The sequence below is a fragment of the Mucilaginibacter pocheonensis genome, assembly GCF_031456535.1.
In the GTDB taxonomy this organism is placed as follows: Bacteria; Bacteroidota; Bacteroidia; order Sphingobacteriales; family Sphingobacteriaceae; genus Mucilaginibacter; species Mucilaginibacter pocheonensis.
Genome location: NZ_JAVDUU010000003.1, coordinates 1,151,780 through 1,209,450, shown reverse-complemented (window position 1 = coordinate 1,209,450; position 57,671 = coordinate 1,151,780). Strand labels below are relative to the sequence as shown.

Sequence of the window (57,671 nt, the reverse complement as noted above, 5' to 3'; positions counted from 1 at the left end):
GTTTTTTTAAAGGTGAAATGTTTTATATAGTAATGAAAAGCTGTCGTTTTAAAATGTTTTTCGTGGCCGTTTATTCCTGCGGGCAGGTGTTGGCTCAGTAACTCCAATGTAACTTTGACGCCTGCCATCACGATCAGCCCTGTAGGGAAGCTCAGTCACCGGAACCTTTTCTGCAGTTTGCCTGACGGTAAGCAACCGGTCGCCAAGTGGACTCCCGTCAAGCGCTTCAATCACTCGGTCCGCCCCGGCCTGATCGGTCATTTCGAGAAAAGCATAGCCTTTGCATCGTTTAGTCTTTTTATCCCGGACAATCTTGATGGTGCCTACGGTTGCATGTACATTAAACAATTTGACGATGTCCATTTCTGTCATGTCCAGGGGAAAACCACTGACAAATAATTTCATAGATAAATACTGATATAATATGCAAATATAAGTACCATTTTATTAGGTTACCCCATCTTATTCCTTTTGATTCATCTGGCAGAATGCGAAGTGCAGGTAACGGTACCGGTATTGCAGTTATCCTGGAGTACACCGATTGTGTTGTCTATCAGCGATTCTGCGGAGAAAAACCAAAACCACTGCAGATGCAAACCGCCACTGGAAAGGTGTAACGGGTGTTTTCAGAATGTACTCGGTTGCATGGGAATGGATTGTAGAATAAATCCTGTTCGCTATTTCTTACCCGCTTTAAATTGAAAATAGGCTGGTGTATCACTTTGTGCATCGAACCTAGAATTTAACTGGATATACATTTTACTTAGTCGAAGTTTAAGAACACAATAAGCCCGTCGGAAGAAATACCCGGATGAAACTATTAACCGGTCGGGTACACTTTAGTAAATTCACGAAATGTCGTTGGTGCGTTTTTGTTTTAATAAATCTAAGTAGTTTATATTCAATTTGTTAATAGTGGTTCTTTTTTTGCACAACGGCGTTATGAGCATTTCCACTGCCAACAAATTCCTGTATAAGGGCATAAAATCTTACGACGAGTTAAAAAACAACCTTTCGAAGGAGGAAGCTTTTTTTCAGCCAAACGTCCTGCGAGTGGAACTCTCGCTGATAATTGCCACCTAACCGGAAAACCCGGCGGAGGTTGCGGAACCAGCGGCATATCGGATATCGTAATAAAAAAACTAAATCACTATAATCATGGAAGATAACCACGTACTTAATCACATCAAAAATTTAACAACTGGCGAAGAAGAGCTCTGGAGGAAAGAAAACCTTTCGGAACAGGATGTGAAAAAGCTACATCAAATAAAACTGGAACTTGACCAGTACTGGGATATGCTGAGGCAAAGGCGGGCGTTAAGGGATGTTAACGAAAACCCTGATCATGCTGAGAAACGGGACATCGACACTATCGAAAACTATCAAAAATAATTCAGCAAAGCCGGGTTTATATGGAACGTTTATATTAATTTCAATCATCATGTCAGCGACAAATCTTTTTAGCCCCCTTCGAATCAGGGGCATAGAGTTAAAAAACAGGATAGTTGTATCGCCAATGCAGCAGTTCAGCGCCGTAAACGGTAAAGTTGGGCATTGGCACATGGTGCATTTGGGGAGCAGAGCAGTCGGCGGTGCAGGCCTTATTATCACCGAAAGCCTGGCAGTGAACAAAGAGGGACGGAGCACCCATTACGATGCCGGTCTTTGGAATGACGGACATATTCCAGGCTGGAGAACGATCAATAAATTTATTCATGAACAGGACGCAAAAACAGCAGCGCAGATAGCACATTTCGGCAGCAAGGCCAGCAGATCGCACCCTAATGATGGCTTGCAATATTTAACACCCGAAAATGGTGGCTGGGTAACCAAAAGTTCGTCGGCCGTGGCGCCTTTTAATAATATGAGCCTGCCCCTGGAGCTTACCTTACGCGATATTGGAAAAATTAAAAAAGACTTTTTCGCTGCAGCACGCAGGGCGGTTTCAGCTGGTTTTGACGCCATTGAGCTTCATGCCGGTCATGGTTATCTTTTTCACCAGTTTTATTCCAATATCATCAATCATCGCAAAGATCAATACGGCGGCAGCTTTGAGAACCGGATCCGGCTGTTGGTAGAAACGGCAGAAGAGATACGTAGCATTATTCCTGAAGCCATGCCCCTTATGGTACGGATCTCAGCGGTAGATTACCTTGAAGATGATAAGGCCTGGAAAATTGAAGATAGTATCATATTAGCAAATATTCTGAAACAGATCGGGGTTGATCTGATCACTGCCTCGGCCGGTGGTTTTGTATTTCTTGATAAATCAAGGGTATTTCCATCATACCAGGTACCCTTTGCCGAAAAGATCAAATCCGAAACGGGAATCCTTACGGGTGCTGTGGGAGCAATTACCGAAGCACAGCAAGCTAATGATATCATTGCTTCGGGCAAAGCCGATTTGGCAGTTATGGCCCGTGAATTTTTAAGAGATCCGTATTTTCCTCTGCATGCCGCAAAAGAACTTGGCGGTACCGCAACTGTACCTTTTCAATATAAAAGAGCATTTTAGTCTGAATACTTATACCTATGGAAGCTAACAGGGCGATATTGGAAAAAGTTAAGGTTTATGGCAAACAGGAATCAAGAGATGCCTATGTGATCAGGGATTTCCTAAACAGGAGCGTGGTAACTTTTGAATGGGTGCCGGTTTCGGATGTGGACACTTTACGCTCTAACTTTTCATTAAACGTACCGGCTGATTGCAATCTACCGATTGTTGAATTACCCGGCGGTAAACTGTTATTCGATCCAACTATTGAAGATATTGCCTTTAACCTCGGCTGGATCAGTAAGCCAAAACAAAAGGAATACGATGTTTCTATATTCGGAGCCGGACCTGCTGGTTTAAGTGCAGCGGTTTATGCTGCTTCCGAAGGTTTAAGAACAGTTTTGGTAGAGCGCGAGGCCATTGGCGGCCAGGCTGGTACCAGCTCACGGATCGAAAATTACCTCGGTTTTCCCGGTGGCATCGCCGGTGCCGACCTCGCCGAGCGGGCCCGGCAACAGGCTGTAAAGTTTGGGGCGGAGATACTTCACATCCGGAAAGGGATAAAGGCGCAATTTATTGACGGCAAACTTCACGTTGATTTGACTGATGGCAGTAAAATAATAGCCAAAACAAATATATCAGCTACCGGTGTTCAATATAACCGGCTCGAACTGCCCCATGAGGATAAATTTATTGACTTGGGCATATACTATGGCGCCGGCTCCAGCGAAGCAGTGTTATGTGCAAACGAACATGTATTTGTTGTTGGCGGAGGTAATTCGGCCGGGCAAGCTGCGCTTAATTTTTCCGGGTATGCTAAGAAGGTGACGATGGTAATCAGGGGTAAAGATCTGGCAGCAACATTATCTGATTATTTGCTCAAGCGCATTCTAAAAACAAATAATATCGAAGTGCTTTACAATGCTACCATCACCGCGCTAAGCGGTGAAACTATTCTGAATGAAATTACAGTAACAGATACTGTTAAACAAACGGCTACCAATTACAGCACCAGGCTTGTTTTTGTATGTATTGGCGGTACACCCAATACCGATTGGGCAAAAGATACCGCAATTGTTCGGGATGATGCTGGTTACCTGGTTACGGGAACGGATCTTTACAAACCACCATTCTTAAGCAGGTGGAAAAGTGCCTTTACTCCGGCATTTTTGGAAACAAGTGTTCCCGGTTGTTTCGCAGCAGGCGATGTACGCCACAACTCTGTTAAACGGGTAGCATCTGCTGTAGGAGAGGGCGCAATGGCTGTTACTTTTGTACACCGTTATTTAACTGAAAAACACGCATAAAATGGAAAATAATATTTGTAAGCATCTGCAATTGTTAGTAGTGATCCCACCTGATAAATATTTTTGTGAAGAATGTGTAAAGACAGGAAGCTCCTGGGTACATCTCAGAAAATGTCAAACCTGTGGGGTTACACTATGTTGTGATTCTTCGCCTAACAGGCATGCATCCAAACATGCTGCGCACACCCATCATCCGGTTGCGATCTCGGCTGAGCCGGGTGAATATTGGGCATACTGCTATGCTGATGGTCAGATGATAGATACCGATCCTTATTAAATGCCTGACCCGGTACTTATCGCCTGTGTTTAAACTTTAATACGGCGCATTTATAAGCAATGCTCTTTTTTTCCGCTTCATAAATTGACGTTATATCGTAATTGTTATTAGACTTGATTTTTATTTAAATTGTTGATATTCAATAGTTTAAAATGTGGTTGCTTTTTTGGAACGGATGCTGAAAAAACAACAACATGAAAAACAATCCAAATGCACCAGCAGTATTTAATCCTGATGATTTCCTGATCGTACCAGCCAAAACTTTTGAAGAACTTCAGATCGGGGAGATTTTCAGGGCCCCAAGCCGCACATTGACCAATGCTCATTCGGCTGCATTCCAAACCGTTTCCTGCGATAACCATCCCGTGCATTATGATGAAGTGTGGGCAAAAAAGCATGGGCATAAAGCCCCTGTTATCCATGGGCTCCAGGTATTGGCTTTTACAGCTCCCGGTGCCACCATGTTCCCGCATGTAATTGGCGAAGTATTCATTGCTTTTACAGAACTATCCTGCAAGTTTTTAAAAGAAGTAAATGCAGGCGACACATTGTACGCTGCGCTGGAAATCATCTCATTGACGCCACAGGGGAATACGGGTATAGTGGAAACCGCCGCTACCATTCATAATCAAAATGGCGACCTGGTACTATCCGGTACACATAAGTATCTGCTTAAAACAAAATCAAACGCATAGCAAATCAAATCATGGAAAATATACCTTCAAAAAACACAGAGAATATTCCCGCTCAAAATAAAACATTTGTACTGGTTCACGGTGCCTGGGCAGCGCCATTTGCATGGGATATGGTTAAAGAAATACTCACCGCTGCAGGAAACCAGGTTTGGGCGGTTCAGCTTCCTGGACATGGCAACGACAATGCCGATCCCAAAACCCTACACATGGATTCCTACATACAACATGTAAGCGACGTTATTACCAACATTGGCAAAAAAGTAATCCTTGTGGGTCACAGCCTTTCTGGTGTGGTTATTTCAGGTGTTGCGGAACAAATTCCTGACCTGATTGAAAAACTGGTATTTGTTGCGGCATACGTACCGCAAAACGGGCAATCAGCGTATGCAATTTCTTTGCTGGATAAACAATCACTGCTTGGTGCTTCCCTGTTGGTATCGGATGATCAGTCTGAATTTGATATTAAACAGGAAGATATTATCAACATAGTTTGCCAGGACGGGGCAGAGGACATTCAAAAACTAATCCTTGATAACTACAAATCCGAGCCGGCTGCACCATTCTCCGATCCGGTAATGCTTAGTGACGAACGGTTTGGAAAAGTTACCAAGTATTATATTGAAACATTGCAGGATCACGGAATAGGTAACGATCTCCAGAAAGAAATGATTGCTGCAGCGCACATCAAAAATGTTTACGAGTTGAATGCAGGGCACACACCATTACTTTCCAGGCCATACCAACTAAGTGGAATCCTGCAGGAAATAGGACAGCAATAATTTAATAAATGAAAAAAGCCCCAAAAAGGCTTTTTTCATTTATCTTAAGAACAATAACTCTTCTCAATGCAAAAGCATTTAGCTTTTTGGGGATGAGTTTATTGCTTTAATAACTAAGCATGCCTTATAAAGCATGCAATAATATTATTTGCCGTTGGCTGCTGCTTCAATAACTGCTGCAATTGCTTTTGGCTGGGTCATAAATAGCGTATGCCCGCCGGTTACATTGGTTATCTTAGCGTTGGCGCGTTTGTACATGTTATCCTCAAGACCCATGTTGATGGTTTCGTCATTTGATGGTTTTACCGCGTATACCGGTTTGTTTTTCCAGGCAGCTGCTGTTACTTTATCTGTAAATGCTTTAACAGTAAGCGGGATCTGCGAATCATACATAAAGTCTGATTTTTCTTTGGTTTGCCCATTGGCAAAAGTTTCCTGGAAAGTGGCTTTCCCTAAATAAACGTTGCCTTTTGCGTCCGGCGCAAGTATACCTTTAGGTTGTTCTTTAACGGTTTGTACAAGATCAAGCGTTGATTCGCCGTCATTGGGTATAAACGCGGCTACGTATACCAAGCTTTTAACATTATCGGCGTTTCCTGCCTCTGTTATAACTGTACCGCCCCATGAGTGGCCAACTAAAACTACAGGTCCGTCCTGGCGTCCGAGTGCAAAGTTTGTTGCGGCAACGTCATCAGCCAAAGAGCTGGTAGGGTTTTGTACCAAAGTAACTTTGTACCCGTCTTTTACCAGTATTTTGTAAACTGCTTCCCAGCCCGAAGCATCTGCAAATGCACCGTGCACGATGACAATGTTTTTAATGCCGGTTGATTGAGCGTTGGATACTGATGGATTAGCTGCTGATAGTAAAATGGCCACTGCTGCAGTGGCTGCCATTTTGATTGTAGAATTTGTCTTCATTTTTCGATTATCTGGCAACAGATAACCTATAAACATACCATGAGTTAAAATTCTGTTAATCAGTGTGTTGGTTTTATTTTTTGATTTTGAACCTGACGTTATACCGTTGATTTACGATCAGGATGTAAGTTTGAGGGACTAAAAATGCTTTTTATTCAGGCCGAGCTTTTTTATTTTGGAGTTTAGCGTTGTGGCCGGTACACCTAAAAGTTTAGCAGCACCCTGCTCGCCGGAGATCCGCCCGTTACATATCTGCAGAACGGCGAAAATATGGTCGCGCTCATTTTCTTCAATGGTTTTTATTTTTTGCGGGGCGCCTTCACTATCTGCAATAGTTTTTAAAATAGTTGGAATATTGATTTCGCGGATAACCGGCTTTGTACTCAGCAATATCTGCCGTTCAATTAAGTGCTCCATTTCCCGCACGTTACCCGGCCAGCTATAATTGGTCATTTGCTTTATCGCTTTTTGAGCAAAGCCAGTCAGTTTGTTTCCGTATTTGTTAAGAAAATAAGCAGCCAATAACGGAATATCCTCAACCCTGTCCCGCAGCGGAGGCAAATTAATAGGGAAAACATTGAGGCGGTAATACAGATCTCTTCTGAAACGGCCTTGTTCAACTTCGGTAAGTAAGTCCTTGTTAGTTGCAGAGATGATTCTGACATCTGTTTTTATGGTAGCTTTCCCGCCAACGCGTTCGATCTCTTTTTCTTGCAGTACCCTAAGCAATTTTACCTGAAGATCTAATGGCAGTTCACCAATTTCGTCCAAAAAAAGCGTACCGTTGTCCGCAAGCTCAAATTTCCCAATCCGTCGGTCTGTCGCCCCGGTAAATGCTCCCTTTTCGTGACCAAAGAGTTCGCTCTCTATCAGGTTTGCAGGAATTGCGGCGCAGTTTACGCTGATCATAACCCTGTCTCTTCTCGTTGACGCCTTGTGTATGGCCTTTGCTATAAGTTCCTTACCGGTTCCGGTCTCACCCATGATCAAGACAGATGATGCTGAGGGGGCTACCTGATCCATAAGTGCAAAAACCTTGCGCATTTTGGGGCCGGCACCTATAATTTCAGGATAATTATGAAGTGCTGTGTCCTCCTGAGGTATATATAAAGCTTCGTCTTCCTTTTGCCTTATAAAGGCATTTATTTCGTCGAGCTGGGCTTTTATCTTTTTATAGGCCCGGGGAAACAGTTTTCCCGCATGGTTAAAAAAATCATCCAGCGAATTGGTCTCGTTTATTTGAGTAACCCGTTCAGCCAGTTTAGATAACAGGTGGGGATTGACGGCAGATTTCGGTCTCCCTTTGGAGATCTGTTCCTGGTCATTATTACCGGAGCTTGCGTACTGATTGTCCGGCGTTATTAGTTGCGCATGCGGTAAATAAAAAATGTCTGAGAGCAAGTCGGCAATGCTGCTGCAAAACGTCAGGCATTCTGCACTGAATTCTCCAGAGTTGTTATGGAGTTCAAGCGTACCAAGTATTTTGTTGCCTTTTTCAAGCGGGATGTAACAATGATATTTATAATGGGCTTCCCCGTTCACCAGGCAATGATTCTGGCCTTCTTCCTCTTGCCATTCGTCAATTGATTTAATGACCGGGAAGGAAAATTCGGCAATATTTTTTTGCAGTGCACTTAGTTCGGATGGTTGATTTATCGTTTCTGTATGTATTTCTGAAGTACCGCTTATACAGGTAGAGATGTATGCTTCCCTGATAACAGTTATTTGTTCGTCATAGACCAGTATCGCACCACAATCGATAGAGAAAAGGGGGTGAAGCCTTGTGAAAATAACATTAAAAAGGTTAATCAGCGAAACAGAATTGCTCAATATATCACCTGTGAACAGCTGTGATGACACATCCGTTGATGAATGCAAACTTATTTTTGAAAAGGTGGATTCGGATGCGTCATGCATATGATCAGTTATTTATGGTAATATTAAAAACTACTACTAAGAAGGAAAAGAAGATGACAACGCAGCAAATATGATCAATTTATTGCTTTTTTGGGCAGTTAGGTGTTTTTTAGACCTGGCTTCATGAACTGTTTTCCATTTATTGCATTGGCAGCATGGCCGGTTTACATCGTTAATTCACGAAATATCATAATTTATAAATTTAATAATTATCGTTAAGTGTCTTAATATCAGTAGTTGATCTGTTGGCATCGTTCGTGGATGATAAGCGTAAAAATTTATTTTATGAAACCATCACCAGACTTGTTAACTCCCGATAACCATGTATTGGTTCTGATCGATTTTGAAGGACAAATGGCATTCGCCACAAAAAGCATCGCTTTAAGTGAATTACGTACAAATACGGCAATCATCTCCGGAGCTTCGAAAATCTTTAATGTTAATGCGATCATTACCACAGTTGCCGAAGAATCGTTCAGCGGTCCGGTGTTCCCGGAAATAGAAGAATTCTATCCGCAGGCAACTTCAGGCTACATAGACCGTACATCCATGAATACCTGGGAGGATGAAGCTGCATACAAGGCCATCACTGGTACAGGCAAAAAGAAAATCGTTTTGGCTGGTTTATGGACGGGCGTTTGTATTGTAGGCCCGGCTCTATCTGCATTAAGCGAAGGGTACGAGGTATATGCCATTACTGATGCCTGCGGCGATGTGAGCACAGAAGCACACGAGCGTGCTGTGCAGCGCATGGTGCATTCGGGTGTTAAACCGATAACATCTATTCAATACCTGCTGGAACTCCAGCGTGACTGGGCCCGGCAGGAAACTTATGTAGCCGTAACCGACCTGATGAAAAAATATGGTGGTGCATACGGCATCGGCATTCAGTATTCTCACCGGATGCTGGCACACTAAAATAATGCTGCGGTTTCTGTTCTAACCTTTTATATCATCTTTTTTCTGTGAAGAGAATACTCTTATTATTATTTGTACTATGCTCGTTTTGCCGGCCGGCCACTATGGCACAATCATTCAAACTGATGCGTTATGATGAGGATTACAGTGCTTTTAAATCGGATACTACCGGTGAAATTTATAATAAGATAAAGTACATTGGGTTATCGGCAAACCGCAGCGTTTATCTTTCCTTCGGCGGCGAGATCCGTTATGAATACGCCGGCAGGTTTGATGAGAACTGGATAACAGGCCAGGACTACAATTATAGTCTGTTACAACGCTATTCTTTAAATACCAATTTACAGTTAGGTCGCCGCCTGAGGGTATTTACACAGGTTAACAGCGCCCTCGAAAATGGAAGCAAATACGGCCCTGCCCCGGTTGACGAGGATAAGCTAAACGTGCAGGACCTATTCGCCGAGCTACAGGTCTGGCAAAAGGATGATCAAAGTTTCTCGCTGAGAGCGGGAAGGCAGGAGCTCAATTACGGTACCGGCAGGCTGATCTCAGTTCGCGAGGGCACTAACCTGCGTCTTTATTTTACCGGCGCTAAAGTCATGTACAAATCCAAAAATTTTACCGTCGACGGATTTGCCATGATGGCAGATGATGTTTATCCGGGCGTATTTGATAACAAGCCCACGCATGAGGTAAATCTTTGGGGAGGGTATTCAACGCTTATTATTCCGAAACGCGGCAATTTTGATTTTTATTATCTGGGGACAAAAAATAACGATAAAGAGTTTGAAGAAGGCACCGCCCGTGAAACAAGGCATACCATTGCTGCCAGGTACTGGAAATACGGAGGCGGCTTTATTTACAACCTCGAAGGGGCATACCAGTTCGGTAAATTTGGGACGGGGAATATCAATGCCTGGACAGCCGCTATCGATCTGGGTTACGTTTTCAATACCTTAAAAGGTAAACCAAGTATCAATATCAGGAATGATTATATCTCGGGCGACAAGAAGAAGGGCGACGGAAACCTGCAAACCTTCAACCCGCTTTATCCAAAGGGGGGGTACTTCGGGTTCAATCCGCTTATAGGGCCGGCCAACCTGATCGATCTGCACCCCTACGTAACATACAGCCTTACAGGTTATTGTGATATCCAGGCCGATGTCGTCTTCAACTGGCGTTATTCAACACAGGACGGACTGTACCGGCCAAGTGGTAACTTTAACCTTCCGGGAGCAAGTAGTACACAAAGGTACATTGGCACCACCTACCTCGTAAGCGCCGACTACCGCTTCAGCAAGTTTTTTTCACTGAGCAGCGGTATACAATATTTTAAAACAGGGGCTTTTATTGCCGATGTGATACAGCCGACAGCAAACTCCTGGTTCTATAATCTTCAATTCACCTTTAAGTTTTAAAACTAATTCAATGTATAATATCATGAAAACATCAATCCTAACCCGGTTTAAAATGCCGGGACAAACTATCAGGCTATCTGCAACCTTATTATTATTACTAATCAGTACCGGTACAACCTTGCTGGCCCAAGACGCACAACCGAAGCTGGTCGCCGTTGGCACAACCGCTGTTTTAGGGAAGGCAGACGGTATAACCATAGAAGGCAAAGTGCAGAGCCCCTCGGGGCAGTCCACGCCGCTCCAGATCGTCTGCATTTTTGAGTACGAAGAAGGTGATCTAACCAGTCCACAGGCGCTTCCTGCCGCTGCCAATGGTCTTCTACATGTTGACGAGGCTTTAAGCGGCCTGATAACAGATCTGCGCAAAAACGGAAAGTTTTTAGGGCACCGGTTAGAAACCATGTTGCTTACACCGCCCAAAGACAGCATGCCGGCGCAAAAATTACTAATGATTGGATTGGGTAATCGTAAGGATTTTACACCGGACCTGATGACAGACATCGGCAGGGTTGGCATGCGTGAAGCCTTACGTTTAGGTGTAAGCAGCTATTCACATGCCAGCGATCTCAAAGATGGTGGTATTGATTCACCTACTGGCACTGTTGCGGTTAATGTGGTAAAAGGAGCATTGGAGGCGTATGAAACAGAAACATACCTGGTAAATAAAAAAGTATCTTCCCACAAGCCATTAACAAAAGTTACCCTGTTAGCCGGGCAGGCATTTTTTACACCATCGGGCGATGCCATTAAAGCCTATTTATCAACCAGAAAATAATAGATGCGGTTATGAAGAAAGCAGATATGGTGTTATTCAACGGTAAGATCCATACCGTTGATGCCAGACTATCGGTGGCAACAGCCGTAGCAATATATGATGGCAAGTTCATTGCCGTAGGCGAGGATGGTCCTGTATTAAAATATGCCGGTGAAGGCACGATTCTCATTGATCTTCAAAAGAAAAGGGTTATACCTGGCATTAACGATTCGCACACCCACCTGATCCGCGGGGGACTTAACTATAATCTGGAATTGCGCTGGGATGGTGTACCGTCGTTGGCCGATGCATTACGGATGCTTAAAGAACAGGTAGACCGTACGCCGTCACCCCAATGGGTACGGGTCATAGGCGGCTGGTCTGAGTTTCAGTTTGCTGAAAGGCGCATGCCTACGTTGGCAGAGATCAACGCGATTTCACCGGATACGCCTGTTTTTATCATGCATTTGTATGACCGTGCTTTTATGAACCGGGCAGCACTGAAAGCCGTTGGTTATACTAAAGATACGCCGCCGCCGCCCGGGGGACATATTGAAAGAAACTCGCATGGAGAACCAACCGGCCTGATTCTGGCTACACCCAATGCCTTAATCCTGTATTCCACCCTGGCTAAAGGTCCCAAATTATCATATGAGCACCAGGTTAATTCCACCCGCCACTATATGCGCGAAATGAACCGTTTTGGTATTACCAGTGTAATTGATGCCGGGGGCGGCTTTCAGAATTTTCCGGATGATTACCGCGTGATCCAGGAGTTGAACGATGAGGGCGAACTAACTGTAAGGATAGCCTATAATCTGTTTACGCAGCGGCCCAAACAGGAAGAAGAAGATTTTGAAACCTGGACAAAAAACGTAAAGCTATACCAGGGCGATGACATGTACCGCCATAACGGTGCAGGTGAAATGCTGGTATTTTCGGCCGCCGATTTTGAGGACTTTTTACAGCCACGCCACGAACTGCCCGAACAAATGGAAGGTGAGCTGGAACGTGTGGTGCGTTTGCTGGTTGAAAACCGTTGGCCTTTCCGCCTGCATGCTACCTACAACGAAAGTATCACCCGGTTTTTAAATGTATTTGAAAAGGTAAACCGTGATATGCCATTTAACGGCCTTCCGTGGATCTTTGATCATGCTGAAACTATTCACGAAAAAAATATCGAGCGTGTTAAGGCACTCGGCGGGGGCATTGCCATACAGGACAGGATGGCTTTTCAAGGCGAATATTTTGCAGACCGTTATGGCAAAGAAGCGGCACTACAAACTCCGCCGGTAAAAAAGATGCTGGATATGGAGGTGCCTGTAGGAGGTGGCACCGATGCTACACGGGTATCAAGCTATAACCCCTGGCTGGCGTTGTATTGGCTTACTTCAGGTAAAACCGTGGGAGGTACTTCCATATATGATGATAATAGCAGGCTAAGCCGCGCAATAGCGCTTGAACTTTACACGCGGGGCAGTGCCTGGTTCAGCAACGAACAGCAAAAAAAGGGATGTATAAAAGTCGGTCAGCTGGCTGATCTCGCGGTACTTGACAATGATTACTTTACCGTTGATGAAGAGGCGATAAAGTCTATCGAAGCAGACATGACTATATTAGGCGGCAAAGTAGTTTACGCTAAAGGCGTTTTCGCTCCACATAATCCGCCGTCTTTGCCCATATTGCCGGATTGGTCGCCAACAAAAATTTACAATGGCTATTTCCCGGGCAGCAATCATTTAGCTCCTGCATATTCTAAACAGGCCCAGGCCGAAAAGCGCAAATCAGATGAAGCTATGCTGCGGCAACAGATAGCTACTGCCGTCCATTCATGCGTTGGCAGTTGTAATGTACATGGCCATAGCCATAATGATGCACGCATGAGCAATATTCCAGTTGTCGATTATACTGCCTTTTGGGGTGCTTTAGGTTGTTCATGTTTTGCATTTTAAATAATAGAAACTATGTACGATATTATTAAACTGTTGCTTTATTCAGACCTAGGATCGGACTTATCTAACTGGGCTATGTTTGCCTTTCGTATACTGCTGGCCACAGAACTTTTTCGTGTGCACGGGATGAAAAAATTCAGGGGTAGCGATGGCAAACCCGAAGTTGTGCCCAATCCGCTTGGTTTGCCGCAGTTTATAAACAACCTGGTAGCCACACTCTCAGACACTGTTGTACCGGTGCTGGTGATATTGGGCGTGTTTACCCGTATGGCCGTTTTGCCAACTATCGGCATTACGTCGGTCGGTTATTTTGTAGTGCATAAAAACGACTCGCCCGAAGTCAGGGACGTTCCATTTATGTATACCATTTGTTTTTTGCTATTGCTGGCAACCGGACCGGGTAGTATATCACTCGACAACTATATTTTCAATCACTTTTTTAACATTTAAATATTTATAACAATGGAACCAAAAATCGGAATTTCAAAAGAAAACCTTAGCCAGGTAGCCCACGCATTAAACAAAATTCTTGCAGATGAGTATGTGCTTTACACCAAAACCAGGAACGCACACTGGAATGTAGAAGGTCCCGACTTTCATTCTAAACATCTTTTCTTTGAAAGCCAGTATCAGCAACTTGATGAAATCATGGACAGCGTTGCAGAACGTATCAGGTCGCTTGGACATTATGCGCCCGCTACATTGAAAAGCTTTTTGGGATTGACCCATTTATCTGAGGTACTGCATAGCAAAAATGACGGTGCCGGCTTTATCACAGAATTACTGAACGACCATGAAAGCCTGATCATTCACCTAAGGGAAAATATAAATATTTTTGCAAATGACCACAAAGATTTGGGCACAAGCGATTATGTTACAGGGTTGATGGAAACGCATGAAAAAATGGCCTGGATGCTGCGGTCACATTTAAGATAACACTATGGAAAATCAAAGAAGCATCTGGCTTGTGACGCTCATGTTATCTGCAGTAGCAGGTTACTGCGATACCGTCACTTTTGTATCCGCAGGTTCCATCTTCTCTGCCCATGTAACCGGTAACTTTATTGTGTTTGCCTACCAGATTATAAAGGGTTCTGACGTACAGGCCTGGATCAAACTCCTGACTTTTCCGGTGTTTATTATATCGGTGATCATTGGCGGGTTAATAGCTGCAAAATCGGCCAACAGATACAAAATACTGCTTGCCGAAGGGATAATTCTGTTATTGAGCGGGGTTATTTCGGAAGTTTTTATTCATACTCCCGGGCTTATCTGGGAAACCTATGTGGTTGTTATGATGGTGGTATTTGCCATGGGGCTTCAAAATGCATTTGGTAAGCTGTACGCTAAAGAAACCTATGGTCCCACAACCATGATGACGGGTAATGTAACACAGGCTTCGCTCGATCTTGGCAACTCCATCGGCTCGGCTTTTAAGGATCTCATATCCGTTCAAAGCCTTAAAAAACAAAGCTTAACTATTGGCGGCTTTTTATTAGGCTGTCTGGCGGGAGCGTTGCTGGCCAAAAGTTTCGGTTTAACCGTTATTATCCTGCCGGGAGCAGGTATGGTCATTTGTTATTTTAGCACCGATAAAAACGCACCAGTTACGGTAAGTTAACCTAATAATATTAAAGGCCATTGAAATGGCCTTTAATATTATTAAATAAACCACTCGTTAATGTATTAATCGTACGCCTTATCGTAATTTCACGACATATCATCAATTGTTTAAAACTGATTAAGGCTTAAGTGTAAGAATAACAGTCAATTACCGGGTGGTATTCTTGTTGGTGTTAATGCTTGATTTATAAACTGAAAAGCGTTTTTACCTGGCAGCCTCGTTTAGCGGGTATACATAAGATCACGAGGTATTTACACATTATGCGGTTAAAGATCTGTTTATTTATTTCAATGATTTTTGTCCCTGTCTGTGCTGGTGCGCAATGGGAACAGCCAAAAATGATACGGGAAAAATTGAACATAAGTAAGCCGGACACCGCGAGGGTCAATTTATTAATTGAGCTGGGGAAATATTATTTAAACAAACCCGGCGAACTTACAAACGACCTGGATAGCGCGTTATTATTTAACCGCCAGGCTAGGGGGTTGGGTTCGTCTCTAATGTATAACGCCGGTATAGGTGAGTGTATCATCCTGGAAAGCCGGATTTATCGTGAAAAGGGGGATAAACCTAAAGCCATGGAACTAACCCAAAGTGCTCTGCAATTTGCCATTCAGCATCGTTTGCTAAAAGAAACTGCCGACGCTTATTTAGCATTTTGTGATTTTTACGGCATTGAGAATAATGATCTTGCCGAACGCATAAAATATACAGAACGGGCTATCCGCTTATATGAAAGAGGTGGCTTTAAAAAGGAGGAAGCTGGTGCACTAAAATCGCTGGGCGATTATTATCACTTAAAGGCTGATAACTCTAAAGCGTTAAAGCTATTGGAGCAATCGTTAGCTGTATATCAGGCTATTCATTTTAAAGAAGTACAGGGTGTGTACGATTTACTGGGTTATTTATACGCACGCACGGGCAACGATGTACTTTCTCTGAAATATGGACTCATGGCTGTTAAAACTGCCAGGGAGGTACGGGATACCAGTATGCAGTTGTGTACCATATATAATCGCCTGGCAATAACTTATAATGGTTTAAAGAAATATGATCAGGCATATCTTTATTATCAAAAGGCATTAGATGTGGCGTTACGTTATAAGGAGACCAATGCCATACAGCAAATTAAGTTTAACCAGATCATATTGTTAATGGGTATTCATAAACCTCAGCAATCGTTGGCAACATTGATTGATGTTGTTAAAAAATATCCACCAAAAGACAACACCAGGCTTACAATAACTGCTTTATCGCTGTTTGCAAAAATATATATGGACATGGGCCAATTGCCGAAAGCTAAAAGGTTCGTGGATTCCTTGCTTTATTATTATCCGGATTTTGGAAAAGAATTTGGGTATGCCCCTTTTGTTAACGAGCCTATCATTAATTATTATTTTTTAAGCAGCCAGTTCGCTAAAGCGTATCCTTATTTAAAAAACAATGATAGTCTTGCCAGGATGAGGCATAATTTGACTACCATTGCCACAAACGAGTTCAATTGGGCAAGAACGGACTCAGCCTTAGGTAAACCAGTTTCGGCTCTGCTGCATTATAAAAAATATAAAATTACGAGCGACTCTATTAAAGACCTGGATCTGAAAAAGCAACTTTCTATTTTGCAGTTTCAGTTTGATGTTGATAACAAGGATAGGGATATACTGTTGCTTAAACAAAAAGGACAGCTGCAGCAAAATCGTATCAATAACGAAACAGTACTGCGCAATGTTGTGATTGGGGGCCTGGTTATAGTGATGATCTTTGCCGGTTTGGTATACAGTCGTTACAATGTTAAAAATAAGAGTAATATATTACTCACTATAAAACAAACCAAGATCAATAACCAAAATGAGTTATTGCTTAAGCTTTTACAAGAAAAGGAGTGGCTGCTTAAAGAAATTCATCACCGGGTTAAAAATAACCTCCAAATCGTTATAAGCTTGCTGAATACCCAATCGGCCTACCTCGAGAATGAAGTTGCTTTGGATGCAATCAGAAACAGCCAGCACCGGATGCAAACCATGTCGCTGATCCATCAGAAACTTTATCAGTCAGAAAATTTGTCGACCATTGACATGGCTGTGTATATCCGGGAACTGGTGGAATACTTAAGTGATAGTTTTGGCAGGGACAAAAATGTAATTATGAATATTAAGGTCAGTCCTGTTAAGCTGGATGTTTCGCAGGCTGTTCCATTGGGATTAATATTGAATGAGGCCATCAGCAACGCTATTAAATATGCTTTTAAAGGCACCACAAAAGGGAAGATAGATATCGGTCTGGAACCGGTAGGAAATAACAGGTATCTGTTATGTGTATCGGATAACGGCCCGGGACTGCCTGAAAGCTTTGATCTGTATAATACCGGGTCGCTTGGAATGAGCCTTATGCAGGGGTTAAGCCAACAGCTTGACGGTGACTTTTTGCTGGAAAACGAAAAGGGATTAAGGGTTTGTGTTACCTTTAAGGCCATGGAATTTTAATAGATTATATAATGTGTTGCCTGATCAACCGTTGGGTATAAATAAAATGAAAGAAAATATTTTAATAGTTGAAGATGAGTTTATAGTTGCAAACGATCTGAGGATCATGCTTCAGAAGGCAGGATATAAAGTTTGCGGTATTGCACCATCGGTTGCAAAGGCTATAGATCTCATCAAGGCTAAAAACCCTGACTGGGTACTGCTGGATATATTTTTGCAGGGCACAAAGACAGGTATTGACCTGGCCAACCAGTTAAGTGAAATGGGTATCCCGTTTATTTATATATCTGCCAATACGAATCAGGCCATACTGGAAGCGGCAAAGGCCACTGAACCTTATGGCTTCCTGGTAAAGCCGTTCAGGGAAAAAGATCTGGTGGTGATGCTTGATATTGCGCTTTACAGGCATCAGCAAAGCCGGAAATTCAATCAGCCGAAAGAAGCAACCCTCCGGGAACAGATAGAACAAATTGCTGCCAAAACCGACAGCAAGGATGAGAAGCTTAAACAGGTTGCGACTGCATTACAAAGCATCATTCCCTTTAATTGCTTAAATATCAACAAAAACGAGGCATCGATAGAGAGCGAGCAGGTTTACCTGATTAAGAATACTTTGAACATTTTCCAGGTATTGTCGCTGAACGCGGCGTTGGATGTAACCGGTGTTTCACATAGGAATTACCGGTCATGGAGATCATCGCCCCAGGATACCGGGAACCAGTTTTACAATAACTTTGAGTTCCGGCGTTTAAAAATGGACAGCTTATGGTTAAAGGCCCTAAGTGACCATTATAAATACCAGTCTGCTTTATGCTATGATATTCGTCTGGAAAGCGGCTACGTTTACAAGCTGACTTTTTTAAGTACCGGTTTGGATAGTTATAACAAGCTGCAACTGGACCTGCTGCAGAAGAATGCACCAGCCTTTAATCAATTAATCTCCGATATTCTGTTGAAAAACGATGCAGAAGTAAAACAGGTACGCACTGCAAGAGTTTCCCCGGCCCCGGTTGCCGCAGTGAGCACTCACCAAAGCTTTAATGGTATTATTGGGGAAAGCCCACTGCTCAAAGCCGTATTTAACAAAATAAACATTGTTGCACCTGATGAAACTTCGGTGTTGATTATGGGTGAAAGCGGGACCGGTAAAGAACGGATTGCACAAACAATCCATAAGTTATCACCAAGAAAAAATAAGCTTTTGGTAACTGTTAATTGTGCCGCGTTGCCTATCAACCTGATAGAATCTGAGTTGTTTGGTCACGAAAAAGGGGCCTTTACCGGCGCTACCGAGAAAAGGACAGGTAAATTTGAACAAGCGGATGGCGGTACTATATTTTTGGACGAAATAGGCGAGTTGCCACTGGAAGCCCAGGTTAAATTATTGCGTGTTCTGCAGGAAAAGGAAATTGAAAGGCTTGGCGGCAATTATACCAAAAAAGTCAATGTCCGTATTATTGCCGCAACCAACCGCAACCTGGAAAAGGAGGTTGCCGAGGGGCGTTTCAGGCTGGATCTTTACTATAGACTTAATGTTTTTCCTATAGAATTACCTTCACTAAGGCAGCGGAAGGAAGATATACCAATACTGGCGAACTACTTTTTAGACCGCTTCATTAAAAAAACAAATAAAAATGTAACAGGAATCAGCGGTGAAGCTATGCTAACGTTAATGGATTATGACTGGCCTGGTAATATCCGTGAGCTGGAACATCTTATCGAGCGAAGCATACTCATGGCTACTGGTGATTTTATAGAAAACATAGAGATGGCCAAATTGCCTTCGGCCGGTACTTTTCAGGTACAGGAGGGTTACCGGGTAAGGACGATGGAGGAAATGGAGAGGGAACACATCCTGGAGATCTTAAAATTATGCAAGGGAAAGATCTATGGCGAAGGCGGTGCCGCAGAAATGTTGAATATACCTTCTACTACACTCAATTCTAAAATCAAAAAGCTTGGTATTAAATATGAGTATGTAAAATAGTCGCCAAAGCCGCAACATAAAAAGATATTGTTGGGATGAGGTTGATTATAGCCTCATTTCTGCTGACGATGGATGGAAGATTACGCTGACAACAGTACCCTGATTTGAATCGATATTGAATTTCCCATTTAGCTGTTCTGTTAATCCAATCATTAAATTTATCCCCAAAGAGGTACAGGAAGCGACATCAAAGCCGTCAGGCAGGCCTTTGCCATTATCACGCACAGTTAGCTGACATTGTCCTTCACTGGTTTCGGACATCGAGATAGTAATAATGCCTTGCTCGCCCTCATTAAATGCATATTTGACACAGTTGGTGATCGCTTCATTTAAAATCAAGCCTAACGGTACAGTATCAGCAGTGATCAGGCGGATCCCCGGCAGGTTAAAATTGAACGTTATATTGTGTTTGGAATGAAAAGAATCCTGGATACTTTCGGCAAGTTCCATTATATATTTTTGAAGATTAATGGTCGATAAATCATCCGATTTATAAAGTTTTTGATGTATAATTGATATTGCCTGCATCCGGTTCTGGCTGTCCCTTATTGCTGAGAGTGCCTGTTCATTATCCAGATAGGACGATTGGGTATTTAATAAACTTGAAATGATCTGCAGGTTATTTTTAACCCGGTGGTGCATTTCCTTCATCAGCCATTCTTTTTCGGTCAATAATACATTAAGCTGATTGTTTTGTTCATTGATCTCATCCTGCCTAAGTTTCAGAACGGTATTGTTCTTCTGCTTTTCGCGATACAAATAGACCATAAGTCCTGTGACCAACAGGGAGCCCAGCAGCGCGGTCACTATCAGTTTGCGGTTAAGCCCTGCTTTTTCCAGTTCGCTGCGCTGTAAGCTGTTATTGTTACGCAGCACAAGGTTTTCATGATCACGCTGAGCGGTTTCAAACTGAATTTGTAGCTGTTCAGACTGTTTTAACCTTACCTTGTTGAATATGGAATCTGTTATGGATTTTGCAGTTTCAAAATTTCTGATGGCAGCCAGATAATTCCCCTTTGCCGAATCAATCTTAAACTGAAGCTGATGAGCAGCGGCTAAATTTGCCATTGAAAAAATCGGGTTGGGGTTTTTGAATATTTTTTGCACATAAGGTGCCGCTTTATTATAAAGTTTTTGCTTTACATAGAATTCAGCGAGGCTTTTGCAGCATAGATTGTAATACGAATCTATCCGTTTTAATTCTTCAAACATCGCTATTGCTTCCAGGTAATATTTTTCTGCAATTGCAGGTTTGTTCATAGCTGCGTAGCAATCGCCCTTGATCATCGGCACAAAAACCTTATTTTGTTTTTCGTCAGGATATTTTTTTACAGCATATGCCACCTTTTTTAATACTAAATCTGCTTTGCCTTCGGCGATCATATCTGTAGCCAGCTCCCTGAAAACGAGATAGGGGAAGCGTTTTTCTAATATTATAGTATTATCGAGGCATTTTTGGCTCCATTTGATACTCTCTTTTTTTAAGCCCATATCCCGACAAATGTTAGCTAACCTGAATTGGATGAAATTAAGTTGGTAATCAGTACCCGTCGTACCGGCATATTTTACAGCATTCAGGCTGCTGCGCATAGCTGCCTCAAAATTCACCTTAGCCATGTAAACTGCAGATAAAAGGTCATAGGTATACTGCAGATTTTTATAGCCAGCCGCTGTATATAGTTTCAATACATTTTTAAGCTGCCTTTCTGCCGTATCTAATTTGCCTTGCCTGAAATTAAAATCAGCTATCACTTTCAACTCCTTGATTGCCAATCCTGTATCCTTTGCAGCGTAGGCTATGCCAACAGCTTTCTTATAATAGGATAGCGCAATGCTATCGGCGTCTTCATTAGCTGCTTTGGTGTACCAAATTCGGGCTTCGATATTTTTTTGATTATATTGTTTACAGGCGCTGATGATTTGAGCAAACGTTTTCTCGTAAGCCTGACGGTCCATGTACTGCTCTATCTGGAGCGGGTACCGGTAGGTGAGGGCCAGCAGCGAGAGTACAGGCATGTGGTGGGCATCTGCATATCTTTGTGCGCTCGTTAAATTTCTATCTGCAATGTCCAGATCAGCTTTTTCTTCGCCTCCTTTCTCAAGGAAAAACTTCCCTATAATAATATGCAGGCGACAAAATAAAGTGCCGGTAGCCTTGGCGGCCTCTTCGCGAGCTTCAACAAGTTTGTTCTGAGCAAGTAAGAGGCTTACTTTAAGCACCTGTGCATCTTCAATTCCGTGGTTAAATTGTATTGCACGGCTCAGGTTTTCCGCAACTGTGGCGTAGCTGAATGATGAATCGAGGTTAGCCCTAACAGCGGCCTTATTGCTCAAATAAAAATTACTTATGGTTAATGCGAGCCTTATTTTATCCCTGTCTTCCGATGCTTTAACATATTTCGCATTCAGATCAGACAAAGAGTTTTTAAGATCGACTTGTGCCAGGGTAACCATTCCCTGTATGAATAATAAGAAGGTAAATCCAAACTTTAAAGTATAATTCCTTGATTGCATCTATGAACACTAAAATTAAATACACTTTGGGGGTGAACCAGGTAGAAAGCCATCGCTTAATTGAATCCCGATATTATGCTACCAAAGGAAGGCTGTTTCAAAATGTAAAGATATTAAAAACCTGCCAAAGGGCATTCACTGCGTACCGCCGGTTACAGGCAATAAAAAAGGGTACCTTTTTCAAGAATACCCTTATTTATCAGATTGATTGTATATTACGATTTTATAAAAGCTAAAATATCGTCATTAATTGTCGCAGCTTCTGTAGCTGGCATGCCATGCGGAAACCCCGGATAAGAAATCAGTTTTCCATTTTTAAGGAGTTTAACCGCCTTTGCGCCGGAGATTGGAAAAGGCACAATCTGATCATCTTCGCCATGTAACACCAAAACCGGAATATCTACACTTTTCAGATCCTCAGTAAAATCCGTTTCCGAAAAAGCTTTGATGCCATCATGATGCGCCCTAACGCCGCCCATCATGCCCTGGCGCCACCAGTTATCTCTTATCCCTTGTGACACTTTTGCACCCTCACGGTTAAATCCGTAAAAAGGCAGGGTAAAGTCCTGGAAATACTGTGCCCGGTTAAATGCGGTGCCCTGGCGTATTTCATCAAATATAGACATGGGAATACCATCTGGATTGTTTTCAGTTTGCACCATAAGCGGTGTAACCGCACTAATTAACACGGCTTTGGCCACAAGCCCTTTACCGTATTTTGCAACGTAGCGAATAACCTCGCCACCGCCTGTTGAGTGACCAACATGTATAGCGTCTTTAAGGCCCAGGAACTCGTAAAGTTCTGCTGCATCATCAACATAGGTTTCCATGTCATGGCCGGTTGCCGTTTGAGTTGATCTGCCATGACCCCTGCGATCATGTGCAATAACCCTATAGCCCTTTTCTAAAAAGAACATCATTTGGGCATCCCAGTCATCGCTTGATAAAGGCCAGCCATGATGAAATACTATTGGTTGGCCGGTGCCCCAGTCTTTGTAATAAATTTCAGTTCCGTCTTTTACTGTGATTTTCATGTTTTTTACAAGTTATAAGTATGATTAATAAGTGTGATGATTGACCTTAGACTTGCGATTTGTATGCCATGTGACTATTGTGTTGTATGTCAGGTTTTTAGATGTGTTGTTAATGTTTCGTTAATGGCGGTATTTCGTTAATTTACGCTGCCAGACTGGGGCTGTTCTTTTGTGCGAGCAGATGTGCCACAAAGAAAAAATCTTATTTAGAATGTTCAAATAAGGCACGAATAACTTTTTGAACAACTTTATCAGTTAAAAAGGAAGCAAAAGCGTTGATTTACGCCCTGCTTACTCTTTTGAAAATTCTTCTAGTCTTAATCCAGGTTGTTTTTTAAACAGCAAGTGCTTTATCCGCCCCGAATTAACCTCAAACCCGGTGATTTGATCTTTGTTACCCATATAAATCTGTCCTTCATCCAGCCTTATAAACAAAAGTTGACTTTTATTGCTCAATAGTGTGATAAAGTCCTTTTCTGAAGGTATAGTTTTGGCTTAAACAATTTCCATACAATCAATCAAACGGCCGAAACTTCGCTTGCATTTTCGACAGTTTATTATTTATCAAAATTGATTTAAGTTAAAATATCTACTATGAATATTAAATGCAGTGCGTTATTACTGGCCGTTGGCTTTGTAATTTTGGCCGGATTAAGGTCACAAGGACAGTCTGCAGCCTCGGGCAAAATTGATCCTATAACCGAAAATGATACTGCGCGAAGCCTCACACCATTCTTTATCCCCGCAACCGCATCAAAAAAGACTCCGAATTCTGAGGGGTTTATTCAGCGGTGGTTGCTTATGGAACCTATTAACAAATCAATACGGAGCAATCTCGTTTTTACAGATAACTATCTGAAGACACAATTTGAAACCAGTTATTTTCCAAATCAGTTTACGGTTATTCCGAAGGATGGGGAAAAAGTAAAAGTTGGGGAACAGGAATTGTTATGGCATGCATTGGAAAGTCCGAATTTTAACGTCAAATTATTTCGTTTTGCCTATGGATTAAAGAAACAGACCTATGCAGTTTTATTTTGGGCGGTAACGATAGTTAACAGTCCGCGGGAAATAAAAAATGTAAGACTGGCTGTAGGGTCAAACGGAGGATCAATGTGGTGGCTAAACGGAAAAGAAGCAGTGATTCTTGACGGCGATAGACGCATGGTGATGGATGATTGTGTATCGACCCGGCTGACACTCAACAAGGGGAAAAATATAATACGGGGAGCAGTAATCAACGGGCCTGGTCTTAGTGACTTTTGTGTTCGTCTGCTTGACGAAAAAGGAGATCCGATAAAAGGTCTCACCATCACCCTGCAATAATCAGTTGATCATCCCATTTAACGTCGAATTTGTATAGCAATAAGTTATTATGAAATTATTAATATTAAAGGTAATAAGCACTATAGCCCTGTTTTTATTGTGGTTATCCGGAAATGCGATAGCGCAAATTGGTAAGCCATTTATACATGATCCCTCAACTATCGCAGAATGTGATGGGAAGTATTACACATTTGGAACATTTGGAGGCGGGTTAATATCCGACGATGGCTGGACATGGAATGGGGGCGGAGTACGACCCGGTGGCGGGGCCGCTCCTGATGTATTAAAAATTGGAGACCGCTACCTGATTGTTTATGGCGCGACAGGCGGCGGCCTGGCGGGGGGGCATAATGGAACAATACTTACCATGTGGAATAAATCGCTTGATCCAAAATCGCCGGACTTTAAGTATTCAGAGGCTGTCAAAGTTGCCTCATCCGATGGTATAGAAGATAATGATGCGATAGATCCGGGGCTTCTTCTGGACCCAACCGATGGCAGATTATGGTTATCCTATGGCACCTATTTTGGTTATATACGCCTCGTGGAACTTGATCCCAAAACAGGTAAGCGTGTGAAAGGTAATAAAGCATTAAACATAGCTATCGATTGTGAAGCCACAGATATGTTATATAGGGATGGATGGTACTATTTGCTTGGAACACACGGCACTTGTTGTGACGGCCCAAACTCAACCTATAATATTGTTGTTGGCCGCTCAAAAAAGGTAACGGGTCCATACCTTGATAATATGGGAAGAGATATGTTAAAAGGTGGTGGTAAAATGGTAGTTGCAGCTGGCGACAGGTTGATTGGGCCAGGACATTTTGGACGTACGGTAGTTGCCGATGGTGTTGAAAAGATGTCTTGTCATTACGAGGCTGATTTGGATCAAAGTGGCCGCAGCGTATTAGGTATCCGCCCCTTATTATGGAAAAATGGATGGCCCGTTGCTGGTGATAATTTTAAAGACGGGACCTACGAGATCGAGTCTGAACGAAGAGGATATGCCTTAGAATTAGGCGTTGATTTTATAAGAATGCCGGGTGGAATGCGATTTAATAGAAATAATGATGAACCGGTAAAACCGGTGCCGTCTCAAGAATTAGCAGATGTAATTAAAAGCTGGCCAGGCGGAAATATTGGCGTACGGATAAGTGATTATATGTTTCGTCCTCATCAAAAATGGGCAATTTCACAAGTTCCCGGCGCTGGAGGATATTTGGGTGGGCCATATTATAAAATAGTAATTGCCGGAACAGACCGTGCATTAGCAGCAACGGCAGAAGCTGAACTGATAACAGTTCCATCGTTTACCGGTACGCCGGAACAATTATGGCGAATCGATCAGTTAACTGATGGAACTTACAGGATTATGCCAAAGGAGGTTCCGAACTCGAAGGAGCAGCTGGCTTTAGTGTCTTCTGGCGACAGCACACCCACACTCGCCAGGTTTGATATGAATAGTGATAATTCCAAGTGGAATTTTAGGTCCCACTAACTTATTTGAGTAAAATGCACTTGGTGCAATAAATACAATCTTAAAAACTCAACCATCTTGAAACTTAAATTATGAAGATATGAATTTTAAATGTTTAGTTGTTGTGTTAGCAACTTCGCTGACTGGTAGCCTTTGTAAGGCTCAAACATCTGTAGAGGTCAAAGAAGATTTTCAAGCTTCCAGCCTTAATCAGCCCGGGCAGCAATATCCCCAGGTTAATTCGCAAGGTTATGCACGTTTTCGTATAAAAGCACCTAATGTCGATAGTATACGGGTTACTTTGGGCCTGGGTGGGCGTGGGGGTACTAAACTTATAAAAGGCACTGACGGCTACTTTTCGGGCACAACGGAAGGGCCAATGGACGAGGGTTTTCACTACTACCATTTGATAGTTGACGGAGGCATATTTAATGACCCGGGCACATTGAATTATTATGGCTCTACCCGTTGGGAAAGCGGTATAGAAATACCGGCTCATGACCAGGACTTTTATGCCTTAAAAGATGTACCACACGGTAATGTACAGCAAATACTTTTTCCTTCAAAAAGTACAAATACTCAGCGCAGGGCATTCGTTTATACACCTCCGGGCTATGATAAGGAAAGATCGAAGAAATACCCGGTACTGTATTTACAGCACGGTTGGGGCGAAGACGAGACTGCCTGGAGCAATCAGGGGCATGCCAATCTGATCATGGACAATTTAATTGCTGAAGGCAAAATAAAACCTTTTATTATTGTGATGACCTATGGCATGACCAACGATGTTAAAATAGGAGCGGGCGGCTTGAGGAATTTCAAGATAGATGCTTTTGAAACTGTATTAACAGATGAATTGGTGCCTTATGTAGATGCCAACTTCCGTACGGTCGCAGATAGGGCGCACCGCGCGATGGCAGGCTTATCAATGGGCGGTATGGAAACGCATTTAATAACACTTGCCAAGCCCGATGAATTTGCTTACTACGGTCTTTTAAGCGGGGGAATTTATACACTTGCTGAGTTAAAAGATAAACCTAAGGCTAAGCTTATTTTTTTGAGTTGCGGCAGTAAAGAAAATCCAGATGGTGTAAATAAAGCTGCCACTGCATTAAAAGAAGCAGGCCACAATGCTGTGTCTTTTATTTCAGAGAATACTGCTCATGAGTTTCTAACCTGGCGCCGCAGCCTCAAAGAACTTGCACCACTGCTGTTTAAAGATTGAGCGGCCCTGTTTGTTGATCTATTAGTTAAGTGCGCCTAATTGGGAGTAAAGCAATTAACTCATCGGTTTATAATATAGTGAAAAGCATAAAATGTGTATAACATCAGCAAATCTCAACTACCGCCGGTACAAATGGTGCTTTAACCGCAACCCCTTAATAATATGACTAATAAACCTATGAGTAAAGTTTTTAATAATCTTTTTTGTGGATTAATGTTTTTTTTGGCTGCCTCCGTATCTTTTGCACAAACGGCCCATAATCCTATTATTTATGCAGATGTGCCTGATATGTCAATAATCAGGGTAGGTAACACATATTACATGAGCAGTACTACCATGCATATGAGTCCTGGGGTACCGATAATGAAATCTACGGATTTAGTCAATTGGAAACTTGTTAACTATGCGTATGATGTATTGGATGATACCGATGACCTGAACCTGAATAATGGAAAGAGCAGTTATGGACGAGGTTCGTGGGCAAGCAGCCTGCGATATCATAATGGCATTTACTACGTATCTACCTTTGCGGGCAATACTGGCAAGACCTATATTTATACCACTCATAATATTGAAAAAGGCCCCTGGAAGGCTATATCCTTTAAACCAAGTCTGCATGATCATTCCTTGTTTTTTGATGATGATGGTAAAGTTTATATGATTTATGGGAGCGGGCGCATTATGTTAGCTCAATTAAAGGATGATTTTTCGGGACTAAAACCTGACACAAAGCCACAAGTGTTGATAGAGAATGCGAGCCTGGCTGCCGGGCCAAATTTAGGATTGCCGGCAGAGGGCTCTCAGATGTTTAAAATTAAGGGGAAATATTACCTATTCAATATTTCATGGCCACGCGGCGGAATGCGAAGTGTTCTTATTCACCGCGCAGATCATATTACCGGGCCTTACGAAGGGCGCCTGGCATTACAGGATAAGGGCGTTGCTCAGGGTGGTTTAGTAAATACACCAAACGGCCAGTGGTTTGCATATCTTTTCCGCGATTTTGGCTCAGTAGGCCGGGTGCCTTACATGGTTCCTGTGAATTGGGAGGATGGCTGGCCTGTATTGGGCATAAATCATCATGCTTCCGACACCGTAGCGTTACCGGCAAATAAATCATTAATGCCAGGTATAATCTCCCCCGATGAATTTAACCGTAAGCGCGGAGAGCGCGATTTGCCACTGGTTTGGCAATGGAACCATAATCCTGTTAATCAGTTATGGTCTGTACGGCAGCATAAAGGATATCTCAGGCTAACTACAGGAAGGCTTGATACCACTTTGGTTGCCGCGAGAAATATACTCACACAACGCACGTTTGGCCCGGAATGTTTAGCTATAACGGCTGTTGATGTATCCGGACTTAAAGATGGCGACCACGCCGGCCTTGCATTGTTACAGAAAAAGTTTGGATGGGTAGGCGTAAAGGTGATAAACGGAAATAAATTTATCGTTATGGTAAATGCACAGGGTGCTTCGTCAACAGAGTCGGCAAGTATTCCCTTAACTCAAAACCTGGTGTATTTAAAAGCAGCGTGTGATTTTAAAGATCGGACTGACAAAGCATATTTTTATTACAGCACCGATGGAAATAATTGGATACCAATTGGCACTGCGCTTCAAATGGCTTATACCATTCCACACTTTATGGGTTACAGGTTTGGTCTTTTTAACTACGCCACAAAAGTTATAGGAGGATATGCCGACTTCGATTATTTCCGGTTAGGCGATAAAATTTCAACCCCAAAATTGTAAATAATGAAGGATTTTAAGAAATGCGCAGCGCTAATTATATCTATCTTATGGTTCAATTGTTTGATGGCACAAAACCCACTCATACAAAACCAGTTCACGGCCGATCCCTCAGCCCGTGTTTTTGACGGTAAGGTATATCTTTATCCTTCACACGATATCCAGGCTACGCCCGGGCATGGCAAACCTGGCTGGTTTTGTATGCAGGATTATCATGTATTTTCATCATCCAATCTAACTGATTGGACCGATCACGGCGTAATAGTAAGTCAAAATAAGGTGCCCTGGGCCGATTCGGCAGCGTATAGCATGTGGGCACCTGATTGTATTGAGCGGGCCGGAAAATATTATTTTTATTTTCCAACCACAGCAAAGCCTGGCAATCCCAAAGGGTTTTCAGTTGGTGTTGCAATAGCCGACAAACCTTACGGCCCCTTTGTTCCGCAGCCCTTGCCCATAGCCGGGATTCATGGCATAGATCCGAATGTGCAAATAGATAAAGACGGACAAGCCTATATTTATTGGGGGCAGGGAAACCTATACGGCGCTAAGCTTAAAGCAAATATGCTTGAACTTGCATCAGAACCTGTAAAACTTGAAGGCTTTCCTGACAAGGGCTTAAAGGAAGGGCCTTACTTATTTGAACGGAAGGGTATTTACTATATGACCTATCCGCATGTGGCCAATAAAATAGAACGGCTTGAATATGCCATGTCAGATAGCCCTTTGGGGCCTTTTAAATACAGCGGCGTGCTTATGGACGAATCAGCATCTGGCTGCTGGACAAACCACCAATCGATTATCGAATTTAAAAACCAATGGTACTTGTTTTATCATAATGACGACCTATCGCCAAGCTTTGATAAAAACCGGGCTGTAAGGGCCGATAGTTTGTTTTTTAATGAAGATGGCACTATCCGAAAGGTTGTTCCCACATTACGTGGCGTTGGTGTAACCGGCTCATCAAAAAAAATACAGATCGATAGATTTAGCGCTAAAAGCGCAGATGGGGTAGAGGTGGGGTTTCTTGACACAGTAAACAAATTCAAGGGTTGGAAGATTATTTTCAGTAAAACCAACTCGTGGGTGAAATATAATAGTGTGTTTTTTGGCAAAAAAACTACGGGGCACATTAATATAAACGCCTGTTCAACAACCGGAGGGACTTTATCTGTGAGTACTGAAGATAAACCAGATAAGATCATAGCAAACCTTGTTATACCAAAAGGGAATAACTGGAATGTGGTAAAAAAAGCAGTTTTATCCATGCCCCGCGGTGTCAGTAACCTTATAATACAACTAAAAGGCAGCGGCCAGGTAGAAGTTGACTGGATAAGTTTCGAATAGCCTTATAATCCCATAAGCGCATAAGAAAATTGAATGGCACAAAAAATTATCAACAAACTTTTCCTTGCTTCCCTTATGCTTTGTTTGCTCAATGTAAAGGTGCGCGGATCTGCCTGGCATAGAAAGGCGTCGTTACATTGACATAAGAGCCTCTTTTCTATCCGCCACGTTGTTATTCTCCACCTTTCTATAATCGGACGGAAGCATATTAAACTTCTCTCTAAACGATCGTGAAAAATAATGCGGTGTAGCAAAACCTGCCTCATAGGCTATTTGTGTAACGGTCATATCACTCTTCAGAAGTAATATTGCGGCCCGATCGAGTTTATATGAACGGATAAATTCAACAGGGGGAAGGCCGGTAAGCTCAAATATTTTTGTGTAAAGTGCTCCCCGGCTCATTGCCAAATGTTCGCTGAGATCTACAACAGAAAATTTTGGATTGTTTAAGTTGTTGTCTATGTAATTGATCACCTTTTTCAAAAATTTCTCTCCACTCGACGCCACCTCCATGTCTGGATGAATAACTTTTAATTGCTTTTTATAGGTGTTTTTAAGCATGGTGTTGAGTTGTAAAAGATTTTTGATCTTGACATTTAAAATTTCAAAATTAAAGGGTTTGGTCAAATAATCATTTGCTCCTGATTCAAGTCCTCTCAGTTGCTCGTCTTCGCGTGTACAGGCGGTAAGCATTATCAATGGAATGTGGCTGGTACGTTTATCGGCTTTTATTTTCCTACTGAGTGTAATGCCATTCATAAATGGCATAGTTATATCGCTAATGATCAAATCAGGATGGCATGATAAGGCCTTATCCCAACCTTCGATACCATTTGAAGCCTCAACAATTTTATATTGAGTCATTAAACTATCTTTAATATAATAGCGAAACTCATCGTTATCTTCTACAATAAGCAGTACAGGCATGTCTGTAATTGCCTGTGCAATATTTCTTTTTATGTGAAGATCTTTTTCTTTGACATCTGTTTTAACCGGCAGCTGAGTTTCTATTGAATGATCAGCAAAAACCTCAAAAGGAATTAACACGCTGAAATCTGAGCCTTTTCCTAATTTACTTTCAACAGTAATGTTACCGCCGTGCATTTCAACAAACTCTTTAGTAATTGAAAGACCGATTCCGCTTCCCGGATTTATCTTTGCTATATTAGGATCCCCCACCTGATAAAACCGTTTAAATATTAAATGTTTTCTCTCGGGGTCGATACCAATACCGGTGTCACTTATTTTAAATTCCAATACCGTTTTATCTATGTTGGATGTGGGATGTTTAGTAATATTTACAGAAACATTACCTCCGGGTAATGTAAATTTGAAAGCATTGGAGAGCAGGTTAAATAAAATACGCTCCACTTTGTCGTGATCAAAACGTACGAATAATTTTTCCTGAGGTGCCTTATAATCAAAAGTGATACTTCTCGATTCTGACAAGTCATGGAAAGAATCTACAACGTCGCTTATGAACGTCATTATTTCGCCTTCAGTTAGGTTAAGCTTTAATTCTTGTTCCTCTAATTTGCGAAAATCTAAAAGTTGGTTTACCAAATTCAACAGCCGCCGCGCATTTCGTCGTATCACCGCCAATTGGCCTGTGGTTTGCTCGTCCTTATGTTCTGCTAATAACTTATCTGCAGGCGCCATGATCAGTGAGATTGGCGTGCGGAACTCATGGCTCAGGTTGGTAAGGAATTTGATTTTAAGTAAATCAAGTTCACGTAGTCGTTCCGCTTCCTTTCTTTCCTGTTCAAGGGCAAGTTTGCTTTTTAGTTTTTTTATGCCCCGGCGACGGATGATCAGGAGCGTGCCAACAGCCACGGTGGCATATAGCAAATAGGCGTACCAGGTCATCCATATCGGAGGATGAATCACGATGCGGATTTGTGCACCTGAGTTGTTCCATATTCCATCGTTATTGCAAGCCCGCACTACAAACACGTATTCTCCAGGGTCTAAATTGGTATAATACGCTGTTGCAGCCGAACCTACATAATTCCAGCTTTTATTGAACGATTTAAGAATGTAGGCATATCTGTTCTGTTGGGGAAGCGTAAAATTAATTGTTGAATAACTTATTGAAAAGTTGTCCTTATAATTCAGGTCAATCTGCTTAGCTACCGAAATATCTTGTTTAAGTGGCGAGTGGCTGCCAGACAATATAAGGTTATTATTTACTTTGAGAGTGGTTAAAAATACCGGAGGAGCGTTGCTGTTGCTTTTTACCTCCTGCTGTGGGTCAATATAATTAAAGCCCTTGGCTCCGCCAAAGAAAAGCAGGCCTTTACTTGACTGCAGACCAGAGCCATCGATAAACGCATCGTTTTGCAGGCCATTGTAGGCTGAATAATGTGTGAACTTTTTAGATGCAACATTAAGCATACATATTCCTTTATCAGTACTTAACCATATATTACCCCTATAGTCCTCCAGCAGTTTGTGCACTACTCCATCTGGCAGTTCGTCTGGCGCGGAATAATTAACCAATTTTTTTTGGTTGATATTAAAGCGATATAATCCATCCCCGGCAGTGCCAATCCACATATTGCCCTTATGATCCTGTAACAGCGAAAATGTGCGATCTATCGCCATTCCGGTATTCTTATTATTGTACACCCGGAACTTTTGAGTTGTAGGATTTAACACCGCTATTCCACTGCCATAGGTACCTATCCAAATATTCCCCTCATTGTCTTCTTCAAGCGCTCTGATAAAACCATTAACAGGTAACTGCTTTTCGCCGGCAGAGGTTGGGGTTGATACGTATTTAAAAAAAGTTTTTTTATCGGGATCAAACACATTAACCCCGCCACCATTGGTACCTATCCATATCTTACCTTTGCTGCTTTCCTTCAAGCAAAAAATTTCGTTGTGGTTTATATGTGCATCATCTGTTCCCGCATTTAACTGTTGATACTCTCCAGTTTTTGTATTGTAAATGAACAGGCCATGCTGAAAAGTGCCGATCCAAAGTTGTTGCCTGCGGTCAAGCATCATACTTAATATCGGAAGACCGGCAGAATTACTTTTTGTTTTAGATTTTATAGAAATATGACTGAACAAACCGCTCCTGATGTGAAAAAGGTTCAAGCCTCCGCCATCTGTACCAACAAACAGATCACCGTCCTTATTCTCGGCGAACGATGAAACGAAAGGCGCACTTAATCCGGCGGGGTCATACGCGTTATTTTGCTTTGAATTAAACAGGGTAAGGTTTCTGTCATACTTATCCACACCGCCCTGGTAAGTGCCAAGCCAATAAATTCCCTGTGGATCATTATAAATACAGCGAATAGATTTGCTGCTCACACTGAATTTATCCCGGTCGTCATGATTGTAGCGTTTTACCTTTCCGGATACCGGATCTAAAATATTCAAACCGCCTTCGGAGCCTACCCAAATTTTATTACCGTTTGCGGCTATACTATAAATAAGGTTGCCGCTTATCGTACTATCATCACTGGGCCTGTATTTAAAAGTTTTAAAAGTTTTTAAATCCGCTGACAAACAGCTTAGTCCATCATTAGTTCCTATCCATAACCTGTGTTGGCATTCGGCTATGGTATTGATTCCGTCATTTGGGATACTTGATGGATCATTGTTGTCATGCCTAAAAGCAGTGAAGCTGTTTGATTCTTCCTTATAAAGATAGAGTCCTTTATCAGTACCAACCCACATTCGCCCCTGGCTGTCCCTGAAGATGGATAATATGATACCCGAATTGAGCTGTCCGGGCTTGTTTTCGTCGGCTTTGTAAAATATTTCTTTTTTTGTTTTAGGATCAAGTACGCACAGGCCTCCTATCATACCAATCCAAAGACGGCCATGATTATCACCATAGATTGACTTTATATAGCTGTTTGCCAAACGTCCGTTTGCGGAGCTCTCCAGGTAGGGGCGAAACTGATCGTGAGAACGGTCGAGATAATATAACCCGCCACCCATTGTAGCTACCCAAAACCGCCCTGCTTCATCCTCATACATGCTCGATACTTCTTTAGAGCGATAACCTGATTTGTCTGCCGGATCAAAGCGATATGGCTTGTGTTCCATACCATCAAATCTGTCCAGGCCATCGGCAGTTGCAAACCATAAAAATCCGTAACGATCCTTTATGATCGCATTAATTGTATTCGAGAGCAAACCATCGTGAGAGGTCATTACAGTAAACCGTATGGCCTGCCCGCTACATTGTATAGAGGTACTGAGTGATGCCGTTAAGATAATTAAAAAGAACCGGGTAACCGTAGTTCGCTTAAGTGATAATCGAAGATTTAACATGTCAAATGCCATTACTTTTTTAAAAATTGTACAGACATCCCGCTTTATTGGCAGATGAGTGCACTGATAAATATATTTTCGAAAACAAGAGGTTTATAATGGTGCGAATTCAAACATTATTAAAATAGCACAACGTAAATCTAAGCTATAAATTAATAAAAAGCAATCGATTGCGTAATAAAATATTAAAGTTATCTGTCAGACTGCATTTCTAAGGACCGATACATATCTGATAGAAAAAGTGATAGTTTTCTCAGATAACAAGATTAATTATTATCGGAATGGGAGAGGGCAACGTTTATTATAATTGATACAAGCCGATGATATAAGGATTGCTTATGGTATTGGAAAAGGATAGCTTAAATTAAAGTTGATTTACGACATATAACATTGTTTGCCTAATCCGGACATCTGTTGTTTCAAAAACTTCTGATTTCAACTAAAGTGTTAATTTATTCAACATTTGTGGCACGTCAAGTTCTATTTTCAAAATACTTTTGGTCAAAATTTAACGCGTAAATTGTTGAGATATAAAGCTGTGGAAGGCAAAAAAAGAATTACAACCTGTTCGGCTTCCGCGCGAGGTATTTATCGAATAACATCGGGAAAAATTTAAACAAATAAGAAAAGTTTCTGAAAGCTAATATTTATATCATGAACCAGTTCATCCGGATCGCGGGCCTTTTAACCATATTCACACTTTCCGTATCGTTTGTAAGCGGCCAGGAAAATATACAAGATTCCACCTGGTTTTATCAGGCAGTTAACACCTATGTAAACCCGGTGTTACCTGGTGACCACCCGGACCCCACCTTACTTAAAGTGGGAGATGATTTTTATCACTGCGGGTCTTCCTTTCATTTTAACCCCTATTTGCCCATTTATCACTCAAAAGATCTCGTTCATTGGAAAGTGATAAGCAGGGTGCTGCCATCATCAAGAGCGGCCTGGGTTAGTGACCGGCCCTCAGCTGGTGCATGGCAGGGTGCTATAACCTATTTTTACGGCTCTTACTGGATATATTTCTCGGCCGGAGAGCAGTGGTTTTGTAAGGCAAGTTCTCCCAAGGGGCCGTGGTCTGCCCCCGTACAGGTAAAAACCAACCCTGAAACAGGTAACCTTGGTTATGACAACTCAATTTTTGTGGATGACGACGGAAAGCCCTACATGGTAATAAAAAACGGTCAAAAAGTTAATCGTTTACAAGCCTTGGGTAAAGATGGGCAATTGACTGATCATGTGATTAATCTCGACTGGGTAAATGCAAAACTACAATATAGCTGGGCAGAAGGCCCGGTAATGTGTAAACGGAATGGTTATTATTATTACCTGCCGGCCGGTGATGTTACCGGCGGACAATATGTTTTAAGAGGAAGAGAATTGACCGGCGATTCGACCAAATGGGAAAGGCTAGGTGATTTTTTTAAGCCGATTACCGATAATAAGACAGGTTTCCGGCGCCCCAACCATATTTCGGCTCCCGTTCAATTAGCCGATGGCACCTGGTGGACTATCGGACAAAGTTATGAGAAATACGACGGCGATGATTGGTCAGGCGCCGGACGTCAAACAGCTCTTTATCCTGTAACATGGGAGAGCGACAGGCCGTGGGGCATGGCGCCAACTGCTTCACCAATCCGGAAACCGAACCTGCCACAGTCGGGTATTTTATGGACAAGTGTAAAAACAGATTACTTTAACAGCAGTGAGTTAAGCCTGAATTGGCATTTCCTCACTAAAAAAGCTTCGGCTTCGTATTCGCTTACCGGCCGCAGGGGGTGGATAAGGCTTACGCCCGATTCTGGCCGCACGCACCTTGTTCAAAAGGAAACAGACCACTATTATTCTGCTGTGACAAAGGTTGACCTGCGTGCAATCAATGACAGCGTTAAGGCGGGTATTTATCTTACTAACGGAAACCAGGCGGTGGTGGTGAGGCTTTATAGCGGTTATAATAATGGGAGGAAAATTGTTTTTACGATGGATACCGCCACTCGGAGCGCGCCAAACAACTTTGGAAACATTGTTTGGTTGAAACTGGAAAGAAACGGCCACGAGCTAACCGGATATTATAGCGGCGATGGGAAAGCCTGGGTTTCTTTAGGCAGACCAATTAATGCGGTTAAACTTGATGCTGCCCAACCAAATTTTAATTCATGGGTGGGCACAAGCGTGGGTTTATTTGCTGAGGGCAAGCCGGCAGACTTTGATAGTTTTATTTGTAAGGATGGCTCCTCCTTATTGCCTGCAGCAGGCTATAATAATTACTATGGAATAGCAACCGTAAATAAAGATAAGGTTAAAGCGGTAACCAATACATCCTTGCATGGCGGATGGTTTATGATATCTGGTGTGGAAACCGGACATTCGCCATCTTCGGTACAGGTAGTTGCTTCCTCAAAACTCAAGGGTAAACTTCAAATTTGGCTTGATGATCTTCGAAACGGTAAATTGATAGCCACAATACCGCTAAGCGCTACAGGCACCGGTATTTATAAAACATTCAGCCAGCGACTTAAAAATGTTACCGGACAACATGATGTTTTTGTGCGGTATCCTGCTGGCGTTCCACAAGCCATTTTTATTAAAAGCATAAGGTTTTCCGGCAAGTAAAGTTGCTTTAGTTATTAACCAATGAGAAAAATAGTAAACAAATCTTTATAACTACATAAATATGAAAAAATTAGTGTTGTTGTGCGTAATGGTTGCTTTGCTGCCTGCTTTGGCCCATGGTCAAAGTCAGAAAGCTTTAAAAAAAGTGTCAGGTAAGGGGGCTTTTGCTTCTAGTATTTATCCTGATCTTTTTCATGAAGCCGGATATAGCAAAGATGATATAAACATTAAAGTCGCTAAGGCTTATCATGATGTGTTTGAAGGTCCCAACAAAGTTTATTTTGAGGTGGGCGATTCAATGGCATATGTGTCTGATGTGAAAAACCACGATGCCAGAACAGAGGGTCTTTCGTATGGTATGATGGTCGCGGTGCAGCTTAATAAAAAAGATGTTTTTGACCGCATATGGCGTTGGTCAAAAAAATATCTTCAACACCAGGACGGGCCAAGCAAAGGATATTTTGCCTGGAGCATTAATCCTCAAACAATGAAGCATAATTCGGAAGGTTCGGCATCCGACGGAGAATTATACTATATCACAGACCTTCTTTTTGCCGCTAACCGGTGGGGAAATAATACAGGCATTAATTATTATGACGAGGCCAGAATAATACTGGATGCCATGTGGAAAAAAGATGGTACCGGGAATGTTCATCCTTTAATAAACATTGCGGCGAAGCAAATTTCATTTGTGCCTGAAGGCGCCGGGTATGGATGGACAGATCCATCTTATGATTTACCTGCGTTTTACGAGGTGTGGGCACTTTATGCAAAAGACGGCCATGAACAATTTTACCGGGACTGTGCAGATACTGCCAGAGTGTTTTTACACCGGGCCTGCGACCCCGTTACATCACTTAACCCTGACAATACCGATTTTAATGGTAAGGCACTCGGAGGGAGCCGATTTCCGTCTGCGTTCCGTTTTGACTCCTGGCGCGTGCCAATGAATATTACAATGGATTATGTGTGGTTTGGTAAGGACAAAAAGTGGCAGCAAAATTATGCCAAACGTCTTCAAAACTTTTTACGATCAAAGGGAATAAATGATTTTGAGGATCAGTTTAATACAGATGGCTCCAGGCCTGCCTTCATTCTGCCAGCAGGAGGAGTTAGGAAATTACGGCATTCATTAGGATTGGTGGCCACCTCTGCTGCTGCTTCGCTCATGATTACGGACAACACGAAATTCGATTTTGTGCGACCCCTTTGGAACGCCAAGCTTGAGCCCTATGTAGATGGATATTTCGATCCGTATTATGACGGCTTGTTATATTTATTCAGCCTGATGCATCTGAGCGGCAAATACCAGCTTATACAACCACAAACCAATTGATAATTTATCTATAAACAATATGAACAGATTAAAATATTTTAAGCAATTTTTTTTTGCGGCGTGTGCCGTTCTTTTGTTTAACCTGCAGGTTTATTCACAAGACATAGTTAGCCAGGCACGAGTGGGTTTTGATGTGTTTCGTGCCGATATTCCGCACGGCAAAATTGATACCATCACTTATCAATCAAAAACCGTAGGCAACACCCGCCGCGCGCTTATTTATACGCCTCCCGGATATTCTAAGAGCAAAAAATATCCCGTGTTGTATCTTTTGCATGGTATTGGTGGTGATGAAAAAGAATGGTATAACGGTGGCAGCCCCCAGGTTATATTAGATAACCTTTACGCACATGGTAAAATTGTACCCATGATAGTAGTGTTGCCGAACGGCAGGGCTATTAAGGACGACCGCGCTACTGGAAATATTATGGCGCCTGACAAGGTGCAAGGTTTTGCCGTTTTTGAAAAAGATTTGTTGAACGATCTGATACCTTTTATTGATACTAAATACCGTGTTTATACCGATAAGGACCATAGGGCAGTAGCCGGCCTGTCAATGGGTGGTGGACAATCATTAAATTTCGGCTTGGGAAACCTTAACGTATTTTCATGGGTCGGTAGTTTTTCTGCAGCGCCTAATACCAAAAAGCCCGAAGAGTTGGTTCCCAACCCTGATGCGGTAAAAAGTAAGCTAAAATTACTTTGGATATCATGTGGATCAAGTGACGGGTTAATTGCATTCAGCAAACGGACTCATGACTATCTGACAGAAAAAAACGTGCCGCATATTTATTATATAGAGCCGGGTGTTCATAACTTTAAGGTTTGGAAAAACGGCTTATATATGTTTTCACAACTGATTTTTAAGCCAGTAAATGTTTCAACATTCCCTCAATATTCTTATAATGAAGTGGGCATACCGGCGCCCACTAATATTCCGGGCGTAAAGTACCCTCAAATATTTCCGGATAACACAGTTTTTTTTCGCGTAAAAGCACCGGAGGCCAAGAGTGTTCAGATTGATTTATTGAAAAAATACCCAATGACTAAAGACACCGGTGGATATTGGACGGTAACTACTGATCCAATTGTATTGGGGTTCCATTACTACTCTTTGATAATTGACGGCGTATCCGTTGTCGACCCCGCCAGTCAAACTTTTTACGGCATGGGGCGGATGGCAAGCGGTATTGATATTCCTGATCCGGATGGCGATTTTTATGCTATTAAGGATGTGCCTCATGGCGAGGTACGTTCAGTAAATTACTACTCAAACATAACAAAGGCATGGAGGCGGGCAAACGTATACACGCCGCCCGGTTATGATATACAAACCGATAAAAGATATCCGGTACTTTACTTACAGCATGGTTCGGGCGAAGACGAAACCGGTTGGCCTACTCAAGGGAAAATGAATTTTATATTGGACAACCTGATTGCCGCCAAACAGGCAACGCCTATGATAGTTGTTATGGATAGGGGATACGCTACAGATCCAACACAGCCGGTAACCAGCGCACCCCGGGGAATGAGTATGGCGGGCAATGTTTTTCCGGATGTGCTTGTAAAGGAAATTATCCCGATGGTTGATGCAAAATTCAGAACGCTTACTGATCGCGATCACCGTGCTATGGCTGGGCTTTCAATGGGAGGGTTTCAAACCTTTCAGACTACCATGACCAACCTTGATAAGTTTGCCTATGTGGGAGGTTTTAGCGGCGCTGCCTTCATGCAGCCAGGAACCGATGTAACCAAAATGTACAACGGCGTATTTGCCGATGCAAATGCATTTAACAAAAAAGTTAAGGTGCTTTATTTAAGTGTCGGAACTACAGAACCGGAAAGAATGCAAATCACCGTAAAAGGATTTCATGAGGCGCTTGAAAAAGCAGGCATTAAACAGGTGTTTTATGAATCCCCGGGCACTGCACACGAATGGCAATCATGGAGGCGCTCCTTAAATCAGTTTGCAAGTCTTATTTTCAAAAAATGAGTTCAAACATGAAAATGAAGCTTAGATTAATGGCGGTGACATGTCTCACATTGTTGAGTCTGAAAAGCTTTTCGCAAGACAAGAATTTTTACATATTTATCTGTTTTGGCCAATCAAATATGGAGGGTAATGCAAAAGTTGAGGCCGAGGATACCATCGCTGTTGATAACAGGTTCCGGATGTTACAGGCTGTTGATTGCGCGGACAGAGGTAGGGTAAAAGATAATTGGTATACGGCCATACCGCCGTTGGCGAGGTGCAAAACAGGCCTAACTCCGGCTGACTATTTCGGTCGGACTTTGGTGGCTAACCTGCCTAAAAAAATAAGGGTTGGTATAATAAATGTCTCTGTCGCCGGTGCCAAAATCGAAGTTTTTGAAAAAGATAGTTACCAATCATATCTTGCAACAGCCACCGGGTGGATGAAAGGGATAGTTGCCGAATATGGTGGAAATCCATATGCAAGGTTGATAGAACTGGCCAGATTAGCTCAAAAGTCGGGTGTGATTAAAGGTGTTTTGTTACATCAGGGAGAATCGAATCCTAATGATACGCTATGGACAAAGAAAGTAAAGGGAATTTATGATAATTTGATCAGCGATTTAAACCTGAAGCCTAAAAAAGTGCCTTTACTTGCTGGTGAATTAGTAAATGCTGACCAGGCAGGCGCCTGCGCTATGATGAACAAAATTATTGCAACATTACCTCAAACAGTTGCTAATTCATACATCATTTCTTCAGCAGGTTGCGCCAGCTCCCCAGATCATCTGCATTTTACTGCCCAGGGATACAGGTTATTAGGAAAACGATATGGCGAGGAGATGCTTTCTTTATTGGGTTACAAGCTTAAAGAAACCATTAAACTTTAATCAGTTAAAAATGAACAACGCTTAACGATGCACACAGTTAACATTTCAATAAAACATTAATGATTCATGAATTTTTCAATTGTCAATAAAAAAACTGATCGGGGCATCCTGCTCCCGGTGATTACCTTTATTATTTTATTGTTTGTTCAATGTACGCCAAAGCATCAGGTAGCGTCATCATTCCAGACACGTGCTATAGCCGATCATCCGGATAAGGGTTTAAAAGATTATTATAAAAACTATTTCCCAATTGGTGTTGCGGTTAATATGGCTTCCTTGCATGGCCCTGATTCCGCATTAATTGTAAAAGAATTTAATAGCATAACACCTGAGAATGATATGAAGATGGGCCCGATACATCCATCAGAAGGTGTTTATAATTGGAAAAATTCGGATAAAATTGTTGATTTTGCAGTGAGCCATCATATTAAAATACGCGGGCACAACTTACTCTGGCATAACCAGGAAGCAGCGTGGATGTTTAAAGGGCCGAATGGTGAACCGGTTACCAAAGAATTGCTGTTACAGCGTTTGAAAGATCATGTTTTTGCTGTAGCAGGGAGGTATAAGGGGAAAATTTATGCCTGGGACGTGGTTAATGAGGCTGTTGACGACGGCAATGATACAACGCAAATATATCGTAAAAGCAACTGGTACAACATATGCAATGGGCCCGACTTTATAGAAGCGGCCTTTAGATATGCGCATGAAGCCGATCCGCAGGCCAAGCTATACTACAATGATTATAACAGTGAACATCCTGTAAAGAGAGAAAAAATATATAAATTGTTAAAAAAATTGATTGAGGATCACGTGCCGATTGATGGTGTGGGCATGCAGGCGCACTGGAAGTTGAATGATCCATCGCCCGCTGAATTGCGTAAGGCTTTGGATGAAGTAACCTCGTTAGGCTTAAAAGTACAGTTTACCGAATTGGATATTACTATACGCGTACCACATCCAGCACCTGCGCCCGGAGCAGCGCCTCAGGCCGCTATAACGCCGCCAGGAACTGACCCAGGTTATACGCCAGAACTGGAAGCCAGACAAATAGCGCAATACAAAATGGCGTTCGATATTTTCCGGCAATATAAAAAGTTTATAACAAACGTTACTTTTTGGAATGTATCTGACAGATACAGCTGGTTGGATGGGAGAGGAGGAGGATTAATGGGCGGAGCTGCTGCAGGGTTAAATGCGCCCCGCGCGGTTATCAAAGCCTATCCCTTATTGTTTGACGAAAACAGGCAACGCAAAAATGCTTATTGGGCTGTCGTGAATTTTTAGTCGGGCATTATTGAACAAGGTGATCAGCCGGCCTGCTGTACGCGTGAGCCTGATTCATTGTATGCTGCCGAAAACCATAAAGCTGTGGGGTAGGCTGCATGGTTTAGTAGGTATTACGGAATAGAATAAAAGATATAATAATTGCAGTACAATGAGGATTGTGTATTACAAACCAAAGTATATGACAGGATTAATTAATAAAATAACGTGCCTATGTACTGTGTCGTTATTGATTGTTTCATCGGTACAGGCTCAACAAAAAAAATATGCAGGTGAAAAAAACAGCATACCTGATGGCACCGGGCGATATAAATTATGGTATAACCAACCCGCTAAAAACTGGAATGAGGCACTTCCTCTTGGAAACGGGTTTATCGGGGGGATGGTGTTTGGCGACGTGAAAAACGAACGTATTCAGCTTAACGAGTCAACCATATGGGGAGGAGGCCCCAATAATACAATTGATTCAAATGCGAAGCCGTACATTGATCGGGTGAGGCGTCTGCTCGCAGAGAAAAAGTATGCCGAAGCGCAGGAATTAGCTAACAGTAAACTTGGGCCAAAGGGCAATAGCGGCATGCCATATCAACTGGCAGGCAATTTATACCTCAGCTTTCCTGAAACAGGTACCGTTAGCAACTATTATCGCGATCTGGATATGGCTAATGCCACAGCTACGGTAAAATATACCATGAACGGAATTAACTATAAAAGAGAATTTTTCACGTCCTTCGGTGCAAACACGTTCATGGTAAGACTTACAGCTAATAAACGTGGGATGATTAACTGTAGGCTAAAACTTCAAAGCCCTCTTAAATCGTCAGTCGTCGTAAACGACGAAAAGACGTTGGTTTTATCCGGCGAGGGTAGTGAGCATGAGGGGCAAAAAGGGCAAATAGAATTCAATGTGCTCACCATGGTGAAAAATTCTGGCGGCACAACCGTTGCAGATACTTCGGGCATTACTATTGCCAATGCAGATACGGCCGTGATATACCTTTCTATTGCCACCAATTTTGTCAACTATCATGATGTTTCAGCAAATTCCATGCTTAGGGCAAAAAATATTTTAAACAAGGCCTACCAACACAGCTTCCACGAGTTGTTAACGGATAACATCAAGTATTATCGCTCGTATTTTGACAGGGTTAAACTCGACCTAGGTATAGATAGTGCTGCAAAACAACCCACAGACGTTCGGATCCGAAATTTCGCCAACAATAACGATACGCAATTAGCTGAACTATATTTTCAATATGGTCGCTATCTGTTGATTTGTTCATCTCAACCGCGATCGCAGCCAGCCAATTTACAGGGCATTTGGAATGGTGAGGTAAAAGGTCCCTGGGACAGTAAGTATACGATTAACATTAATACAGAAATGAATTACTGGCCAAGTGAGGTGACCCAATTGCCAGAATTAAGTACTCCGCTTTTTAATATGATCAGCGATTTGTCTGTTACCGGCAAGCCAACAGCAAAAATAATGTATGGGGCACGTGGATGGGCATTACATCATAATACTGATATCTGGCGTATAACCGGTGTTGTAGACGGCGCTTTCTGGGGATTGTGGCCAACGTCAAATGCATGGCTTTGCCAACATCTGTGGGAACATTATCTGTACTCGGGCGATAAGAAATTTTTAACACAATATTACCCCATAATTAAAGGTGCTGCCGAGTACTACATTGATGCTCTTCAAAAAGAACGTGAACATGGCTGGTTGGTGGTATCGCCCTCAATTTCGCCCGAACACGAATATATTGATGGGAAAAACCAGGTTTCTGTTACTGCCGGTGCTACTATGGATAATCAGTTAGTTTATGGCTTATTTACCGACGCCATAAGGGCCGCAGCTGAATTAAATATCGACAAAGCATTTGCAGATAGCCTCGCCATCTATCGCAGCCAATTACCTCCAATGCAAATTGGAAAGTACGGGCAGTTACAGGAGTGGCTGGAGGATGTTGACCGTACGGATGATCATCATCGTCATGTTTCTCATCTATACGGTTTGTTTCCGGGAAATCAGATATCTCCTTTTAGGCAGCCGCAACTTTTTGCCGCTGTAAAAAACTCGCTTACCTATCGTGGTGATGTTTCCACGGGATGGTCCATGGCTTGGAAGATCAATCTTTGGGCACGTTTATTGGATGGGAATCACGCTTACAAGCTTATTAAAGATCAAATAAAACCAATAAGCGCTAACTCGGGCGGCACTTATCCCAATTTATTTGATGCTCATCCTCCCTTCCAAATTGATGGAAATTTTGGCTGTACTTCCGGCATAGCTGAAATGCTTTTGCAGAGTCATGACGGTGCGATTTATTTGCTCCCTGCATTGCCGGATGAATGTAAGGATGGCAGCGTATCGGGATTAATGGCAAGGGGCGGTTTTAAAGTTGATATAAAATGGGCTAACCATAAGATTGTTAAACTGGTGATACATTCCTCAATTGGCGGCAACTGCCGTCTGCGTGTTAATCAACAAATCAACAGTCTATTACTCACAGCAGGAAACGGTATAAATAAAAACCCATTTTATCAGACAATGGATTTAAAAATGCCGATAATCAAAAACAATAGCAAAAATCTTCAACCTGCCTTACCTAAAACCTGGCTGTATGATGTAGCTACGCGTCCGGGTAAAACATATACCATTGTTAATAAAAGTTTGCATTGACCCGAGGAGTTTATAAGGAGAAAATGTTTTCAAATTCTATTGTATAAGCTTCCGGAAGCTTATACAAATGTTATATGAATATAAACAAACGTTGTGTTTGAAGGTATCATGGCTTTTTATCTTTGATAATCGCTTCTTAACAAGAGTTATCAGATATAATTTTAAGTTGCATTTCTATCCGTTTTACGAGCAATATTATATCTGGTAGCCATTCATAAGTTAGGGAACAAAAATCCGTGTCGAATTTTTTTAATAATTTATCATGTTATCACGATTTGCAAAAATGACCCTGTTTTTTGCTGCAGGTATTTGTGGTTTAATAATATCATGTAAGCCACAATCCCCGCTGAAAATGGCAGATTTGCTGCAACAGCTTAAAAAGCGAAATTATAATACTCAAAACATTTTTAGCTCAGATGCCCGGCTTGCCGCCTGCGATTCGCTGTTAAATGCTGATTCGCCAAACTATGACGTTCAATTGTTGTCAAAAAAAGCTTTGTTTGAATTACAGGAAGGTCATGAACAAGCGGCTGTTGATATATATTCAAAAATTTCAAAACTGCCCCGCTATATGAACCCCGTAAACATAATGCCTGATCAGGCTGTGGCCTATATGCGTTTAGGCGAACGTGCTAACTGCATGCTTAGCCACAACGGATCATCATGCATATTCCCTATTAAAGGAGCAGGCATACATCAAGCTCAAACAGGATCGCTGCAGGCAATTGAAACACTGGAAAATATGTTGAAAAGTAATGCTCACGATGCCCAGTCCCGATGGCTGTTAAATATAGCTTATATGACATTAGGTCGTTATCCAATGCAAGTTCCCGCTCAATATCTGATCCCCAATTTAAATGCCGACGACGGGCAGTACAAAGTGAAGCCATTTACAGATGTAGCAGCAAATGTTGGTATTAATCTGAATAGCAGGGCAGGCGGCTCCATAGCCGATGATTTTGACGGTGATGGTTATATAGACCTCATTACCTCAGGGATGGATCTGCAAGATCACATGCATTATTTTCATAACAACGGAGACGGTACTTTTAGTGACCGCACCGCTCAAAGCGGCTTACAAGATATGGTGGGCGGCCTTAATATCGAACAAACCGATTATAACAATGATGGCCATCCAGACATTTTTATAATGCGGGGAGGCTGGCTTAGGGATGGTTTTGGTAACCAGCCAAGTTCGTTACTTAAAAACAACGGACATGGCGGGTTTACCGACGTCACCATCGCGTCCGGGCTGAAATTTATGCATCCTACACAAACGGCAGTATGGAACGATTTTAATAACGATGGCTGGCTTGATGTTTTTATCGGGATGGAAAGCCATGGTGAAGCCGATCGTAAGAATAATCATCCATCGGCGCTTTATATAAATAACCATGATGGTACTTTTAAAGAAATGGCTCAAAAAGCTCATTGCCGGATCAACGATTTTGTGAAGGGGGTAACGTCTGCGGATTACAACAATGACGGCTGGCCAGACATTTTTGTTTCCACCATGAGTGGACGAAAATATTTGTTGAAGAATAAGTGTAATAGGGGTAAAGATGTAGATTTTGAAGATGTTACCAAAAAAGCCGGCATTAATATCACACAAAATACATTTACCACCTGGTTTTATGATTACAATAATGATGGATGGCCTGATATTTTAGTTGGCAGTTACAATTTTACTACAACCCTGGGTTATTATGCCGCATTGGAGGCTTTGGGCACACCCGTAACAGATAATGGCAATATTTTTCTTTTCAAAAACAACCGCGATGGCACGTTTACAAATGTAACCCGTGAGGTAGGACTGAACAAGGTAGTGTTTAGCATGGGAGGTAATTTTGGTGATATTGATAACGATGGCTATCCCGATATTTATTTTGGTACCGGCAATCCGGATTTTGGATCGCTTATACCGAATAAGCTTTTCCGGAATATAGAGGGCAAAAAGTTTGCCGATGTAACTGGTTCGTCGCGTACTGGCAATTTGCAAAAAGGTCATGGTGTATCATTTGCCGATTTTAGGAATAACGGCCTGCAGGATATTTTTATCGAAATGGGTGGAGCTTATATAGGTGATGCCTACAAAAGTGCATTATACCTTAACCCCGGCCAAAATAGTAATAATTGGATCGGATTAAAACTGATTGGTAAAAAGTCAAACAGGTGTGCTATCGGATCACGAGTTAAGATCACTTTTACAGAGAATGGTTTACAAAGAAGTGTGTTTAAGGATGTAAATTCCGGCGGGAGCTTTGGTTCATCTCCTCTGCGGCAAGAAATAGGAGTAGGGCAGGCCAGTATCATCGACGATATCGAAATCCGGTGGGCGGGCAGCGGGACTGTGCAGCATCTTAAAAGAATAACGCCTAACCAGTTCCTGGAAATAACAGAAGACGGTAAGGTAACACCGCTTAAACTAAAGATACTTAAATTTAATACGAGCGAGCCTGCAATGTCAATGAAGATGGCTGATATGTAGAAAGCAAAGATGTTAGTATTGTAAAAAAAGTGCAAATCTAAATTCCCGTGCAGGATGTGATGGTCGATAATTTAGATTTGCACTGATAAAACATATTATTAAAAACAGTAGTCGGTAACTATCCGGCAACAATGTTTAATTAAAATTTAACAAGTCTGGTTATTCCTCTATTATTTTTTACTGACACCTGTGTTATCTTATCATTGATGAGGATAAATCTGGACGATTGAGAAAGAAATGAACTACCATAATAAAATTCCTGCTTGGTATGACTGCCATTTTTATACGTGATAACAGCGCTTTGATCCTTATCATCTATTTTTAACATAGATACATTAGCATTTAATTGAAAAATCCGGAGCGGCCCTAAGTGCTCGCTTGATGCCATTAGATAGTTATTGGCTGTGCCCCTTAATTTTACGAGCGCCTTTCCATCGCCAGGTAAATATATTCCGCTGTGTGCAATTGATAAAGGAGCAAATTCGCCGTGGCCATTACCTTTCAATAGCAATCCATTTAAGGCATCATATCTGCCAATTGAAACATCAGTACCAAAATCATTTCCATTAATCAATAAATCAAGATTGCCGTCCGCATCAAAATCGTCAGCCACCATTCCATTTAATGCTGAAACCTGTGCCTCAACAGGTAGGGGAACTACCGTGAATTTACCGTCGCCATCATTTTTAAAATAGCAGGACCTTAACTCTGTAGCTTTAAGCCGCAGTGCATTTTTTATTTGGTCGGCACTTAGCACATCTTGCATAGTGGCTTCAGCATAAGAATGATAGTTAGTGAATTTTGCACGTAAAGTTATCATTTGCTTAATGGCATCGTCCCTTACATTTGCCGGATATTCCCGTTTAACATCATCCTTGCCTGGAAGGAACAATGACGGAAATGCGTCAAACCGGTTTCTTTTGTCGAAGTCACTTGCTGTAATAAAGGCCGGGAATTCAGCGCTGGCCTGATAAAGGGTATTCAAGCCTACATTCCCAACTATGTAATCCATTCTGCCTGTATGCCTGAAATCACCTGCAATTATTGAGGTCCACCACCCGGATTTGTCATCAACACCACTCTTTGCTGTAACGTTTACATATCTTCCGCCTAAGTTTTTCAAAAAAGTTAATGGCATCCATTCTCCTGCCAATATCAAATCTGTTTTACCATCGTTGTCGAAATCACTAAAGATGGCATCGCATATCAATCCGATCTTTTTCAGATCGGGAGCAACTTCATTGGTCACATCTGTAAATTTCACCTTCCCGTTTTTGGTGTCGTTTCTCAAAATATAGCTATTTACCGGTTCAGGGTATCTCCATGGTTCTACGCGCCCTGAAATAAAAAGATCTGATTTGCCATCGTTGTTGTAATCAAAAGCCCTTACACATAACTTACTTTTAAAACACACGGGTAAGGCATCCTTTGCAAGTGTAAAATGGCCTTTGCCATCATTAATATACAGGCGGTCATGGTATGCCGGATCATTTGCCGGGGTTTTATAACCACTGCCGGTAATTAATATATCAGGAAATTTATCGCCGTTTGAATCAAAAATGAGAATTCCCCCATCAAGATAGGGGCGATCGTACTTCTTTCCTTCCAAGAGGCCCCGTTGTATGAATGTTCCGTTCTGTTGTTGAAAAAAGATCTGTGCCGGCTCGGTCAAATTTCCACCGACAACTATATCATCTAAGCCATCACTGTTAATATCGCCTACGGATAGTGCAGGATTGTATTCAGAAAGCTTGTGCGGCAAAAGCTTTTGAATATTAAAATCAGCATAATCTGTGTCGCGATGAATGTATTTAATCGCGCTTTTGCCCGTGATATTTGTAAATAGTGGAGTTTTTGACAGTACTGGATTTGTCCATGTATAGGTTTGATGCGCATTATTAATATTTGCCAATAAAGTTTTATCTGCATCTACATTTAAAAATGTTTGCCTGTATTTGCCCGGCCACTTAACAACCACTGAGTCTATGGTTTTGCATTCGCCTAACCCAAAATGTGCAATAGGTTGGATGCTGGTAAGATAGCCCCTATAAGGGTTGTTTTCATAAACCTGATGTAAACCATGCTGGTAATATACATCAACAAAAGTTCCAATTCCTTCGCGGTTCTGATTGGGACCCTCAAATTTTATGTTGAGGTAATGGTGTGCGTTTTTTTTATCTTCTCCGGCGGTATTTTTATAAATTAACGCTTCATCATTAATATTATTAATTACTACATCCATTGCGCCGTCATTATTTAAGTCGACATATACGGCGCCATTTGAAAAGGAGGGAATACCCAAACCCCAATCCATGCTCACATCGTTAAATTGCAAACCGTCATGGTTGCGAAATGCATAATTGTGAATTTTCACTGAGGGTATCTGGCTAAGAACTTCCTTTTTTGGTGCAACTAAAAATGCATTGGATCTATAAGCGATAAAATCATGATCTGTAACGTCGCGGGGATACCCGTTCGTAACTATAATATCCCGGTAACCGTCATTGTCAAAATCGGTTACCATCGGTGTCCAGCTCCAATCTGTTTGTGCCACACCACTTAAAAAGCCAATTTCGCTAAAAGCAGGATGTCCCAATTGGTTATTTTCTCCAACAGACGGCCCCTGATTTAGCTGAAGGGTGTTTCGAACATATTGATATTGATAACCATAGTGGTCAAAGTTTTGAATAGTTGTATAGCTGCTTGGGCCCGACATCATTTTTTTTCGGAAATTATCAGCTGGGTTCATATCCAGTTCAACTATATCAGCCAGTCCATCGTTATTTATGTCCTCAATATCCTGACCCATTGCATTGAAAGAGGTATGCTTAAAATACTCCTTTGACTTGTCAGTAAAAGTGCCGTCATGATTATTGATATACAATATATTATTTGATAGAAAATCGTTCGTAACATATATGTCTTTCCAGCCGTCGAGGTTAATATCAGCAATAGTTGACGCATGTCCGTACCCCTCTATTTTAATCCCTGCAGCTAATGATACATCTTTAAACACAGGATGTTTAAGGCTCGTGTCCCAATCGTTCCGGTACAACCGTCCCATGCTTCTGCCGGTGCCGGTGATATTAATAGGTCTGAACTGATTGGGAAACTCAGCAGGGTTCGGCTCATTAACAGTCAGGTACATATCAAGGTCGCCGTCATTATCATAATCAAAAAAGCTGGCCATCGTAGAAAATAACCGACTATCAAGACCGTATTCCTTGGCTTCTTCTTTAAATACGGGCACGCCGTTTCCGTTAACTCCTTGATTTATATACAATAAATTTTGCCTCTTTTGCGGTTCATTTGCAAAAGAATTACACACGTATATATCTGATAAGCCATCATTATTGATATCAATTACAGCAGCACCACGGCCCCAACGGGCTTTGCCATCTACTCCAGCCCTGGCGGTAATATCCTCAAACTTAAAATTACCTTTGTTAAGATATAGCTTATTCGGCACCATATTGCCCACAAAATAAATATCCGGTAAGCCATCGTTATTGAAATCGCCTATGCCAATGCCTCCGCCATTGTATACTGTGGCATTATCGATTGGATTAATCGAATCGTTTTCTGTAATCAGGTTATTAAACACAATGCCCGAAGCAGAAGATGGTATCTGCTCAAATAGTGTATGTTTTTTACAGGAAGAAATTAGCACTGCTACAGTAAAACCAATAAGGAGGATTTTCATAATTTAATATTAATAAAAGCAGGCGGCTTATGGGCCGCCTGCTTTAAAAATTGGTTCAATAAATTAATAGCCGGGATTTTGGTGCCCTGTAACAAGCGGGTTATTATCTAACTCGGCCTGTGGTATAGGTAACAACTCATCTCTGTTAGCGTGGAATGAAGCAATTGGCTCAGTGGCGAAATACCCTTTTTTGCGCCATCTTAAAATATCAATATTACGCACTTGCTCATCGCCTAATTCCACCATTTTTTCGTGCATGATAGCCTTAACCACGTCGCTTTTGGAAGTAACCGGAAATTGAGCTGTTGGATAAGGAGGCATGGAGACATCTGGCCTTGCACGCACCATATTAAGGTATGCCACGGCTCCGGCTATATCGCCCATTTCATTAGCACATTCAGCAAGGTCAAGTAAAACTTCCGAATAGCGTATAATACGTTGGTTGTTACCTCCAGGGTGGAAGCTTGCTTTAGTTGCACTTTCCTGGTATATGATCATAAATTTACGCCAGCTAATTTTTTTGGTAACGCCGTTCAATACCGACGAATTGCCGTTTTGATCAGCATCGGTTAAAGTGCTTTCGCCATTATTATAAAGGTCGCCGGTCTGATAAACGCTATATGAAAAACGAGGATCTGTTTTTGCTGCGCCCGTAGCTTTATTTTCAAATTCATTCAGGTATTTGTTTGACGGAATAAGATTTCTCCATGCAACAGGGCAGTATTCCTGATTTCTAACTGTCGACTGTTCTTCAGTGGCGCTTTCGCCGCCCCAGTTGTAACCATTAGTTCCTTTATCCACAAATACAACTTCAAAAATTGATTCATTGTTAAATTCTGTGGCTAACTCAAAATTGTCGAGATAACGGGCGGTTAATGAATAACCATCGGGTCCGCTGGTAGGTATTTTAAGAAATGCGGCCTTCGCATCAGCATAATTACCTTGTTGCATTAACACCCTGCCCAGCATCGCGTAAGCGGCTGATGCTGTGGCCCGTCCCTTATCAGTAGCTGATTTTCCGGGCAGTACCGCTGCGGCATCTTTAAGATCCTGAATTATCTGCGCATAAACGGTGGCAACATCTGCGCGAGGTTTAAAATCGGTAGGACTTTTGGGCACTGATGTTACCAGCGGCACACCGCCCCACATGCTAACCAGGTCGAAATAAGCCCAGGCACGTAGAAATTTTGCCTCGCCCACTGATTTTTGCGCGTCAGCTACGTTATCCGTAACATTTGGCGCATTATCTGTTACAACATTTGCACGGAAAATTACCGTGTACCAGCCGTTCCATACAGAATTCATCACAGAGTTTGTAGGATCGTCGGTATTGTTGAGCAGTTGGAGCCTTGGAGCTTCCAATTGTCCGCCGCCTGCTGCTACCTCGTCGCTCCTTGTATCGTGCAAGTAATACCACTCCCGGGATACGAGGTTGTTTTGGTGCATAACCGCATAGATGGCGTTAACTCCCGACTTTAATTGCGCTGAAGTTTTATAATAGTTACCCGTGGTAAGATTGTTTGGGTCAGATGTATTTAACGCTGTTTTTTTACAGGACAATACGATCACCGTTATCGTTAGTAAGATAACAGTTGACAATAAATAAATTTTTTTACGTTTCATAATATACCAATTTTATGATTATTAAAATGTTGCCTGTAAACCTACCTGGAATACCCTTGGCGATGGGTATTGACCATAGTCTATACCATTTGTAAGCGTTCCGTTTTTGGAACCCACCTCAGGATCAAGCCCGGTGTACTTTGTGATAGTGAACAGGTTTGTTGATGATAAATAGATCCTCACTTTGCTTACCAAATTGTTACTGGCCGCTTTAAGCCACGGCGCTGGCAAATTGTAACCTAACTGTAGGTTTTTCAGACGAAGGTATGAGCCACTTTCCACCCAACGAGTGGATGGCCTTACATTCGAGTTTGGGTCTCCTGAAATAGCCCTCGGAATATTGGTATCTGTGTTATTTGGAGTCCAGGCTTTAAGTACATTAACATCCGAATTAAATAACCTCGACATACCTTCAGCGATGATCCTTTCGGCGTTAAATATTTTATTGCCATACACCCCCTGGAAAAACATGGCAAGGTCAAAATTCTTGTAATTGGCAGAGTAATTTAATGAATAGGTAAATTTAGGGAGGTAACTACCCAGGTTAACCCTGTCATTAGCATCAATTACATGATCATTATTAATGTCCTTAAATTTCAAATCGCCCGGTGCTGCACCTGTTTGAGTTGCATGACCGCTTACCTCCGCAGCATTTTGGAATATACCTTCCACTACATAGCCGTAGAAATACTGGATAGATTGACCAACTGATGTATTGGTAAGTGGCCCGCCACCGCCAAAATCTGCGTCGCCACCTGCGGTTATCGTGCCTGTTGCAGATCCGGTTAATGATATAACTTTATTTCTGGCTAAACCAAACACACCTGTTATATCATATTTAAACTCGCCGGTTGTTTTGTGATACCCTGCGGTTAACTCAAAACCTTTGTTTTGCATTGAACCAACGTTAGCAAGCGGGGCACCAACTCCAAAGCTGGGTGGTACCGGTACAGTTAAGATCAGGTCATCAGTTTTTCTTTTGTAAACCTCGGCCGATAATGTAAACGCGTTTTGGAATAAGCCCAGATCAAAACCTATGTTGGTTGATTTTGTTATTTCCCAATGAAGGAAATAGTTACTCAACGCACTATAAAAAGATCCGTTACCTGAGTTTTTATCCGTAGCCAGGTTGTCAAACGGATATGTTGTGCCACCCGCAGAAACATTGGAAACATAAGGATAATTTCCTAATACTGTTCCGTTTATCCCGGTAACGCCGTAACCGCCCCGTATTTTTAATTCGCTTATTGAGCTAAGGCTTTTCATAAAATTCTCCTGGTCAACTTTCCAGCCCACCGAAACCGCGGGGAAGTTTTTATATTTGTGACCGGGAGCCCAAACCGACAAGCCATCGCGGCGTATTGATCCGGAAACTAAATATTTACCCTCAAAATCATATCCCATCCTGCCTACTAATGAATGCAGAACGTTAGTACCATAAGTGTAATTGGTAGTTGTATTTGTGGCGTTATTTAGTGTGCGTATTGTGTTATTATTTTGATTGCCAAAAGAGTTTTGACTATCACTGCGATTGGTTTGCACTTCGTAAACTGCCAATGCCGAAACGTGGTGTTTGCTGGCGAAAGTGTGGTCAAAAGTTAGTTGTTGTGTGTATAGGGTAGTTGTGCCGCTTCCGGTATTTTCGGTTATTGAAGCAAGCGGGCTGCTTGAAGTACCACCATCGTTATATATGGGAGTATATTGCTCTTGCCTGTTTGTTCCATAGTCAATGCCGTAAGTAGAATTGAATTTAAGCCATGGTGTAAACTTTACCGTTAAGTAAGCGTTACCGCGTATTCCAATACCAAAATTGCGGTTTTCATTAATTAATGCCTGCTCTATCGGATTTACCGGGTCGGCGCCGTCAAAACTGCTTTGAGGGCCAAAAAAACCGCCCGCATTGTTTGGATTGTAAACAGGCAGGTATGGCTGCATCCTGATCACATTGGTAATAGGCGTTCTGTTGCCCGGGGGAATGCCAAAGCGTTGGCGGGTTACTGAAGCATTGAATGTTTCGCCGATTGTAATAAACTTGTTCAAATTATGATCTGAATTCATTCGGAAGCTTTTACGGCTGAAATTAGTTCCAACGGTAATACCATCCTGATCAAAGTAACTGGCAGATGTAAATATGCGTGAATTCTCATTGCCACCGCTTAATGAAACGGAATGCTGTTGCACAACTCCTTTTTTGAAATATGCATCCTGCCAGTCTGTATTGGTTTGGGCAAAGGTTTGCGAAGAACCCGCATAAATAGGCTTATTAAAATTTTCCTGCTGTAAACGCGGGGGTATGCCAATCCCGGCGGCCCCGTTCAAAGCCCGTTCATATTGTAAATATTGGCTTGTATTGAGAAGGTCATACTGTTTAGTAACTTCCTGAAATCCCGCATATGAATCGAGGCTTAACACAACTTTGCCGCTGGAGCCCTTCTTGGTTGTGATGATGATAACGCCGTTAGTTGCGCGTGAACCGTAAATTGCCGCGGCACTCGCGTCTTTAAGCACATCAACTGATTGTATATCTCTTGGATCAAGACTGCCGATAGAACCTGGAAAACCATCAATAATATACAATGGATCAGATCCGTAACCTACAGAGCTTACACCACGTATCTGTATAATTGGCGCGGTGCCTGGCGAGCCATTATTGGTAACCGTTAAACCTGCCACCCGGCCTTGTAAAGCCTGGTCGACACCGCCTACGGGCAAAGCTGATATTGTTTTGCCGCTCACAGATGAAACCGCGCCCGTTACATTGGCGCGCTTTTGTGTTCCGTAACCTATAACAACTACTTCGCTTAATGATTTGGAATCACTTCTTAATGATACATTAATCACTGATTTGCCCGAAACAGGAACTTCTTTTGACACGTAGCCTACAAAGGTGAAAACGAGTACTGCCTGGTCGTTAGGTACTTCAATTCGGAATGCGCCGTTGCTGTCGGTTCCCACCACGTTGGTAGTGCCTTTTAAAGTAACAGTTACCCCCGGCAATCCTAAACCGCTTTCGTCGGTTACTTTACCTGTTATAACCTTGCTTATGGCTGATTTGATCACATCAGGATCCGTATGCCGCAAATGAGCCGGATCATTAGCCGCAAACGTGGAATTTATAATAGTAATACTTATAAATACTATTATAACCGTCATTCTCATGAAAGTGCTTAGTAAATATTTTTTTTTCATATTGTGGTTTATTAATTGAAAACATTGGTTGAGAAATTGGTAAGATTCAGCACTTATATCAAACAGGTCTTTGCATTATGTGATGGTTAGGTGATAGATGAATTAGCCTCATCCGGGATTATAAACCATACGGTTTTAAGAAGACTTCACGTGTTTTAATAAAGAGCGGTTTACTTAATTGGTTGCTTAACCGGTAGCTCGTATCAGGTTCGGATTTGTTAGTTACAGAATCCATAATATTGATACCGATGTAGTTTACTGCGGGTCACTATCTGTGACCGGTGAAACAAGTTCTCTTTGATTTATTCTCTCATAATATTATCTCATAAAAGGTTTGCAATCGATTGTAGGCCGGGCCGGTTTGTACTTTCCCTGAATACAACTCACTATAGTATACAGGGTCGATCAAGCCTTAATACTTAAATCGTAATTTTGACAGAACTTGCCGGTCGGCTTTATTGGTTTATGATTTAGCAGCTACCTTATTTAGAATTGTAGCAGCTTTATAGGAGTAAAATTACTTTAGCGGCGGGTACGGGTACCCAACATTTTGCCATAAAAACACAACATTTGTCAACTTACATCGCAATTCAGATCAACCTCCGTCACTACAGCAGTTGGAACGTGATTTAGCTTCCGAATAAACTTTTTTATTTTGATTGTAAAAATTTGGTGACTAAATGTGACGGCCGTTGCCGATATTGGTTGGCCCAGATTGAAGCAGGTGACTTTAATGCAATAATACCTCGGTAAGCACAGGCGGCGGTATGCTTATTGACTATACCGCTCCTGCAGGTCAGAAATAATATCAAACTCATTAGCCACTTTTGTTATCAAACTTTCGAATACCTTAAAGTATTCAGCATATACCTGGTGGTTTTGGACGTTAGGCAAATATGTTTGGTGTATGGTCACTGTCTTTGAGGCTTCTTCTAAAGAGGGGTAAATGCCCATCTCGGTTGCGCTTAACAGGAACGCGCCTTTGCCTATACTGTCGCCATAACTAAGAGTGCATACCGGCTTGTTAAATATATCTGCAATTATTTGCGTGCAAAAGGGAATAGACGCAAAACTGCCGTTGATAGACAGACTTTTAATATGACGGTGTTTTTCCAGTGTGCGTCCAATGCTGTACATCTCATATAAAATTCCCTCTATGGTGGCCCGTATAAAATGTTTACGCTCGTGCCTGATATTTATACCAAAATAACAGCCCCTTGAATTAGGGTTCCAGATTGGGGCTCGTTCGCCATGCAAAAAGGGAAGGAATATTAATCCACCCGATCCAACTTCGGCACCTGCGGCTTCCTCTATCAGCATCTCCATTGATTGGTCCACGTCGAAAGCTTTTTGAAAATCACCAAATTGTTTAGTGAACCAATTGAATATT

At 42.1% G+C, this 57,671-nt stretch carries 37 protein-coding genes (1 of these 37 cut by a window edge); 27 read left to right on the top strand and 10 right to left on the bottom strand.

All coding sequences use genetic code 11. From position 1 onward, the window contains the following. Positions 1-48: 48 nt before the first annotated feature. A complete protein-coding gene (locus J2W55_RS18285) occupies positions 49-405 on the bottom strand; it encodes an RNA recognition motif domain-containing protein (RefSeq protein ID WP_310098923.1) in 357 nt (118 codons plus the stop codon). Positions 406-1,158: 753 nt separating this feature from the next. Here J2W55_RS18285 and J2W55_RS18280 point away from each other — a divergent pair. The 6 genes from J2W55_RS18280 to J2W55_RS18255 all read left to right on the top strand — a co-directional run bounded on the left by J2W55_RS18280 (position 1,159) and on the right by J2W55_RS18255 (position 5,552). Continuing rightward, a complete protein-coding gene (locus J2W55_RS18280; RefSeq protein WP_310098921.1) occupies positions 1,159-1,392 on the top strand; it encodes a DUF2630 family protein in 234 nt (77 codons plus the stop codon). A gap of 49 nt (positions 1,393-1,441) precedes the next feature. Next, a complete protein-coding gene (locus tag J2W55_RS18275; RefSeq protein ID WP_310098918.1) occupies positions 1,442-2,515 on the top strand; it encodes an NADH:flavin oxidoreductase/NADH oxidase in 1,074 nt (357 codons plus the stop codon). A gap of 17 nt (positions 2,516-2,532) precedes the next feature. Beyond that, positions 2,533-3,801 carry an NAD(P)/FAD-dependent oxidoreductase gene (locus J2W55_RS18270; RefSeq protein ID WP_310098915.1) on the top strand — a complete coding sequence of 423 codons (1,269 nt, stop codon included), beginning with the start codon at positions 2,533-2,535 and terminating at the stop codon, positions 3,799-3,801. Between the two features lies 1 nt (position 3,802). After that, on the top strand, positions 3,803-4,078 hold the full coding sequence (locus tag J2W55_RS18265; RefSeq protein ID WP_310098912.1) for a UBP-type zinc finger domain-containing protein: 276 nt from the start codon (positions 3,803-3,805) through the stop codon (positions 4,076-4,078). A gap of 194 nt (positions 4,079-4,272) precedes the next feature. Continuing rightward, positions 4,273-4,773 (top strand): MaoC family dehydratase, encoded by a 501-nt coding sequence (locus tag J2W55_RS18260; protein WP_310098909.1) that lies wholly within the window; start codon positions 4,273-4,275, stop codon positions 4,771-4,773. 11 nt (positions 4,774-4,784) lie between these two features. Further along, positions 4,785-5,552 (top strand): alpha/beta fold hydrolase, encoded by a 768-nt coding sequence (locus J2W55_RS18255; protein ID WP_310098906.1) that lies wholly within the window; start codon positions 4,785-4,787, stop codon positions 5,550-5,552. Between the two features lie 144 nt (positions 5,553-5,696). On the opposite strand, the gene J2W55_RS18250 is transcribed toward J2W55_RS18255, so the two are convergent. Then, positions 5,697-6,446: an alpha/beta hydrolase gene (locus J2W55_RS18250; protein WP_310098903.1), complete on the bottom strand. Its 750-nt coding sequence runs from the start codon at positions 6,444-6,446 to the stop codon at positions 5,697-5,699. Between the two features lie 162 nt (positions 6,447-6,608). Next, complete coding sequence (locus tag J2W55_RS18245) at positions 6,609-8,387, bottom strand: sigma 54-interacting transcriptional regulator (protein WP_310098900.1); 1,779 nt, start codon at positions 8,385-8,387, stop codon at positions 6,609-6,611. Between the two features lie 285 nt (positions 8,388-8,672). Here J2W55_RS18245 and J2W55_RS18240 point away from each other — a divergent pair, with 285 nt between their 5' ends. From J2W55_RS18240 to J2W55_RS18200, 9 genes are all read left to right on the top strand, one after another. Next, a complete protein-coding gene (locus J2W55_RS18240) occupies positions 8,673-9,305 on the top strand; it encodes a hydrolase (protein WP_310098897.1) in 633 nt (210 codons plus the stop codon). 104 nt (positions 9,306-9,409) lie between these two features. Beyond that, entirely contained in the window at positions 9,410-10,723 is a 1,314-nt protein-coding gene (locus J2W55_RS18235) for an alginate export family protein (protein ID WP_310098893.1), read from the top strand. A 22-nt stretch (positions 10,724-10,745) separates the two neighbouring features. Next, the gene (locus tag J2W55_RS18230) at positions 10,746-11,498 is read left to right on the top strand and encodes a M17 family peptidase N-terminal domain-containing protein (RefSeq protein WP_310098890.1); all 753 of its coding nucleotides are present in this window, start codon (positions 10,746-10,748) and stop codon (positions 11,496-11,498) included. Between the two features lie 11 nt (positions 11,499-11,509). Further along, on the top strand, positions 11,510-13,429 hold the full coding sequence (locus J2W55_RS18225) for an amidohydrolase (RefSeq protein WP_310098887.1): 1,920 nt from the start codon (positions 11,510-11,512) through the stop codon (positions 13,427-13,429). A 12-nt stretch (positions 13,430-13,441) separates the two neighbouring features. Then, entirely contained in the window at positions 13,442-13,879 is a 438-nt protein-coding gene (locus J2W55_RS18220) for a DoxX family protein (RefSeq protein WP_310098884.1), read from the top strand. A gap of 12 nt (positions 13,880-13,891) precedes the next feature. Further along, a complete protein-coding gene (locus J2W55_RS18215; protein ID WP_310098881.1) occupies positions 13,892-14,365 on the top strand; it encodes a Dps family protein in 474 nt (157 codons plus the stop codon). Between the two features lie 4 nt (positions 14,366-14,369). After that, entirely contained in the window at positions 14,370-15,050 is a 681-nt protein-coding gene (locus J2W55_RS18210; RefSeq protein WP_310098878.1) for a YoaK family protein, read from the top strand. Positions 15,051-15,391: 341 nt separating this feature from the next. Continuing rightward, positions 15,392-17,536 carry a tetratricopeptide repeat-containing sensor histidine kinase gene (locus J2W55_RS18205; RefSeq protein ID WP_310098875.1) on the top strand — a complete coding sequence of 715 codons (2,145 nt, stop codon included), beginning with the start codon at positions 15,392-15,394 and terminating at the stop codon, positions 17,534-17,536. A 46-nt stretch (positions 17,537-17,582) separates the two neighbouring features. Next, complete coding sequence (locus J2W55_RS18200; RefSeq protein WP_310098873.1) at positions 17,583-19,523, top strand: sigma 54-interacting transcriptional regulator; 1,941 nt, start codon at positions 17,583-17,585, stop codon at positions 19,521-19,523. 45 nt (positions 19,524-19,568) lie between these two features. On the opposite strand, the gene J2W55_RS18195 is transcribed toward J2W55_RS18200, so the two are convergent. Together J2W55_RS18195 and J2W55_RS18190 are read right to left on the bottom strand one after the other, a co-directional pair. Continuing rightward, positions 19,569-22,037, bottom strand: a complete 2,469-nt coding sequence (locus J2W55_RS18195; RefSeq protein WP_310098870.1) for a histidine kinase dimerization/phosphoacceptor domain -containing protein — start codon at positions 22,035-22,037, stop codon at positions 19,569-19,571. Positions 22,038-22,252: 215 nt separating this feature from the next. Next, positions 22,253-23,071: an alpha/beta fold hydrolase gene (locus J2W55_RS18190; protein WP_310098867.1), complete on the bottom strand. Its 819-nt coding sequence runs from the start codon at positions 23,069-23,071 to the stop codon at positions 22,253-22,255. A gap of 594 nt (positions 23,072-23,665) precedes the next feature. Between J2W55_RS18190 and J2W55_RS18185 the strand changes: the two genes are divergently transcribed. The 5 genes from J2W55_RS18185 to J2W55_RS18165 all read left to right on the top strand — a co-directional run bounded on the left by J2W55_RS18185 (position 23,666) and on the right by J2W55_RS18165 (position 30,201). Beyond that, positions 23,666-24,397: a hypothetical protein gene (locus J2W55_RS18185; protein WP_310098864.1), complete on the top strand. Its 732-nt coding sequence runs from the start codon at positions 23,666-23,668 to the stop codon at positions 24,395-24,397. 49 nt (positions 24,398-24,446) lie between these two features. Next, on the top strand, positions 24,447-25,898 hold the full coding sequence (locus tag J2W55_RS18180; RefSeq protein ID WP_310098861.1) for a family 43 glycosylhydrolase: 1,452 nt from the start codon (positions 24,447-24,449) through the stop codon (positions 25,896-25,898). Positions 25,899-25,977: 79 nt separating this feature from the next. After that, positions 25,978-27,102, top strand: a complete 1,125-nt coding sequence (locus J2W55_RS18175) for an alpha/beta hydrolase-fold protein (RefSeq protein ID WP_310098858.1) — start codon at positions 25,978-25,980, stop codon at positions 27,100-27,102. A gap of 177 nt (positions 27,103-27,279) precedes the next feature. Continuing rightward, positions 27,280-28,857 (top strand): glycoside hydrolase family 43 protein, encoded by a 1,578-nt coding sequence (locus J2W55_RS18170; RefSeq protein ID WP_310098857.1) that lies wholly within the window; start codon positions 27,280-27,282, stop codon positions 28,855-28,857. A gap of 63 nt (positions 28,858-28,920) precedes the next feature. Further along, entirely contained in the window at positions 28,921-30,201 is a 1,281-nt protein-coding gene (locus J2W55_RS18165) for a family 43 glycosylhydrolase (protein WP_310098855.1), read from the top strand. Between the two features lie 132 nt (positions 30,202-30,333). Here J2W55_RS18165 and J2W55_RS18160 read toward each other — a convergent pair whose 3' ends face one another. Continuing rightward, on the bottom strand, positions 30,334-34,506 hold the full coding sequence (locus J2W55_RS18160; RefSeq protein ID WP_310098853.1) for a hybrid sensor histidine kinase/response regulator transcription factor: 4,173 nt from the start codon (positions 34,504-34,506) through the stop codon (positions 30,334-30,336). 642 nt (positions 34,507-35,148) lie between these two features. Between J2W55_RS18160 and J2W55_RS18155 the strand changes: the two genes are divergently transcribed. The 7 genes from J2W55_RS18155 (at position 35,149) to J2W55_RS18125 (ending at position 47,766) form a co-directional block, all read left to right on the top strand. Further along, complete coding sequence (locus J2W55_RS18155; protein WP_310098850.1) at positions 35,149-37,107, top strand: family 43 glycosylhydrolase; 1,959 nt, start codon at positions 35,149-35,151, stop codon at positions 37,105-37,107. Positions 37,108-37,168: 61 nt separating this feature from the next. Continuing rightward, entirely contained in the window at positions 37,169-38,443 is a 1,275-nt protein-coding gene (locus tag J2W55_RS18150) for a family 8 glycosyl hydrolase (RefSeq protein ID WP_310098847.1), read from the top strand. A gap of 19 nt (positions 38,444-38,462) precedes the next feature. After that, positions 38,463-40,436: an alpha/beta hydrolase-fold protein gene (locus J2W55_RS18145; protein WP_310098844.1), complete on the top strand. Its 1,974-nt coding sequence runs from the start codon at positions 38,463-38,465 to the stop codon at positions 40,434-40,436. A 14-nt stretch (positions 40,437-40,450) separates the two neighbouring features. Continuing rightward, entirely contained in the window at positions 40,451-41,305 is an 855-nt protein-coding gene (locus tag J2W55_RS18140) for a sialate O-acetylesterase (protein ID WP_310098841.1), read from the top strand. A gap of 66 nt (positions 41,306-41,371) precedes the next feature. Beyond that, positions 41,372-42,592 (top strand): endo-1,4-beta-xylanase, encoded by a 1,221-nt coding sequence (locus J2W55_RS18135; RefSeq protein ID WP_310098838.1) that lies wholly within the window; start codon positions 41,372-41,374, stop codon positions 42,590-42,592. Positions 42,593-42,773: 181 nt separating this feature from the next. Next, on the top strand, positions 42,774-45,278 hold the full coding sequence (locus J2W55_RS18130; RefSeq protein WP_310098835.1) for a glycoside hydrolase family 95 protein: 2,505 nt from the start codon (positions 42,774-42,776) through the stop codon (positions 45,276-45,278). 262 nt (positions 45,279-45,540) lie between these two features. Continuing rightward, on the top strand, positions 45,541-47,766 hold the full coding sequence (locus tag J2W55_RS18125) for an FG-GAP-like repeat-containing protein (protein WP_310098832.1): 2,226 nt from the start codon (positions 45,541-45,543) through the stop codon (positions 47,764-47,766). A gap of 139 nt (positions 47,767-47,905) precedes the next feature. On the opposite strand, the gene J2W55_RS18120 is transcribed toward J2W55_RS18125, so the two are convergent. The 4 genes from J2W55_RS18120 to J2W55_RS18105 all read right to left on the bottom strand — a co-directional run. Continuing rightward, positions 47,906-51,469 carry a VCBS repeat-containing protein gene (locus J2W55_RS18120; protein WP_310098830.1) on the bottom strand — a complete coding sequence of 1,188 codons (3,564 nt, stop codon included), beginning with the start codon at positions 51,467-51,469 and terminating at the stop codon, positions 47,906-47,908. Between the two features lie 63 nt (positions 51,470-51,532). Continuing rightward, entirely contained in the window at positions 51,533-53,092 is a 1,560-nt protein-coding gene (locus J2W55_RS18115; protein WP_310098827.1) for a RagB/SusD family nutrient uptake outer membrane protein, read from the bottom strand. A gap of 21 nt (positions 53,093-53,113) precedes the next feature. Beyond that, complete coding sequence (locus J2W55_RS18110; RefSeq protein WP_310098823.1) at positions 53,114-56,281, bottom strand: SusC/RagA family TonB-linked outer membrane protein; 3,168 nt, start codon at positions 56,279-56,281, stop codon at positions 53,114-53,116. Positions 56,282-57,052: 771 nt separating this feature from the next. Continuing rightward, a protein-coding gene (locus J2W55_RS18105; protein WP_310098820.1) for a gluconokinase crosses the window boundary here: on the bottom strand, positions 57,053-57,671 show its 3' portion. 908 nt of this gene lie beyond the right edge of the window; 619 of the gene's 1,527 nt are visible here — the last part of the coding sequence; its start codon lies off the right edge, out of view; the stop codon is at positions 57,053-57,055.

What these genes read in the sequence shown, in the direction of transcription:
- J2W55_RS18145 (WP_310098844.1), top strand. Translation starts at nt 38,463, where the DNA reads ATGAACAGATTAAAATATTTTAAGCAATTTTTTTTTGCGGCGTGTGCC.
- J2W55_RS18115 (WP_310098827.1), bottom strand. Translation starts at nt 53,092, where the DNA reads ATGAAACGTAAAAAAATTTATTTATTGTCAACTGTTATCTTACTAACG.
- J2W55_RS18205 (WP_310098875.1), top strand. Translation starts at nt 15,392, where the DNA reads ATGATACGGGAAAAATTGAACATAAGTAAGCCGGACACCGCGAGGGTC.
- J2W55_RS18110 (WP_310098823.1), bottom strand. Translation starts at nt 56,281, where the DNA reads ATGAAAAAAAAATATTTACTAAGCACTTTCATGAGAATGACGGTTATA.
- J2W55_RS18170 (WP_310098857.1), top strand. Translation starts at nt 27,280, where the DNA reads ATGAGTAAAGTTTTTAATAATCTTTTTTGTGGATTAATGTTTTTTTTG.
- J2W55_RS18265 (WP_310098912.1), top strand. Translation starts at nt 3,803, where the DNA reads ATGGAAAATAATATTTGTAAGCATCTGCAATTGTTAGTAGTGATCCCA.
- J2W55_RS18270 (WP_310098915.1), top strand. Translation starts at nt 2,533, where the DNA reads ATGGAAGCTAACAGGGCGATATTGGAAAAAGTTAAGGTTTATGGCAAA.
- J2W55_RS18225 (WP_310098887.1), top strand. Translation starts at nt 11,510, where the DNA reads ATGAAGAAAGCAGATATGGTGTTATTCAACGGTAAGATCCATACCGTT.
- J2W55_RS18120 (WP_310098830.1), bottom strand. Translation starts at nt 51,469, where the DNA reads ATGAAAATCCTCCTTATTGGTTTTACTGTAGCAGTGCTAATTTCTTCC.
- J2W55_RS18180 (WP_310098861.1), top strand. Translation starts at nt 24,447, where the DNA reads ATGAAATTATTAATATTAAAGGTAATAAGCACTATAGCCCTGTTTTTA.
- J2W55_RS18160 (WP_310098853.1), bottom strand. Translation starts at nt 34,506, where the DNA reads ATGGCATTTGACATGTTAAATCTTCGATTATCACTTAAGCGAACTACG.
- J2W55_RS18230 (WP_310098890.1), top strand. Translation starts at nt 10,746, where the DNA reads ATGAAAACATCAATCCTAACCCGGTTTAAAATGCCGGGACAAACTATC.
- J2W55_RS18140 (WP_310098841.1), top strand. Translation starts at nt 40,451, where the DNA reads ATGAAGCTTAGATTAATGGCGGTGACATGTCTCACATTGTTGAGTCTG.
- J2W55_RS18235 (WP_310098893.1), top strand. Translation starts at nt 9,410, where the DNA reads ATGGCACAATCATTCAAACTGATGCGTTATGATGAGGATTACAGTGCT.
- J2W55_RS18250 (WP_310098903.1), bottom strand. Translation starts at nt 6,446, where the DNA reads ATGGCAGCCACTGCAGCAGTGGCCATTTTACTATCAGCAGCTAATCCA.
- J2W55_RS18260 (WP_310098909.1), top strand. Translation starts at nt 4,273, where the DNA reads ATGAAAAACAATCCAAATGCACCAGCAGTATTTAATCCTGATGATTTC.
- J2W55_RS18200 (WP_310098873.1), top strand. Translation starts at nt 17,583, where the DNA reads ATGAAAGAAAATATTTTAATAGTTGAAGATGAGTTTATAGTTGCAAAC.
- J2W55_RS18165 (WP_310098855.1), top strand. Translation starts at nt 28,921, where the DNA reads ATGGCACAAAACCCACTCATACAAAACCAGTTCACGGCCGATCCCTCA.
- J2W55_RS18275 (WP_310098918.1), top strand. Translation starts at nt 1,442, where the DNA reads ATGTCAGCGACAAATCTTTTTAGCCCCCTTCGAATCAGGGGCATAGAG.
- J2W55_RS18135 (WP_310098838.1), top strand. Translation starts at nt 41,372, where the DNA reads ATGAATTTTTCAATTGTCAATAAAAAAACTGATCGGGGCATCCTGCTC.
- J2W55_RS18175 (WP_310098858.1), top strand. Translation starts at nt 25,978, where the DNA reads ATGAATTTTAAATGTTTAGTTGTTGTGTTAGCAACTTCGCTGACTGGT.
- J2W55_RS18215 (WP_310098881.1), top strand. Translation starts at nt 13,892, where the DNA reads ATGGAACCAAAAATCGGAATTTCAAAAGAAAACCTTAGCCAGGTAGCC.
- J2W55_RS18195 (WP_310098870.1), bottom strand. Translation starts at nt 22,037, where the DNA reads ATGCAATCAAGGAATTATACTTTAAAGTTTGGATTTACCTTCTTATTA.
- J2W55_RS18190 (WP_310098867.1), bottom strand. Translation starts at nt 23,071, where the DNA reads ATGAAAATCACAGTAAAAGACGGAACTGAAATTTATTACAAAGACTGG.
- J2W55_RS18285 (WP_310098923.1), bottom strand. Translation starts at nt 405, where the DNA reads ATGAAATTATTTGTCAGTGGTTTTCCCCTGGACATGACAGAAATGGAC.
- J2W55_RS18210 (WP_310098878.1), top strand. Translation starts at nt 14,370, where the DNA reads ATGGAAAATCAAAGAAGCATCTGGCTTGTGACGCTCATGTTATCTGCA.
- J2W55_RS18220 (WP_310098884.1), top strand. Translation starts at nt 13,442, where the DNA reads ATGTACGATATTATTAAACTGTTGCTTTATTCAGACCTAGGATCGGAC.
- J2W55_RS18255 (WP_310098906.1), top strand. Translation starts at nt 4,785, where the DNA reads ATGGAAAATATACCTTCAAAAAACACAGAGAATATTCCCGCTCAAAAT.
- J2W55_RS18185 (WP_310098864.1), top strand. Translation starts at nt 23,666, where the DNA reads ATGAATATTAAATGCAGTGCGTTATTACTGGCCGTTGGCTTTGTAATT.
- J2W55_RS18240 (WP_310098897.1), top strand. Translation starts at nt 8,673, where the DNA reads ATGAAACCATCACCAGACTTGTTAACTCCCGATAACCATGTATTGGTT.
- J2W55_RS18130 (WP_310098835.1), top strand. Translation starts at nt 42,774, where the DNA reads ATGACAGGATTAATTAATAAAATAACGTGCCTATGTACTGTGTCGTTA.
- J2W55_RS18280 (WP_310098921.1), top strand. Translation starts at nt 1,159, where the DNA reads ATGGAAGATAACCACGTACTTAATCACATCAAAAATTTAACAACTGGC.
- J2W55_RS18245 (WP_310098900.1), bottom strand. Translation starts at nt 8,387, where the DNA reads ATGCATGACGCATCCGAATCCACCTTTTCAAAAATAAGTTTGCATTCA.
- J2W55_RS18155 (WP_310098850.1), top strand. Translation starts at nt 35,149, where the DNA reads ATGAACCAGTTCATCCGGATCGCGGGCCTTTTAACCATATTCACACTT.
- J2W55_RS18150 (WP_310098847.1), top strand. Translation starts at nt 37,169, where the DNA reads ATGAAAAAATTAGTGTTGTTGTGCGTAATGGTTGCTTTGCTGCCTGCT.
- J2W55_RS18125 (WP_310098832.1), top strand. Translation starts at nt 45,541, where the DNA reads ATGTTATCACGATTTGCAAAAATGACCCTGTTTTTTGCTGCAGGTATT.